Raw genomic sequence first — 56,409 nt, 5'->3', positions numbered from 1 at the left:
CCTCACGGCGCCAGTCACACGATTCTTACCAGTCTCGACGATCAACGCCTGGATGAAGAACTGAGCCGCAGCCGCGACGCCCTGCAAAACGGTTGCAACCGGCCGCTGCCGGTCTACTGCTACCCCAATGGCAACCATGATGCGCGGGTGCGCGAACACGTAGCCGACCACGACTTCCCGTTTGCCCTGGGCACTGTCGCCGGGATTTATCGTGGTTTCAGCGATCCGTTGGCCTTGCCGCGAATCGGCATCAGCCAGCGCACGGCGCGCAATCCGGAACTGCTGTCGTGGCGCATCTACCGCGGAGCCCGGCCATGAGTCGCAGCCACTACCTCAAACACCTGGCCCTGAGCATGGGCACCAAACTGGCGATGATCGGCCTGCGCCTGCTGCGTAACGTGCTGCTGGCGCGGATTCTGGGGCCCAGTGAGCGCGGCCTGTTCGCGCTGCTCAGCACCCTGCCCGATTTGATCAGCGCCGCCACCAGCGGCGGGCTGAATTCGGCGGTGGGTTATCAGGCGGCCAAGCAACGGCCCATGGGTTTGTTGCTGAGCCAGGTGCTGGTATTCGGTTGCCTGCTGGCGGGTTTGCTGACGTTGCTGGTGGTGGCGCTGACACGTGAGTTCGGCAGCGAACTCGACATCACCACACAACTGGGATTGCTCGCCTGGCTGTTGCTGCTGGCGGTACCGTTGACCGTGCTCAAGAGCGGCCTGCTGACCTTGCACAACGCGTCGGGCGGTGTGGTGGCGTTCAATGCCTTGCGACTGGTGGAATCCCTGGCGCCCCTGTTGCTGTTTATCGCCTTGTTCTGGATGTGGAAAGACGCCGCGCTGGAAGCGGCGCTGATCAGTTGGCTGGCCGGCATCAGCCTGGTGGTGCTGGCCGGTTGGGTCTGGCTCAAACGTGCGCAACCCTTGACGCTGCAATGGGACCGCGCCAGCCAGAAGGAACTGTTGCGCTACAGCGCCCGCAGTCATCCAGACCTGTTGTTCCAGCAAGTCATTCTGCGCTCCGATTACCTGTTCATCGGTGCCTTGCTCGGCAGTACGGCATTGGGTCATTACGCCATGGCCAGCGCTGCCGCCGAGTTGCTGCTGATCGTCCCGGAAGCGGTGACCACACCCCTGATGAAACGCCTGCTGCAACAGGACGAAGGCATGGAGCGCCTGACGCCGTTGGCCCTACGCCTGACCGCCACGGTGATGCTCGGTGCCTGCCTGACCATGGCCGTGATCGGGCAATGGCTGATCGTCACCCTGTTCGGCATTGCCTATCAACCGGCCTACCCGGCCTTGCTCGCGCTGCTGCCGGGGCTGCTCGGTCTTTGCTATGCAAGCATCCTGCGCCTGGACTTGCTGGGCAAGAATCGCCCCGGCACGGTTTCGCTGCTGGTGGGCCTCGGCGCGTTGCTGAACCTGGGCCTGAACCTGTTGCTGATCCCGATGTATGGCATCGTCGGCGCGGCAGCAGCATCGTCCATTGCCTATCTGGCAGTGACCGTCGCGCTGCTGGTGATGTACTGCCGGTTGAGCGGCGTACCCTTCTGGCAAACCCTGATCATCCTGCCCAGCGATGTGGCACCGATGCTTCAGATACTGCAACGGAAATCGGCATGAAACCCCTGGTGCTGCTGTTGAGCCTGGGCCTTGGTTTGAGCGCTCAGGCGGCCCCCATGCGCTGGACCGACATTCGCGACGGCAGCCTGTACCTGCAAACGGATCGCCCCGATACGCTGACCATCCAGTGGGTCCCGGCGTGGCAGGCCGACGCCAACGAAGAACACCTGTACCTGCTCGACGGCAATGGCAACCTGAAGGGCGAACGCCTGATCGCCGCCAGTGAAACCCGCGGCAAGCAGAGCTGGCCGCTGGCACCGGGTGCCGCCAGTTATCGACTGGAGATTCCGGGCTACAGCTTCCGTCGCTACACCGTCGAACATGACGAACACACTGTGGCGCTGTTCGCCCCGGCCAAGGTGCATTTCAGCGCCGAAACCCGTGGCGGCGACGAGCTGTATTTCAAAATCGCACCGGGGGAACACGCGGTACTGGCCGGCAAGTTCCACGGTGGCGTCGGCGCCCTGCAGGCCCAGCGGGTGGGTGATAACAAACAAGTGTCGCTGATGCTGAAACCGTATCGCGCCTATTGGCAATTCGATCAACTGGAACTGCCCGTTTCCCAGGACGAACAAGTCTGGCGCCTGCGCCTGCAAGGCAACGGCAAGGTCGCGTTCTGGCTCGATGGCACGGCAAACCTGTTCGCCCAGAACCCGCAGCAACTCAAACCGCTGCGCGAGGACGCTGGCCAGACCCGCTTGACCCTGCACAAAGAACTGCTCGGCCCAACCCCGAGCCTGGGCATTTACTTGCCCTACGTGCTGCCGCCTCAATCCAGTTTCGCGGCGCTCGACGCCCTCAAGCCCCAGGCAGGCTCCTATTACAGTTTCGTCGACGTCACCGCGCAAAATCCGCATTTCGAAGACGCGTTCCGCCAGCTCTATCAGAACCGCTTCGGTATTAAGCAGGACATCACGCTGTTGGCCGGCAGCCAGCGCCAGGCCGATCTACGCGCCGATCCGCTGAGCAACGCCGGCCTCGACGCCTGGCTCACCGCGACCCGCGCCTTGGGTGGCAGCGGTACCCACTACATCGCATTCGCCGACGAGCCGAACCTCAACTATTCGAGCTACGCGGACTATCAGGCGATCTTCACCAGCATGGCCCGGCAGGTGCGCAACAATCCGGCCAATGCCAAGGCCGGCATACGCATTGCCATGCCCGCCAGTTCGCGCTTCGTCAATGGCCCGTTCGCCGACGATGCGGCCGACAAGCGCGGTATCGACTGGGCACGGCGCCTGTTGGCCGAATCGGGCGAACAGATCGATGCCCTCGCCTGGCATGAATGGATGGTGCGCGATTTGCTGGCGACACGGATCTACCGCGACAGCGTGCGCCGCGCCGCCGAACTGGTGGGCCTCGATGCCAAGGGCCGTCCACGCAAGGCCTTGCTGCTGGACCAGACCAACCTGTCCAGCGGCTCAAGCCTGAGCCCCTACGATCAGGAAACCCATTTCGCGTCGCTGTGGTGGGCCTCGGTGGTCATCAACTCGGCGCAGGACGGGTTGCTGGACATGCTCAACTGGTTCCAGGCCGCCGACGAGCCGAACTATCCCAAAGGCATGGTACGGGTGCTGGGCGACGATCGTTTCGAGCTCAAACCGGTGGGCCTGGCCCAACAATTCATCCAGCAGCACTGGCTGAAAAACGTCATGCGCCTGGACAACGACGCCTTCGAAGTCGACGTGCTGGCGATGGCCACCGAGCGCCAACGCGGCCTCTTGGGCGTCAATAAAGGCGCGCGATTGCAGCGTATCGATCTGGCCGGGGCGACGTGCCCGCTGACCAAGGGAGCGCTGGTGTATTTTGGTGCCGACAGCCGCCGTCGCGAGGGCACATTCAACTGTCGGGATGGTCGCGTCAGCTTCGACCTGCCAGGGCAAACCCTGTTCGCCCTGAGCTGGAGTGCCTCATGAACGCCATCCACGTGCTTCACCGCAAACCCTCCCGTCCACCTGCTCACGCGTCGATGGCTTGAACCTATGATGGCTCGATTCGAATGGCGCACCTCCCTGTGCGCTCCAGACTTTCCGACAGCCGCCTATGAGGGGTTGCGCTGGCGCGTGACGGACCATACGCCGTTCAACACCCTCGCCTGGCTGCGCGCATCGGAGCAGGCACTGACGGCCGAGGAACGCTTGCACGTTCTGCTCGGCTGGCACGGCGATGAATTGGCCTTGTGCCTGCCACTGGTGGTGTCCGTGGAGCGCTTTGGCGGGCTACCGTTTCGAGTCCTGCATCACCTCGGTTACCCCCTCACCGATCGCCTGGCTGTGCTCAGTTGCCTCGATGCCGAGAGCATGCGCAAGGCGCTGGTGATCATCCGCCGTCGCGTGCCCCATGCACTGCTGCAACTCAATGAATTGTCCGAACCCATCGGCGAAGAAAGTGCGCTGACCACCTGGATGGCCCACAGCTCGACCGGCGAGCGCCGCCTCAGTTGTCGGGTGCCGGTGCACCTGATCAGCGATGCCGACCGCCAGGAAGTGTCCGGCGACCCTCGCTACAAACTGCGCCGTGCGCGTAAACGCATCGCGGCCTGCGGTGCCGAAGTCCGGCGGATAATCCCCGACGCCTCCACCATCAGGCCCCTGTTGCGGGCTCTCGGCAACGTCGAAGCGCAGAGCTGGAAAGGCCTTCAGGGCGTGGGGATTTTCGCCAATGACCGCTGCCGACAATGGATCGAACTAGCCTTCACCGCCCTCGCCGAACAGGGGCTGATGCGAGTGGTGGTGCTGGAACTGAACGGGCGCTGCATCAGCTATCGCATCGGCTTGCTGGAACAGGGTCGGCTGTACGACTACAACCTGGCATTCCTGCCGCAATACGCCGAACTGGGCAGCGGGCGCGTGCTGCTCGAAGAGTGGATCCGCTGGGGACTGGATGACAACTGGCACTGGGTCGACGCCTCGCGGATCAGCCTGGAAAACTCCAGCCATCAACTGCTGGAACGCATGACCGGCCAACTGGAGCACTGGCGCTGGAGTTTCTACTCCTGGCGCCCCAGCGGACTCGCCCTCGGGCTGGCCCTGCGACTCTGGCACCACATCAAACCCTGGTTAAAAAAGTGGCAGGCCAGGCGTTCAGCAACGCTGGTTGCTCCTACGCTTACACCTATACAGGCTCCAATTGTCGCCAAAGACGCTGCACCCACCGAACAACAAAGAGAGGGCAGCCATGCCTCGCCAAGTCATAGTCAACGCTGACGATTTCGGCCTCAGCCCGAGCGAAAACGCGGTGATCCTGGGTGCCTTCCACGCTGGAGTCATCAGCTCCGCAACCGCCATGGCCAACATGCCGGCCTTCGAAGCGGCTTGCGTGCTGGCCCGGCAGCCAATGCTCAAGGGGCGGATCGGGCTGCACTTCAACCTCACGTACGGCCGACCGTTGAGCCCGTCGATTATCGCGCGCTCGACGTTCTGCGATAGCCAGGGGGAGTTCGACCTCAGCCTGCCCCGTCACTGTCTCTGGCTCAACCGCCTGGATCGCGACGCGGTGCTGGAGGAACTCGAAGCCCAATGGCAACGCTGCCTGGACAACGGCCTGCATCCCAGCCACCTCGATTCCCATCAGCACGTGCACAACATCTGGCCCATCGGTGAAATCGTCGCGCGGTTTGCCGCCCGCCAAGGGGTGCCCGTGCGACTGGCGCGCGATCTGGGAAGTAACCTGAGCGTGCCCAAGCGAGTGTTCAAGACGTTGCTCAACCATCGCCTGAACAGCCTGTCCGGAGCGACCGCCCAGAACGTATGCACCCCGGTCGACCTGCGCACTGTGGCGATGCCAATCGACGGCTTGCTGGAAATCGTCGTCCATCCGATCCATATCGGCGCCGATTTTGGCGATGCCTATCTGAGCCCGGGAGAGTCGCTGAGCCATGTGCTGGATCAGCGTCTCGGGGGTGTTCCGAGGGTGTCCTATGCCGTTGTGCCAAGGGTGTCCAAAGAGGAGCCGCAATACCCGACCGAACTTCACCCGTTGAAATCCTGATTTTTCGCCATCGAAAACGTTACCCACCATACCCTGGCTTCGGCCTCGGAGGACTTCATGAGTACCATCGACAAGCTTCGCGAACGCATCAAGCAAAAAGGCCTGCTCCACACGCTCCAGTCGCTCTGGAAGCGCTACGTGTATTTCCATAGGGAGCTGCTGTGGCTGGGGCGCGACCTGGTGACCCCGGTGGCGCCGCAAAATCTGCGGCCCTATTCGGGCCTGCGCCTGGTGATCATCACCCCGGAAAACGCCATCGCGTTCACCAAGTATTACGGCAACCGCGTCAAGGCCATGGCCGAAATCGCCGCCGAGGGTCACACCGGGCACATGTACGTGAACGAGGAAGGTGATGCCATCGGATTCATCTGGGGCAGCGCCAGGGACTACTTCGACCGGCACTATTACGGCTGCTGGTTCCGGATCAACCCCGGTGAGTTTTTCGAGTTCGGCGGTGAAATGATCCCTGCCTACTTCGGCACCAGCCTGTCGATGGACGCCCAGTTCAAGCTCTGGGATGCGATGCGGGCCAAAGGCTGCAACAAGATCGTCGACGTCTGCGATACCCGCAACATCCAGGCGATGAAAATGCACATCCGCATGGACTACCAGGAGCAAGGACGAATCACCCACGTCTACGACCTGTTCGGCCGCTGGCGCTTCTTCCGCGAAACCTACTACACCGGCTCGCGGCTGACGGCACTGCGCAAACCGGAACAACGGCCGGTGACGGCGGCGCAGGCGTGATTAGCGGGTGGGAGCGATGGTTGTTGCTTGACTGCGGACCGACCGTGTCGCCGCCATCGCGGGCAGCCCGCGATGGCGTCAGTCAGTGCAACTCATTCCTCAGGTCTGACACTCAACGCTTCACCGCCACCAACGTGTAACACAACGGCAACTGCGCCTTTTGCTGCTGATACTTGTCGTAGAGTTCTTCGCGATTGGAATGCGGGTACTCCTTGAAGTGGCTGATCTGCAACCCCGCTTCGACGGCACCGGTGAAGATCGCGCCCAGGGTGTGGACGAACCAGTAGGACGCCGAGACCTGCTGTTCGACTTTGCCTTCGTAGACGATCGGTTGGTCCTGGACGAAAGGCTCACTGCGAAAATACGAGCTGTCCGGGCGATAGGGATCGGCTGACTCGGGGTCGAACATTTCCAGGAACGGGTGGGTTTCGTAAATCACCAGACTGCCGCCGGGCTTGAGGGTTTGCGCGACATGGCGCATGAACTCACCGATGTCCGGCATCCAGTTCAATACGCCGATGGTGATCAGCGCCACGTCGAAGCGTTGGTGCAGCTCAGTCGGCAGGTGATGGATATCAGCCTCGATGAATTCGGGCTGATGAGGCGAACGGGATGCCAGCTCCCGGGCCTGATCGAGAAAGGCCCCGGACTGGTCGACGCCCACTGCGCTGCGGGCCCCCAGCGCAAACAGTGAAAGGCTTTCCCGGCCATTGTTACAGCCCAGTTGCACCACATCCTTGCCGTCGACACCGACCTGTTGGAGCAACCCGGTGAGGGTGTCATCCAGGCAGGAAAAATCGCCATGGCTCACCGCACTCAAACGGGCCTGCCATTCGGGGGTGTCTTTGTGGTGTTGGGCGGAGTCATTCCATGCATCGCGATTGCTGGCGATGGCTTTTTCTTTTGTCGGCATTTCCATTGCACGCTCCAGATTCCGGGCCATTGATTGACCGGCACGAGTCTAGATCAGCGTCAGGAAAAACCACATCAGGGGTTTGTTGCGATCTTGTAATCAACGATGGCGTGCACCCTCCTATTGGTTCAACCGCTCACGCAAGAACTCGATCAACGCCTGCACCGGTCGCGAGGCCTGACGGTGCTGCGGGTAGACCGCCGACAAGGTCAGTGGCTCGGGGCGGAAATCATCCAGTACCGGCACCAGCCGGCCGTCTTCCAGGGCCGAACCGACGATGAAGGTCGGCAAGTACGTGATGCCCATGCCGGCGATGGCCGCGTCCTTGAGCAGTTCACCGTTGTTGACCCGCATCCGCCCGGTGACATTGACGGTCAGCGGTTTGCCCCGCCCTTCGAACCGCCATTGCACCTGGCGGCCATGGCCGTACGGCAGGCAATCGTGGCTGTGCAACTCCTCGGGTTCAAGCGGCGTGCCACGTTCGGCCAGATACGCCGGGCTGGCGCAGTACACCCGCTCGATGACGGCGATGCGCCGGGCGATCAGTGTCGAGTCTTCCAGCACGCCGATGCGCAAAGCCAAATCGTATCCCTCACCGAGCAAGTCCACCGGACGATCACTCAGGTCGACCTCGACGGTGACGTCGCGATAACGCTGCAAAAATACTGGCAGCAAACAGCCCAAATGCGCCACGGCAAACGACAACGGTGCACTCAGGCGAATGGTCCCGCGAGGCTCGATGGTCTGGCCGGCGATGCCCTGCTCCACTTGCTCGACTTCACTGAGCAGGCGCAGGGCCGATTCGTAATAACTCTGCCCCAGCGGGGTGACGTCCAGCCGTCGGGTGGAGCGATTGAGCAGGCGCACACCGAGGCGCTCTTCGAGTTGCATCAGCCGACGGCTGACGAACTGCTTGGACAGGCCCAACTGATCGGCCGCCGCCGTGAAGCTGCCGGAGTCCATGACCTGGCAAAAAATACGCATGTCTTCGAACGGGTTCATTGTCACTCTCTGGTTGACAGTTAATCGCTTTATAGCCGCTTTTTCGCTTTCAGACATCTTATTAATCTGTGCTCACGGTGTTGCTGAGGCCTGAACCCCAGCGCCACAGCAGCCCGATCCCAAGGCATAAAAACTCAAACGATTTAAAAAGGATTTGCACATGAACATCAAGAAAACCCTCGCCACTTCCGTTCTCGCCCTGTCCATCGGCAACGCATTCGCCGCCGGCAGCCCCGGTGTCGAACACAACACCCAGGCCTTCCTCGATGCCCTCGCCGCCGGCGGTGGCAAACCGCTGGAACAACTGAGCCCGAAAGACGCCCGCGCGGTGCTGACCGGTGCCCAGGCTTCGGTGAAGGTAGATCTGTCAGGTGTTGAAGTCAGCGACAAGGCGATCAAGGTCGACGGCCAGACCATCAACCTGAAAGTGGTGCGTCCAGCCAAGGTCAAGGGCGAGTTGCCGGTGTTCATGTTCTTCCACGGTGGCGGCTGGGTATTGGGCGACTTCCCGACTCACCAGCGCCTGATCCGTGACCTGGTAGTGGGCTCCGGCGCAGTCGCGGTATACGTCGACTACACGCCGTCGCCGGAAGCGCAATACCCGACCGCCATCAACCAGGCCTACACCGCGACCAAATGGGTGGCCGAGCACGGCAAAGAGATCGGTGTCGATGGCAAGCGACTGGCGGTGGCCGGCAACAGCGTCGGCGGCAACATGGCGGCGGTCGTGGCACTGATGGCCAAGGAACAGAAAACCCCTGCCCTGCGCTTCCAGTTGTTGATGTGGCCGGTGACCAACGCGCAGTTCGACGACGGCTCGTACCAGCAATTTGCCGAGGGGCACTTCCTCACCAAAGGGATGATGCAGTGGTTCTGGGACAACTACACCACCAACCCGGCCGAGCGTGCGCAGATTCATGCCTCGCCGCTGAATGCCAGCGCCGAACAACTCAAGGGCCTGCCTGCCGCACTGGTGCAGACCGCCGAATTCGACGTGCTGCGTGACGAAGGCGAAGGCTACGCCCGCCACCTCGACGCGGCCGGTGTGCCGGTGACCTCGGTGCGCTACAACGGGATGATTCATGACTTTGGCCTGCTCAATCCGCTGAATCAGATTCCGGAAGTCAAAGCGGCGGTACGTCAGGCCGCGGCTGAGCTCAAGACGCATCTGAACTAAGCCCAACCTCTCGCCACACCTCAGGGTGTGGCGAGTTTTTTTGTGCCCGCAGGAGTGCAATCCATGAGCCTTTTCTCTGCCCACCTGTTGCCTTGGAGCGCCCTGCTGCTGGTGCTCGACGCCCTGCTCTGGCACCTCGTCCCGTTCAAGCATCGCGCGCCAAAGGTCGGTGTGCGACTGGCGCTGTTTCTGGCGTTCAGCGCGCTGATTATCAACGCTGGCGTCAGTCCGTTGCAGACACCGTTGATTGCCGATGACCAAGTGGCGCAACTTGGTGCAACGGCGCTGGGGATTATCTGGTGGTTGTACGCCGCACGAGTGCTCACCGAGGTGTTCGGTCTGGTGCTGATGCGTCGCATAGGTCACAGCGGCCGTTTGCTGCAGGACGTGATCGGTGCGCTGGTGTTTCTGGCCTCTATCGTCGCGGCCGCCGGTTATGTGCTGGATCTGCCGGTCAAGGGTCTGCTGGCGACTTCCGGCGTGTTCGCCATCGTGGTCGGTCTGGCGTTGCAGAGTACGTTGGCCGACGTGTTCTCCGGCATCGTGCTCAACACCACCAAGCCCTATCAGGTGGACGACTTTGTGGTGATCGATGGTGTCGAAGGCAAAGTGCTGGACATCAACTGGCGCGCCACGCACCTGTTGAGCAACGCGGGCACGATGGCCGTGGTGCCGAACTCGGTGGCGGCCAAGGCCAAGATCGTCAACCTCAGCCGCCCGAACAACCTGCACGGGGTGTCGATCAGCATCAAGGTGGCGAACCACATCCGCCCACGCCGGGTGCTCGACGCCCTCGACCGCACGCTGCAAGGCAGCAGCAGTCTGCTGCTGTCGCCCGCGCCAAAAGCGGTGCTCGTCGATGCAGGCGAAGAGATGTCCGAATACGTGGCCAGCGGGTTCATCGCCGAGCTGGGCAAGAAAAGCGAGGTGCGCAATCAACTGTTCGACCTCGCCCATCGCCATCTGGAAGCGGCCGGCATCTCGCGACACCCCGACGGCGTGATCGAACCCTCGACCCGCGCCCGCGCACTGCTCGATGAAGTGAAGATTTTCCGCTCGCTGAGCCATGAGGAACGCGACCGCCTCGCCGATTCGATGGTCGCGCAACAATACGCCGCAGGCGAGGTGGTGCTGGATCTGGCTGAAGTGCCGGACAGTCTGTTCGTGATCGCCACCGGCGTCGTCAGCGCCAGCGTGCCGGACGGCAATGGTTTCATCGAGGCCGGTCGCATGGGACCGAGCGAAGTCATGGGCGAACAGAGCATCCTGGCCGATACGCCGTCGCAGGCGACGTTCACCGCGCTGACATCGTCGATCATCTACCGTCTCGACAAGAACCTGACCCGCCAGTGCATGGAACAGCGCAGCGAAGTGGGCCGGGCGTTGAACAAGTTGCAAGCGGTGCGCCAGCAGAACAGTCGGCTGGCGTTGCTGGCCAAACCGGCGCCGATCAGGAAAGGTGGGTTTCTGGGATGGTTGCAGAAGCGCTGATGCAGTGCACATTCGAGCAGCACAAAAAAATGCCCGCACATCGCGGGCATTTTTCTTCAGCGCCTTACTTGGCAGTGAACTTGGTGTAGCTGTTGATCAGGTTACGGTAGTTGGGCAGACGCTGGGACAACAGGTTGGCCAGGCCTTCCATGTCGTTGCGCCAGTCGCCTTGCAGCTCGCAGGCCACGGCGAACCAGTTCAGCAGGTGTGCACCCGCCGCCGACATGCGTGCCCACGCCGCTTGTTGCACGGTGGTGTTGAAGGTGCCGGAAGAGTCGGTTACCACGAACACTTCAAAACCTTCGGCGATGGCCGACAGGGTTGGGAACGCCACGCAGACGTCAGTCACCACGCCGGCGATGATCAGTTGCTTGCGACCGGTGGCCTTGATGGCTTTGACGAAGTCTTCGTTGTCCCAGGCGTTGATCTGGCCTGGACGCTGAATGAACGGCGCGTCCGGGAATTGCTCGCGCAGTTCAGGCACGATCGGGCCGTTCGGGCCTGCGTCGAAACTGGTGGTGAGGATGGTCGGCAGGTTGAAGAACTTGGCGATATCGCCCAGGGCCAGCACGTTGTTCTTGAATTCGTTGGGCGAGAAATCCTGCACCAGCGAGATCAGGCCGGTCTGGTGATCGACCAGCAGCACAACAGCGTCATCTTTGTTCAGACGTTTGTAAGGGACGTTGCTCATGTGAAACTCCTCGGATGGTGGTGAGTGAAGCGTCGACCACACATGGCCGACGCTTTTGTTGCAAGACTCAGAACGCGAAGCAGGAACAGCCGAAGGCGCCCCAGAAACCGGCGAAATCACTCACCGGAACGTTCGACATGCGGGCCTTCTCATGACTGTGGGTATGCACGGCGCACGGGCCGCTGCACTGGTGCACCTGCGCCTGCATCGGCGCGTTCGGCCGCCAGTGTCCCGGAACCTTCGCCACCGGCGACCAGTCCGGCAGCACCGGCACGCTGGCAGGCCCGAGTTTTTCGAAGTCACCGGCGGCGTACACCACCTTGCCGCCGACCACGGTCAATACCGACTCGATCCACTTGATCGCTTCTTCCTCGACGCTGAAGAAGTCCGCGCTCAGCGCCGCCAGGTCCGCCAGTTGTCCGACCTTGATCTGGCCTTTCTTGCCTTGTTCCGACGAGAACCAGGCGCTGCCATGGGTGAACAGTTCCAGTGCAGTGGTGCGCGGCAAACCTTCCTCGTACAGCGCCAGACCACCGACGGTACGGCCGCTGACCATCCAGTACAGCGAGGTCCAAGGATTGTAGCTGGACACTCGCGTGGCATCGGTGCCGGCGCCGACCGGTACACCCTCGGCCAACATGCGCTTGATCGGCGGCGTAGATTCGGCGGCCTGCTTACCGTAGCGGTCGACAAAATATTCACCCTGGAACGCCATGCGGTCCTGGATCGCAATGCCACCGCCCAGCGCCCTCACCCGCTCGATGTTGTGCGGGGTGATGGTTTCGGCGTGGTCGAAGAACCACGGCAAACCGTTGAACGGAATATCGCGATTGACCTTCTCGAACACGTCGAGCATGCGGCTGATGGATTCGTTGTAAGTGGCGTGCAAACGGAACGGCCAGCGCTGTTCCACCAAGTGACGAACCACCGGCTCCAGCTCCTGCTCCATGGTCTGCGGCAGGTCCGGACGCGGTTCGAGGAAGTCCTCGAAATCCGCCGCCGAGAACACCAGCATCTCGCCGGCGCCGTTATGCCGCAGGAAGTCGTCGCCCTGATGCAACTTGACGCTGCCGGTCCAGTTCTGGAAATCGGTCAGTTCTTCTTTCGGCTTCTGGGTGAACAGGTTGTAGGCGATGCGGATGGTCAGTTGCTGGTCCTTGGCCAACTGCTCGATCACCTGATAATCGTCCGGGTAATTCTGGAAACCACCGCCGGCATCGATCGCACTGGTCAGGCCGAGGCGGTTGAGTTCACGCATGAACTGGCGGGTCGAGTTGACCTGATATTCCAGCGGCAGCTTCGGCCCCTTGGCCAGGGTCGAGTACAGGATCATCGCGTTCGGCCTTGCGACCAACATGCCGGTCGGATTGCCATTGGCATCACGCACGATTTCGCCACCCGGCGGGTTCGGCGTGTCGCGGGTGTAACCGGCAACCCGCAATGCAGCGCGGTTGAGCAAGGCGCGGTCGTACAAATGCAGCACGAACACCGGGGTGTCTGGCGCCGCCTGGTTGAGCTCTTCCAGGGTCGGCATGCGCTTCTCGGCAAACTGGAATTCGTTCCAGCCACCGACCACCCGTACCCATTGCGGCGTCGGTGTGCGGTCAGCTTGCTCCTTGAGCATGCGCAACGCATCAGCCAGCGACGGCACGCCTTCCCAGCGCAGTTCGAGGTTGTAATTGAGGCCGCCACGAATCAGGTGCAGGTGCGAATCGTTGAGGCCGGGGATGACGCAACGGCCCTTGAGGTCGATCACCTGAGTGCCCGAGCCGCGCAAGGCCATGGCCTCTGCATCGTTACCGACAGCAACAAAGCGTCCGTCCTTGATCGCCACGGCACTGGCCAGCGGTTTTTCCCGGTCTACGGTATGAAATTGGCCATTGAATAGAATCAGATCGGCGTTCATCGCAGTTCCTTCGTCATCAGTGAAATGAAGCAAAAAAGCGCCAGCTCAGCGCGGCGAATTTGCGTTGGATTCCAGGTGCTCCCGTGGCTGACTGGCCGTCAGCCACGGGGCAAACAAGCGAGTCGCGGCCGGCATGCACACGTACACCACCGACACCACGATGGTCAGGGTGATCAGGAACGTGGCGACCAGGTAGTTGGAGAGAAAAGCGTTGAGTTTGAGCAGCGGCCCCCAGAGCAGCGGCACCAGCAAGGTGTGCGGCAGAATTACCAGCAACGACACCACGGCCTGCTTCCAGCGCGGTGGCGGCGAGGCGGCATCGGCCAGTGGCGCGAACCAGAATTCATTGACCGGGTTGACCTCGGTCTGGTCGCCGTCTGCCAGCATCGGCGCGGCTTCATCGATCAGCGCCTGACGTTGCGGCGAATCGAGCCAGTGTTGCATGGCCTCGGTGGAGCAAAAGCGCAACACGCAGGTGAACATGTCCAGGCCAGCGTTCTTGCCGCGGATCACGTCCACGCCCAGATGTCCTTCCGTGCGCCCCGCTACGCTGACGATGTTGCGCAGCCAGGCTTCATAGGCCGCTTCGAAGCCGGCCTTGACCCGGTGCTTGACGATCAGCGTCACGATCTCATCGGACCCCGGCACTTTTTGAGTTTGGGCTTCAGGCATAACGGAGCACTCCGGGCAAACGAACATTGAGCGCCAGCCGTCCCGGCCCGGCGATAAACACAGAGGTGAAGATGATCAACAACAGCCAGCCGAACTGGCCTTCAGCCACACTCCATTGCGGGTGCACGACCAGCAGCGCCACCAGCAGCACAAACAGAATAGGCAAGCACGCCAATCGCGCCAGGACACCGGCGACGATCAATAGCGGGCACAGGACTTCGGCGAAAATCGCCAGGATCAGAGTGAGGTGGGCACCGAGGTGGAACGGGTCTTCAATCAGTTGCAACTGCGCACTGAAGTCCAGCAGCTTGGGCAAGCCGTGAACCCACAGCAGGAACAAGCTGCCGGTGACCCGCAGAAACAGCAGACCGACATCCCGCGCCTGTTCATCCCGTTGCGAAGCGTTCATGGCTCACCCTTGTTCAATCATTGGATTGAATAGTGCCGCCAAGGGGTAGGGAAAAATTGGATGTACGTGCTCTCTTTGTACCGCGGGAATTGTGGCGAGGGAGCTTGCTCCCGCTGGGCTGCGAAGCGGCCCCAAAACCATTCGACCCAATTGCATCAGGTAGACCGCATGTACAGGGTTTACGACTGCTGCGCAGCCGAGCGGGAGCAAGCTCCCTCGCCACAGGGATCAGCGTTTGACCTCAGGTCATAGGGCCGGGTCGGCCTTCAGCTCCAGGCTATCCAGCGCCCGACTCACCGCCAGCTCACCGAACATGATGAGCTGCGCGACGCCCAGTATCGTGTTGCGCTGCGTCCCCTCCAGAAACCCGGCGCAGTCACTGGCGATCACCTTGGCCGAGGCAAAGGATTCGCAGGCATTGGCCAGTAACTCTTCGATGTTGATATCCGGGGCGACGGTATAAATCGTGCTCGGTTTGCGCGGGGTCTTGGGGGCTGACGGTTTTAGGTAGTGATCGAGGGCGCGTTCGGCGGCTTCGTTGAGTTTTTTGGGATCGTGGGGATCGTAGGGGGAAACGTCGTCGGTTTGAGGCGGGTTCGGTGTTGGTTTGAACATGGATAAATCTCCTAGAGTCACGGAGCCGCCACGGTTCGCTGCGATACGAAGGGGTGGCAGCTATACGCGGGTCGCAGACCGGGACTCTAGAACCGGCAGACCCGAAGGTCTCCCACGTACAGCCGCCATAACAAGAATGGAGGTTGTTGTGTGTCTAGAGGTACACGGGCTGCGAGACCCGATCGCTGATTCATCAGCGACCGACAAACGATAGAGCCCGCCCCCAAGGCGCACAAGCCGGCGGATTCTGGCGCAGTCGTAGGCAACGGCGCAAGGATCTGTAGCTTTCAGGAAGTAACGCTAAACACCATTAAACACAGCCCTCAAATCCACATACATCCCCTGTGGGAGCACGCAAAATCGGGTCGGCCATCAGGATCAAAAGATCGCAGCCTTCGGCAGCTCCAGTGGATCAGCAGGCACTGAGCCCCATTGTGGCGAGGGGGCTTGCCCCCGTTGGGCTGCGAAGCGGCCCCAAAACCTGCCGTCACCGTCTGTCTGGCAAACCGCATGTACAGGTTTTACGACTGCTTCGCAGCCGAGCGGGAGCAAGCTCCCTCGCCACAGGGATCAGGTCAGGTGGCCGGGTCAGCCTTCAGCTCCAGACTGTCCAGCGCCCGACTCACCGCCAGCTCACCGAACATGATGAGCTGCGCGACGCCCAGTATCGTGTTGCGCTGCGTCCCCTCCAGAAACCCGGCGCAGTCACTGGCGATCACCTTGGCCGAGGCAAAGGACTCGCAGGCATTGGCCAGTAGCTCTTCGATGTTGATGTCCGGAGCAACGGTGTAAATCGTGCTCGGTTTGCGCGGGGTCTTGGGGGCTGACGGTTTTAGGTAGTGATCGAGGGCGCGTTCGGCGGCTTCGTTGAGTTTTTTGGGATCGTAGGGATCGTAGGGGGAAACGTCGTCGGTTTGAGGCGGGTTGGGTGTTGGTTTGAACATGGTGAAACTCCTTGATCATTGGAGCCGTCGCCCATCGCTGCTAAACGAAAAAGGTGGCGGCTGTACGCGGGTTAGCAGACCAGGGATCAAGGAACCCGGCGCACCGAAGTGCCCCACGCAAAGCCGCCATAACGAAGAGCAACTGACTAAAACGGTGTCGCGGCACTGACGTGCCTTGATATTCACCGAGCGGCTAAACCCGATCGCTGATTCGTCAGCGACCTGGAAACGATAGAGACCTGGTTCAAGGCACACAAGCCGGCGGATTCTGGCGCAGCCGTAGGCAACGGCGCAAGGATCTGTAGCTTTCAGGAAGTAACGTTCAACACCTTTAAACACCGAACGTCGAATACCATAACCCTCCAGCCCCGCCTCTGGTCAACGAGTGTCAATGACAGTGTATTCCCGCACTTCGAAATCCGTCCTGGCCGCCGAACCAGGCACCTGATCCGTACACACCGAGAACACGATAGACAATAGGCTCCCGGGCCTGAGCGCCTGCAAATAGACGGCCGGTATGATCGTGCTGTAGCCACCAGACGTAACCCATGCTCGATGAACCGCGTTGCGCGAGTCCGTCCAAATGGGCAAATTGTGCTCGGCGTCGCTGGCATTGCGGCCCATCAACATCAACGACAATCGTTGTCCGATCGCAATATGTAGCCAAATGCCAAACGCCAGCGTCCCTCCGGCAATGACATCCTTCAGATCAAGCTCGGTTGTACCCTTCGCTTCGGCAATCATCGGGGAAACGAGCGAGTCCTTCGGGATAGGCAGAACATGTAACGGCCTGGGCAATGAAGAGACTGGATCCGATGAACCACGCCTGTAGGTGAACGAGATACTCGCCGCCTTGCCGATGCTGAAAGCCACCAATGGAACGGGCAACGTAATGTCCATGGGCATGGTGCCCACCGGGACAGGGATTGTGGTTCGCGAACCCGCCGCCGGCGTGCCTGGCTCGGCAGTCCAGTTCACGCTGACCAGGTCGGTAGACTCACTGGCGTAATTCAAGACAGCGGTCAAATGTGTGATCGCGTCAACCGGGTTCAAATTGGCGTTATCTGGCGCTTCCTTGATCGTCACTTCCCGGCTTACCACTGCGCTGGTCAGGACGATGTAGTTTCGATGGGCAAACGGCTGAGCAAGGGACTCATCCGGGCTCCCTTGCAGCCCCACCATCAACTTCAGGGTCAGTACGCTGCGGTCCTTGAGCCCGTGCAGGGCAATGGCGGAGTGGCTTCGCTCGTAAAAACCGAAACGGATGAATTCGTCAGTGATGACATTGCTCGGCGCACTCCAGTACCTCATACGGAAATCGCTGCCGTCGGCGTTCTTGCCCTCAAGCCACAACCAAAGGAATTGACCCCGAGCGCTCAAGGGCCACGCGTTAATACGCAGGATAACGTCGGTCAGGCCATTGATGTCCAGTATCGGACCTTCCCCGGACTGTTCTGCCTGGGTGATGAAGGGACGAGGCAAATCGCGTTGCGCCAGAGGCAGCACGTACACGACCTGTGGCTCTGAAGTCACGGGTGCAGCGGTGCCGCGAATGATGGTGTAAGTCACCGTCACCGTCTGGCTCAGATTGAAGAGTACTAGCGAAACCGGGATTCGAATCACCAGCGGCCGAGTGTTACCGGCGTTGATGAAAGCCGTAGTGAGAGAGCCGTTTGCTCCGGAGCCCGGTGCACCTGTCCAGGCCACACTCACCTGGTCGGTGGGCTGTAACGTCGGATCGGTCACCTCGATCGTGAGGGTATTCCTCACGTCCACCGGATTGAGGAGGGACTGATTGGCGCTTTCCTGGATGACAGGAGGCGGTGGGCTGCCGGCGTTCACTGTGGCGGTAGCGATGTTCATTGTTCTGTCCCTGTGCATGATCGATCCGGCCCCCGAAAGAGCATTGAATGAATCACACACCGACGTACGGGCACGCGCTACTGTCAGAACTTATAGGTGAGTGGCTGTTTCAGACGAACGGTGCAGCGCGGTTTCGCCTTACACAGCCGGAATATCCAGCGTCACCGACATGAACTGACTGATCCGCGACCTCAACCAGCGCTCTGCCGGGTCGTTGTCATGCACCCCGCTCCAGGCCATCGACAGTTGCGCGGCGTCGATGGGAAACGGCGGATCTTCGGCGCGCAACCCACAACCCTCAACCAATGCACACGCGGCGTAATCCGGCACGGTGGCGATCATCTCCGTGCCGACGAGCAACGCGCGCAAACCACTGAATTGCGGCACGCCCAGCACCACGCGGCGGGTGCGGCCGACCTTGGCCAGGTCGAGGTCGATGTTGCCGCTCAGGTCGCCGGAGAACGACACCATCGCATGCGGACGGGCGCAGTATTCGTCCAGCGTCAGCGGCCCCGGGCGGTCATCGCCGCGCAGGACTTTGCAGGGAATGTCGCGCAGTTTTTTGCGTTTGGCATTGGCCGGCAGATCCGTGGTGTAACTCACCCCCACCGAGATTTCCCCCGACGCCAGCAACGTCGGCATCAACAGATAATTGGCACGGCGTACCACAACCACGATCCCCGGTGCCTCTTCCTGCAATTGCCGCAGCAACGGCGGAAACAGCCCGAACTCGGCGTCGTCCGACAGCCCGATGCGAAACACATCGCAGCTGCTGGCCGGCTCAAACTCCTTGGCGCGGCTGACCGCCCCCGAGATGGTGTCCATCGCCGGTTGCAGTTCCTTGAGAATCGCCAGCGCCCGCGCCGTCGGTTCCATGCCACGGCCGTTGCGCAGCAACAACGGGTCGTCGAACAAATCACGCAACCGGCCCAGTGCCGCGCTCACCGCCGGTTGGCCCATGAACAGTTTTTCGGCGACGCGGGTCAGGTTCTTTTCGAACATCAGGGCTTCGAAAATCACCAGCAGGTTCATGTCGACGCGGCGCAGATCGTTACGGTTCATGGGCACGGTTCCCTTTTGTGTTCAGCCAGGCTCAAGTGTGTCGGACTTTACTCGATCATCGGCACTTTCGCCGCTCGTTTGTAAGGCCCGTACTCGATCGGTACCCACTGGAAATGCTTGTCCACTGCGGTGATATGGCCGACACCCGGAAACGGCAAATGCGCTGCCGTGACCCAGATCTTGCTCGCCGCCGCATCGCTGAACACCTTGGCACGGCTCTTGATCGCCTGCTGATTGTCGACGTCGAAACGGATCGATACCTCGGGATGCTCGAACTGCACCGCCAGGTTATGCACCAGATCACCCATGAACAGAATGCTCTGGCCTTGGGAGTTGAACCGATACGTAGTACTGCCCGGCGTGTGCCCCGCCTCCAGTTCGGCATCGACAACGCCGGGCACGGGCGACTGCCCGGCGGTAAAGGTCTTGAAGCGGCCCGCCGCGATGTACGGCGCGGTGGAGTCCTGGGCGATCTTGAAAAACTCCCTGGCGCCGACCGGTGCCTTGGCCATGGCCTGGGGATCAAGCCAGTAATCGGCTTCTGCCTTGGCCGCGTACACCGTTGCGTTGGCGAACACGGGCTTTTGCTGCCCATCCACCAACCCGCACACATGATCCAGATGCAGGTGAGTGAGCAGGATGGTATCGACCTGTTCCGGCTGGTAACCGGCGGCTTTCATGTTCGCCGACAGTTGGCCCGCCGTGGCACCGATGCACTGCCCTGCTCCGGTATCCACCAGAATCAATTGTTTGCCGGTATTCACCAGAAACGCATTGAACGCGGTTTGCACCCCCGGCGTTTCAATCGAACGACGAGCCAGCAACGCGCGGATCTGGTCTTGGGTCAGCCCCTCGAGCAGTTTGGGCGACAGGTCGTTGTAGCCATCGAACAACGCCGTCACCTCGTAGTCGCCCACCGCGAGCCGGTAGTAACCGGGCACCTGAGTGTTCACCTGAGCCGGTGCCTGGGCCAGGCTGATGCCAGACATCAGCGCCAATGCCAGGCCAAGTCCACCAAGTGTGCAAACGCGGGATTGCTTCATGAGATCACCCTTGATCGAGCCAGAAAAAGCGGCCCAGTCCAGGCCGCTACACGTCGCCCATCTTGCATGACCGTGCATCGGTGCGAATTGCAGTGATGTGCTCAGTTGGCGCATTTTCACCTTCAGCCTGAGCGCGGAATTAACAACGTTTAACTCGCAAGCCAAAGCCTTCACGACCAAGAATGAAGCCATCCGCGCGGACTTCTTTTTTGAGATTTTTCAGAAAGGGAAATGTGCTGACCCACCGTGCAGTGCACCCGCGCACGCCCACCGACACGGACATTGGCCATGGCTCACTTTCAGCAAAACGCGATCAGGGCGTATGCCACTGAAACGCAGAAAAAGACCACGGGCGGCCTTAGCCCCTGGCGTGAAAACCTGGTTAAACAGTTGATCCTCGACCACCTCGGCGAAACCCTGGAAGTAACCGAGCTGGCACGGGCCTGTGCCCTGTCGCGCAGTCATTTTTCCCGTGCGTTCAAGTGCAGCACCGGTGTTTCACCGCAAGACTGGATCCGACAGCAACGCATCGCCCGGGCCAAACAGCTGATCCGCAACACCGACCTGACCCTGACGCAAATCAGCCTGGAATGTGGCTTCTGCGACCAGGCGCATTTCTCCCATATCTTCACCCGCAGCGAAGGCATCACACCGTTTGCCTGGCGCTGCCGTGCCATGCGTACTCTTCCCTCTCACAACAGCAAAAGATCGCAGCCTTCGCCAGCGCCTACAGGTGCTCACATGTCCCTGTAGGCGCCGGCGCCTTTGATTTTGATCAGCCCTTGATGAACGCCAGCAGATCTTCGTTGAGTTGATCCTTGTGGGTATCGGTCAGGCCGTGTGGAGCTCCCGGATAGACTTTCAATGTGGAGCCCTTGACCAGTTTTGCCGAGGCGATGCCCGAGGCTTCAATCGGCACCACCTGATCGTCGTCGCCATGCACCACGAGGGTCGGCACGTCGAACTTCTTCAGGTCTTCGGTGAAGTCGGTTTCAGAGAACGCCTTGATGCAGTCGTACGCATTCTTGTGGCCGGAAGCCATGCCCTGCAGCCAGAACCAGTCGATCATGCCTTGCGAAGGTTTGGCACCCGGCCGGTTGAAACCGAAGAACGGACCGCTGGCCAGATCCTTGTACAACTGCGAACGGTCGACCAAAGACGCCTGACGAATACCGTCGAACACTTCCATCGGCAGGCCGCCCGGGTTGGCCTCGGTCTTGAGCATCTGCGGCGGTACCGATGAAATCAGCCCGGCCTTGGCCACGCGTCCAGTACCGTAGCGACCGATGTAGCGCGCCACTTCGCCACCGCCAGTGGAGAAACCGAACAACACAGCGTTTTGCAGATCCAGATGCTCGATCAACTGCGCCAGGTCATCGGCGTAAGTATCCATTTCGTTGCCGAACCATGGCTGGCTCGAACGGCCGTGACCACGGCGGTCATGGGCGATGACCCGGTAGCCTTTGGAGGCCAGGAAGATCATCTGCGACTCCCAACTGTCGGCGTTTAACGGCCAACCGTGGCTGAAGACGATCGGCTGACCGGTGCCCCAGTCCTTGTAGTAAATCTCGGTGCCGTCTCGGGTAGTAAAGGTGCTCATTACGACTCTCCTGATGCATGGGTTTACGACGATTAACAAGAGGTTTGAGCCAGGCGTTCGGCCAGGCGCGCCACCCGCTCGCCCAAATGTGCGGCGGTGCGGCGGTCTTCCAGGGGCGGAGCAAATTCGGGGGATTGTTCGACGTTCGATTGGGCCATCGCCCCCAGCGAACTGCCGAGTCGGTTCAACTGCCCGTCGAACAGGCCGAGGCTGCTGCGCGCCGGCAGCAGGTCGAGGCCGACCCAGATCATCGAGTGCTGGGCGGCGAACACCGCCATCTGCAGCAAGGTGTTGAGCTTGTCGCCGCACAGACAACCGGAGTTGGTGAACCCGGCAGCGAGTTTGTCGCGCCAGGGCTGGGCCAGGTAGAACGAGGCGGTGGCCTCCATGAAACCCTTGAAGGCTGCCGAGGCGCTGCCCATGTAGGTGGGGGCGCCGAAGATGATTGCATCGGCACGGTGCAAGCGTTCCCAGTGGTCGTCCACTTCCTCCACCGGAATCAGCCGACAGGTGCTGCCCAGGTGCCGTTCCACACCCTGGCCCACGGCTTCGGCCATGACCCGGGTGTGCCCGTAGCCACTGTGATAAACCACCACCACGTTGCTCATTCCGGCTCCTCCAGAAGTGTTCGTCCTTTTTTGCGGCACGCTTTTTGTTGCACTTTCTGTTGCAAAAAGGTCGATACCTTCGGCTACTTGAAGAAAAGGATTTTTGAGCGTAGACCGGATCGGTACGAGTTAAACGTTGTTAATTTTCTGCCGTACACCCATGGCCCCAGCGTGCCGTTCACTAGCGCTGAGTCCAATAAATACGGGACCGTCGGGCACTGACAGCAAGGCCGCAGCCGTTGCACCTGCTGCCTAGATGTATGACGCCACGTTGCGCTGCCGAAAAAACCTTAGGAATATGCCTGGATACCGCGTGATAGACGGACGCAAGCAGGAGTGACCCGTTGACCCTTTCCCCCGAACAGGCCATCCATTTCGGCCCCTACCGGATCTACCCTGGCCAACGCCTGGTGATGGAGGCCGGCCAGCCCTTGCGCCTGGGCAGGCAAGCCATGGACATTCTGTTGATGTTGCTGGAGCACGCAGGTCAGGTGGTGAGCAAGCAGCAACTGATCGCGCGGGTCTGGCCCAAAAGCGTAGTGGAAGACACCAACCTGCGCGTGCACATGGCGGCACTGCGCAAAGCCCTCGGTGACGGTCAAGCCGGCCAGCGCTACATCGTCACCGTCGCCCAGCGCGGCTACAGTTTTGTCGCGCCGTTTGCCCTGGAGTCCATCGAACAACACCCCCAAAACGACGCCAATGAACCGGTCGGCCATAACCTGCCGGTGCGCCGGACTCGCATGATCGGCCGTCAGGCCCTGGTCGACAGACTGCTGGCGCAACTCTCACAGCAACGTTTCATCACCCTCGTGGGCCCCGGCGGGATCGGCAAGACGACCGTGGCGCTGCGCGTCGCCGAGCAACTGATCGGTCGCTATCGAGACGGCATTCGCCTGGTGGACCTGGCAACGATCAACTGCCCTTTGATGATCGGCGCGCACCTGGCGACAGCGCTGGGCTTGCCGTTGCATGACGCCGACCCCATGAACGGGCTCGCCACATGCTTGCGCGAACGGCAGATGCTGCTGGTCATCGACAACTGCGAACACCTGATCGATGCCATTGCGTTGCTCTGCGAAAGCATCCTGCGCGCGGCACCCCAAGTGCACATTCTGGCTACCAGTCGCGAAAGCCTGCGGGCCGAAGGCGAATACGTGCAGCGCCTGGAATCACTGGACTGCCCGCCTCCCATCGCCCTGCTCGACCGCGCTCAGGCCCTGACATTTTCGGCGCTGCAATTGTTTGTCGAGCGGGCGATGGCCAGCCACGACAGCTTCGAACTGAGCGAAGCCGACCTGCCGCTGGCGATTGAAATCTGCCGACGTCTGGACGGCATTCCGTTGGCGATCGAACTGGCGGCGGCGCAAGTCGGCAACCTGGGTTTGAGCGGCTTGCTGTCGCAACTGCAAGACAGCTTTCGCCTGCTCGCCCAAGGCTGCCCGACCACCATGGGCCGCCATCAGACCCTGCGCGCCACGCTGGACTGGAGCTTCGAACTGCTCAATGCCTGCGAGCAGACGTGCCTGCGCCGACTGGGGATATTCCGGGGCGCTTTTACCCTGGAATCGGCGGCTGCCGTGATTGTCGGCCAGTACGTCGAGCCCGATGTGGTGTTTGCCTCGATTACCCAATTGGTGGCCAAGTCATTGCTGAACGTGGAAGTCAGCGACGAAGAAGTGTTCTACCGTCTGCTCGACACGACACGTGGCTATGCGCTGGAAAAACTCGACCAGGCCCAAGAGCTGGCGGACACCCGGGAGCGCCACGCCGAATGCTGCCTGGCCTTGATGCAGCAGGCGCAGAGCGATTGGGAACACACCCAGAGCGAGCGCTGGACCGAGCGTTACGCCCGCAACCTGGAAGACATTCGTGCGGCGCTCGATTGGGGCTTGAATACTCAAGGATCGCAAGCGTTGGCCATCCGCCTCGCCGCGACCTCGGCACCGCTCTGGCAAGAGCTGTCGCTGCTCAAGGAATACGGCGTGTACGTGCGCAAAGCCCTGGCATTGCACGAAGCGACGCACCAACCCTGCCTGCGTTTGACCATGAACCTCAAGCTTGCCCTCGGCAGTTCCTGCTACCACACCCTGGGCAGCAGCGCCGAAGCCGTCGAAGCCTTCGTCAGCGCCAAACACCTGGCCAAACACTGCAACGATGTGGCCGGTCAGCTCAAAGCGATTTCCGGGCACCTGGCGGTTGATCTCAGTTGCGGCCACTACCAACTGGCCCTGGAGCAGAGCCGACAATTCGAGCGGTTGAGGCCGCACGACGACGCGGTGACGGCCCTCAGCACCCAACGCTTGCGGGTCCTGGCCCTGCATTTTGCCGGGGATCAGGCACTGGCGCGGGAGAATGCCGAACAGGTCATTCAACGCCTGGCCCAGAGCGGCCAACTCAACCGTTTCACCCATGGCTTTGGCGTGCAGTACGACCAGAGTGTGGCGGCCCTGACGATTCTGGCGCGCATTCTCTGGCTGCAAGGGCTCCCGGAAAAAGCCTGGCACACCGCACGACAGGCGCTCGACATCGCGATGCAAATCAATCATGGCACGTCCATCTGCTACACCCTGGCGCTGTCCGGTTGCCTGATCGCCCACTACAACGGCGACACTCCGGTCGCCCGCGAGCTCTTGGCCTTGCTGCTTGAGCAGGCGAAGAAACACTCGGTGTTGCTGTTCTACACCTGGGCCAAACATTACGCGCAAGTGATCGACGGAACTGATGCGCCCTCATCCCCGCGACCGGACACCGGGTTGGTCAAGGAAATCATGGTCACTCTGGGCAGCCGTTTCATCGATGATGCGTTGCTGGAGCGGGCCGAAAACGGCTCGGCGGGCTGGAGCACGGCAGAGATTCTGCGGGTCCGGGCCGACGCGTTACTGGCAGAGGATTGCCCGAGCAGCGTTAACGCGGCCGAGGCGGCGCTGCTCAAGGCTTTGGCCGTGGCAAAAACCCAGGGCGCGCTGGCCTGGGAGCTGCGCAGCGCCACATCACTGGCCCAGCTGTGGCAGCGTCAGGGCCACCTCCGGCAAGCCCATGAGCTGCTGGCGCCGATTTACCAGCGCTTCACCGAAGGTTTCGCCACGCCGGACCTGATAAAAGTCCGGCGGTTACTCGACGAGTTGCAGCGCGACCAGCCCGACTGATGTCCAGTGGGCCCGGTTGATGTAGCGCTCATAACGCAGTTCGAAGGCACGCAAGTAACCGCTGTTTTCGAGTTTCTCCAGGGCGTAGGTGCGCGTGGTATTGAGGAAACGGTAGCGCGTCACGCCGTTGCCCTGCTCCACCGACAACAGTGATTTATTCGCCAGACTCGCCACCACGTTGACCAGGCTTGCGGGCAACAACATCGCGCCACTGATCACGCCAATCGCCGCGTCCAGGGTGAACGCCATCTTGAACACCGCCAGCCGCTGCAACACGATCTGTTCCAACGGGCTCAGCCGTTCATAGCTCCAGTCCAGTGCGGCTTTGAGATTCTGATGCCGTGGCACGGCGGTGCGTCGACCTTGGCTCAACAGCTGAAAACAGTTGCCCAATTGCGCTTGCAACCCCACCAGCGCCAATGCATCGATCTGCGCCGCTGCCAGCTCAATGGCCAGGGGCAAGCCATCCAGCCGCCGACAGATTTCGCGCACAGCCTTCAGATCCTGTTGGCGCAAGGCAAACCCTTGCTGACGGGCTCGGGCGCGGCTGACCAACAACTGCACCGCTGAATACCCCATGGCCTCGTCCACGCTATAAATCGCCGAGGCTGGCGGCACCGTCAGGGCGGGTAACCGCAGCAGCGTTTCCCCCGCTGCTCGCAGCGGCTCGCGACTGGTGGCGAGGATCGACAGCCGTGGCGCCGTAGCCAATAAATCCTCGACCACTGCCCGGCAACGTTCGACCAGGTGTTCGCAGTTGTCGAGCACCACCAAGGCATGCCGTTGCGCCAGCGTGTTTGCGCCAACGTCCAGTTCCAGGGTGCGCGACAGATGATCGACAAGCTGCGACGGGTCATCGATGGCCGCCAGATCAACCATCCAGACACCGTCCCGATAGTGCTGCAACAGCAACTCGGCCACACGCAACGCCACGGTGGTCTTGCCGATGCCAGCAGGGCCGATCAGGGTCATGAAACGTCGAACCGGCAACTGCCGGACCACGCTGCCGACGATCGAGTCGCGACCGGTCACCGGTGTGAGCCGCGCAGGCAGGTTGTGTTGAGGCTTGTGCACGGTTTCGACCAGCACCGACGTGCCTGCGCGGTCATGCTGCACCGGGGCGATAAAGCTATAACCGCGCTGGGGAATATTAACGATGTAGGGCTGCCCGTTCGGCCCATCGCCAAGCGCTCGACGCAGGGCGGCGATGTGTACGCGCAAGTTGATTTCCTCGACCACCGAGGTCGGCCATACGTGGGCAATCAGCGCCTCTTTGCTGACCACCGCACCAGCGTGCTCAACCAGCACCTGCAAAATTTCCAGGGCTCGCCCGCCCATGCGCAGCGGCCGATCACCGTCCAGAATCAGCCGCTGATGCAGGTGGAATGCGTAGGGCCCGAACCGCAGCACCGTGTCGCTGTTTATCTCTCTGAGGTTGTTCATGCACGTTCATACGCTGAAAACCTGGCCTGGGTCGAGGAACTGCAAGCTCCGTCGAACCCGTCCATCCAGGCTCCCGCACCTCCAAAAAAAGAGTTCACGGGTATCTTGGCAGGCATGGGTGACGGTACAACGGCCACGGGAGGAGCATCACGGCCATCGCGGTGCGCACAACGGACAACAGCGCGTTAACTGAACTGCTCGCGGTACTGGGTGGGGGTCAGGCCGAGCTTTTCACTGAACAGAAAACGCATATGCCGCACGCTGCCGAAGCCACTTTTATAGGCCACGGTCTTGAGCGGCAGCTCGCTGGTTTCCAGCAGATTCCTGGCGTGATCGATGCGCGCGCTTTGCAAAAACTCCATCGGCGTCATGTTCACTTCCCGTGCGAAAACCCTGGCGAAGTGCCGGGCACTCATGTTCACCAGACTGGCCATGCGCTCGATGCTGAATCCTTCGTCGAGGTTTTCGAGCACATGCTTCTGCACCCGGGTGATCGGCGTTTCCTGGGGCGCCACTGCAGCCATCAACGGACTGAACTGCGCCTGCCCGCCCTGGCGTTTCATCACCACCAGCAGCACTTTGGCGACGTCCTGGGCGACTTTCTTGCCGTGGTCCTGGGCAACCACCGCCAGCGCCAGATCGATACCGGCGGTGACACCGCCGGAAGTGATGAGGTTGCGGTCCTGCACGAAAATCTGATCGGTCTCGACGATGGCCTTGGGGAAGCCCTTGATCAGTCGTTCGGTGTAATGCCAGTGCGTGGTCACGCGAAAGCCGTCCAGCAACCCGGCATGCCCGAGCACGAACGCGCCGGTGCAGATCGACCCGTATCGGTCCGCGCGGCTGACAGCGCCCTGAAGCCAGTTGAGCAGCGGTGGATGCTTTTCGTTGTAGGCACCCGGCCCGCCCGGCACCAGCAACAGGTCATAGTGCTCGTTAGCCTGATCGATGTGCAGATCCGCCAGCACGCTCACGCCGTTGGAAGCTCGCAATGCGCCCGGCGCGGTGCCGATGGTCGACAGCTCGTAACGGTCCGCCGGTTGCAGATAACGATTGGCGATGGAAAACACCTCCATGGGGCCAGCCATGTCGAGCAGGAGAAACTCTGGGAACAACACCATTGCCACGGTTTTCATGGATTCAAGGTCACTAATAGAGAACTGTTCAATACCATTGCGCCACCCACAGGTCTGGCGCCCCACATTATGGCCACATGTAACAACAAGCATACATGAACCCGTTCACACAACTGTCAACCTGTGCGAGACAGTATTTCAATTTCCATCTACTTACTGCACTTTCAGGTAAACATTAACCTTCTCCTCACTCGGACGAATTCACGTCCTGACAGGAGATTTCATCATGCTGACCCTTCGCAAAGCTTCGGATCGCGGCGCGGCCAATCACGGTTGGTTGAAGTCGTTCCATACCTTCTCCTTTGCCAACTACCGCAACCCACGGGAACAGGGTTTTTCCGACCTGTTGGTGATCAACGACGACCGCGTAGCCGCTGGCAAAGGCTTTGGCCAGCACCCTCACCGCGACATGGAGATTTTCTCCTACGTGCTCGAAGGCGCACTGGAACACAAGGACACTTTAGGCACCGGTTCGGTGATCCGCCCTGGCGATGTACAACTGATGAGCGCCGGCAGTGGCGTGGCGCACAGTGAATACAACCACTCATCGACTCGCCCGGTGCACTTCCTGCAAATCTGGATCGTGCCTGACGTCAGCGGCGCCAAACCGCGTTATCAGCAAGAGCATTTCAGCACGCAGAAAAAACGCGGCCGCTTGCAGTTGATCATCTCCCCGGATGGGGCCAAGGGTTCATTGAAAGTCCGGCAGGATGCGCGGGTGTATGCCGGCCTGATCGACGGCAAGGAAAGCGCCACGCTGGAACTGGCTGCCGATCGCTATGCTTATGTGCATGTGGCGCGGGGCAGTGTCGAGCTGAACGGCCTGCAGCTGCAGGAAGGCGACGGCGTACGGGTTCGCAAAGAACAGGTGCTGACCTTGAGCAATGGCGTGGATGCCGAGGTGCTGGTGTTTGATTTACGGCCGCAGGAATTGCCGGAAATGCCGTGATCCCATTGTTCAACGCCCGCAAAAAAACGGCCTGATCAAGGCCGTTTTTTGGCCGCGACAAAAATCCTGTAGGAGCGAGGCTTGCCCGCGAAGAACGATGACGTGTAATACCTGAAAAACCGCGGCGCATTCTTCGCGGGCAAGCCTCGCTCCTACAGGCCACAGGAATACCTAAATCGCCGCCCGCAATTCCCGTGGCGACAGGCCGTAATGTGAGCGAAAGCGCACGGCAAAACGTGAGGCCGAGGCGTAGCCGCTGGCACCGGCAATTTCACCGATGGGCCGGGAAGTGGTTTGCAACCATTGCAACGCGGTCGCCAGTCGAACGCTTTCCAGAATATTCCTGAAGCTGCTCCCCTCATTGGCCAGTTGGCGACGCAAAGTCGACTCACCAAGATTCAGGTGTTGAGCGACGCTCGCAACCGTCCAGTCGCTCTCAGGGCTGCCCATCACCAACTGCTGCACACGCTCGCACAGTGGATCATTGCGATCCATCAGCAGCGGTCCGGCCTGGCCGTTGAGGCCCAGGCTGAGCAGAACCGCTTCCCCATAGTGGGTGCGTAATGCATCCGGCGCGTTCGCATTGATGGCGGCCAATAACTGCTCCCATGCCTGCGTCGTATGCCTGTCCAGAGGCACACACAGATCTGTCTTCGGGGCACGGTGACCATTCATGATCTGCCGGCCATATCGGCTGCTGAAGTTGCGCAGTGTTGAACCGGGAAAGGTCACGACATCGGCGATGTAGTGACCGTGAAGACCGGGGAAGTTCGAGATACCAAGCTCACGCCCGGCCGGCAACAGAATCAGATGTTGCGGCCCTGCGCGCATCTCCCGGTCATCCCATTGCAACAGCTTTTCCCCCTGCCGCACTCGACACAAGGTGGTCGCGAAGATCGGCACCCGTTGCAAGGTATGAGGCTGCCGCGCCCGTATGACACACGCATCGATAATGTTTTCCCGGTGCTGGATGCCGTCACAAGGGCGCATCGTTCTTAACGTCCGTAAGTTGAAGTGATGGTCGCTTTGGCCAAGGCGTTGGCATTGAGCATATAGCCCACCAAGGCTCCGCTGGCCTGGCTGTCGAGTGGCAGCTTATCGACTTTCAACGCCCATACGGTGAATTGATAGCGATGGGGCTTATCCCCCACAGGAGGGCACGCTCCGCCAAATCCCGGTTGGCCATAATCGGTTCGTCCTTGTACGGCACCGGCAGGCAGGTTCGAACCGACCCCGCTTGGCAAACTTTTGGTTGAAGCCGGTAAGTTGACCACCGTCCAATGCCACCAGCCGCTGCCAGTCGGCGCATCAGGGTCATAGACCGTGATTGCGTAACTTTTAGTGCCCGCCGGGGCGTTGGACCAAGACAGTTGCGGAGACGTATTGCCCCCTTCGCAACCGAAGCCCTGGAACACCTCGCGACTGGTCAGCGGGTGATTTTCAGCAATATCCTGGCTGGTCAACGAGAAGTCGGCAGCGTGCCCGGTGAGCACGACGCCCATGGACAATGCGGATAGGATAATTCGGATGTTCATCGTGACCTCATCGGTGTCTTGGCGTGAAGCACGATTCTAGAGAGAGCAAAGGCTGATTACTGTGCCGAAACGCTCGACCATTGTGCCTGAACGCTCTCTCGATCCAGGCACTGTCACAGGTGATCTCAAACCGCTGCGAAGATATTCTTCATCGCCGCATACTGCAGCAGCATGATGGTCTTGGCATCGCAGATTTCCCCGCGATAAAACGCCTCGAGGGCGTCGTCGAACTTCCACTCCAACACTTCCAGTTCTTCAGTTTCGTCTTCCAGCCCACCGCCCTCGCTGACTTTCGAAGAGGCATCGTACTCGGCAATAAAGAAATGCAGTTTCTCCGTGACCGAACCGGGGCTCATGTAGGACTCGAACACCTTCTGCACATGGTGGACGCGATAGCCGGTTTCTTCCTCGGCTTCAGCGCGAATGCGCTCTTCGGGCGCAGCACCTTCCAGCAGCCCCGCCGCGACTTCAATCAACAAGCCATCATGGCCGTTGACGAACACCGGCAACCGGAACTGGCGGGTCAGCACGACGGTTTTCTTCTCGCGGTTGAACAGCAGGATCGCTGCACCGTTGCCACGGTCATAAACCTCGCGGGTCTGGCGCTGCCAGTCGCCGTTGTTGCGCAAGTAATCAAACGTGATTTTCTTCAGCAGATACCAGTCGTGGGACAGCACCTGGGACTCGATGATGTTGACCCGCTCGGCTGTGTTCGACATGACAATCCATCCTTATGTTCGTCAGAAAGCGTCCATGTTAGGCGAAAACAGAAAAGCCCGGCGACTGTCGTAATGCTGTGCACTCAAGAGAACCTTGAGCCGGAGAAACCTGTGGCGAGGGAGATTGCTCCCGCTGGGCTGCGTAGCGGCCCCAAAAATCTGACAACCATTGCGATTTTTGTGAGCGCTACGCACTCAAGCGGGAGCAAGGTATCCGTCCGGTCAACACACCTTCCTGACCTTCAGTCAATCTGCTCGAACCGCCGCCTGGTCACGAACAGCCCCGCGCCCACCGGCACGGCAAGGACCGACATCAATCCCAAGTCAAAGCCCAGCAACTGGGTCTGGCTCACTGCAACGCAGCCGATTGCGCCTGCCACCACCAGCGTCACCCCTAGCCACTTGCGCAGCGGGTACGGCTTAAGAAACCGATCAAGTAGAAAGGCCAGCGCCACGACGATGACCGTCTGGGTAATTTCGGACATGTGCAGCCCCACTCAGGTCTTGATGATCAGGGATTCTGAAGAGCGCTGTGGGCCAATCCCACCATTGACCTGCGCCTGGATGCTGACGATTACGTCGCCAGCATGGTAGGTGGGCAGAGCGTCATTGACGTACGAGCGCACACCCGCAGTTACAACAGTACCTGCGGCGACACTGCCTGCAGGTCCGGCTAAACCGCCCACAGTACCGGCAGCGCCACCGAAGGCGGAGGCGGCCAGGTTGGCGACCTTGGTGCGTTGGGCATTGAGGGCATCGCCCTGTTGCCGGGTCAGCGGCTTGGAGATGCCGATCATCACGCACGGCAGGCTCTTGGCCTGCATCTTGTCGTACACCTCGACAACCTTGCTGTTGACCTCATAGTGGGCGCTTTTCGCCTCGCCAAAATGCAGCTCGCGCAGGCGTCCGCGCTCGCTGTCGGTGAGGGTGATCTGCGAGACGTTGAAGACGATCCCGTGAGTGCCCATGTATTGGGAAGTCCCTTCGAACTTCATCGCGCGCATCCTTTCGAGGCAAAGATGGCGATTCTCTACAAGGAGCGCATTGGATTCAAATCATTTCACCTTGCCGGCAAGGTGTGTTGGCTCCCTCGCCACAAGTTCTTACTGACTCAAGACGCTCTTGAGTGAACCGCATTGCGGCGCTTTCATCCTCAGGAAAGTTGCGCCCTGTATTCTTTCTGATACTCCCCGGCGAGGGTTTCTTTCTGTTGGTCGTCGAGTAACTTGCCGGCCATCTGAAAGAACTTCTGCTCCTCCTCTTTGAGGTGGTGATGGACCTTCTCCGAGAGTTTTTTCGCCGTTGCCAACCAGGACGGACTGGACATTTCGGTGGCATCCAGCGTTTCCATCATCTCGTCCATTTCGTGGTGTTCGCAGATAGCGTGGCGGCCAAGATCCACGCCGTTGTCGAACTCCATCAGCGGGATGTAGAAATGGCGTTCTTCAGCGGTTGCGTGGGCCTGAAGCTCGGATTTGAGCCGTTTGTAAGCCTCGACCCGTTCCGGGGTGTCGCCACTGGTTTGAATCACTGCATCGGCATAGCGGCGCTGACGGTCGTGGCTTTCGCGCAAGGCTTCAAAAATGTTCACGGGCTGCCCTCAATGACTGCTTTCAACAACGATGCTGTTCACGCTAGACATTCCCGGAGCCCCGGGGGTTCCTTGGGCTTCGGGGGGGATAGAACAATCGCCGCAACCGGGATAGGCTCCGTGTTCACTGCCATAAGGATGTGTTGCCTATGACCCTGCGAATTGAACTGTCGACAAACGCCACTGCGGAGGAGCGCGAAGCAATCCTCACACCACTGCGCGCCTACAACGCCGCAAAGGCCGGGGCCACGGTGTCGGAGCAGATTGCTTTGCTGGTACGCAATGACAGCGACGAGATTCTCGGCGGGCTTTATGGCCGAGTGTTTTACCAGTGGTTTTTCATTGAGTTGTTGTCGGTGCCGGAGCTGGCCCGGGGACAAGGGATGGGCTCGAAACTGATGCAGATGGCCGAAGACCTGGCGCGGGAAAAGAAATGCGTGGGGATCTGGCTGGACACCTTCGACTTCCAGGCGCCGGAGTTTTACAAGAAGCACGGCTACAGCGAGTTGGGGCACATTGCCGATTATCCGCCGGGCCACAAGCGCTTCTTCTTCCAGAAGCGCCTCGTTAACACTGATCAAGACGCGTAACTGTGGGAGCGGGCTTGCTCGCGAAGGCAGTGTGCCAGACAACATTCATGTCGACTGACGCGCCCTCTTCGCGAGCAAGCCCGCTCCCACACCGGAATGGCGTCAGCCGATCAGGCCGTGTTCAGAGGCAGGTCGCCAACGCCGCCAGACGGCGCTTGGCGACAAAATCATCATGCTGGGCGTAGTAGCTCAAGGCCGTGCCTGAAGCATCGCTGGTCACGTCCACGAAAGACTCGGCCGAGCGGGTGTAGACCGTCGAGCCGCCCTTCTTGCCCGGCTGCAAATACGCACCGGCATCGACGCCGAACACCGCCTCGTCCTGCCAGGCAAACTGCACGCACTGGGCGACGACTTTTTCCGGTTTGTCCGAGGTCAGGGTTTTGTACGGGGTTTTGGTGCGGGCGTCGTTCATCGCCGATCCGGCGCAGCCCGCCAGCAAGGTTGCGGCCAGCGCCACCATCAGAATTCGCATTGCGTTCGCTCATCAGGAAAAAGCGGACTGTACCACCGCGGCGCGGCGTATCGTTCTGCTTTACTTCATTTATACCGCGACACCGCGCAACGATTCGCGCACCCTGTCGCGCCGATAACCTCACATCACCCATTTTTCAGGAAAGCCATGACACCCAACGCCGAGTTCTACAAACCCTCCACCGACTATGCCGACAAGCTGATCAGCCAGATCGGTCAGACGCCGGCCTGGATCGCCAAGCGAATTGGCGTCACCGACAAGCGGATTCGTTACATTCTCGACGGCGAAAGAACCGTCAAAGGCGAAACCACACCGATCCAGATGACCTACACCGAGCAATTTGCCCTCGAGTGTCTGGCCGCAGCTGCCAAGGCGAGCAAAAAGCAGTCTTCGTAATCTCCCTCAAAGGGAGGTGTGGTTAACACTATTCAATGTGGGAGCGAGCCTGCTCGCGATGGAGCGACTCGGTCTACAAGTAAACGCCCTTCGCCGCCCTGCCGATAAAGCTTTATCATGGCCGCAGTTTTGCTGATCGAGTCCGTCATGAAATTCGCCATTGCGCTGTTTTCCGCCGCCCATGCGCCCTCCTCGCGCCGTGCCTTGTTGTTCGCCCAGGCCGCGCTGGCCGGCGGGCATGAGATTGTCCGGCTGTTTTTCTATCAGGATGGTGTCTACAACGCGTCCGGCAGTGTGGTCACGCCTCAGGATGAGCAGGATTTGCCCAAGCAATGGCGCAACTTTGTCAGCGAGCATCAACTCGATGGCGTGGTGTGCATCGCCGCCGCCCTGCGTCGTGGCGTGCTGAACGAGGAAGAAGCCCAGCGCTATCAGCGTGAAGCGGTCGCCGTGGGCGCGCCGTGGGAATTGTCCGGCCTTGGCCAGTTGCATGATGCGGTGCAGGACGCTGACCGCCTGATCTGTTTCGGAGGCGCGTGAGATGGCCAGATCCTTGCTGATTATCAGCCGTCAGGCGCCGTGGTCCGGGCCGAGTGCGCGGGAAGCGCTGGACATCGTGCTGGCCGGCGGAGCCTTCGATTTGCCGATCGGCCTGCTGTTTCTTGATGACGGCGTGTTCCAGCTCGCTGCGAAACAGGACGCCAAGGCGTTGCAGCAGAAAGACCTGAGCGCCAACCTGCAAGCCTTGCCGATGTTTGGCGTCGAAGACCTGTTCGTGTGCGCTGACAGCGTAGCGGCCCGAGGCCTGGACCCCAAAGGTCTGTCGCTTGAGGAAGCCCGGGTACTGAGCGCCCAGGACATCACCGCCCTTATTGACCGTTACGACCAGGTGATCACCCTCTGATGTCGACTTTGCATGTGTTGTCTCATTCCCCTTTCGGCGACGAGCGCCTGAGCAGTTGCCTGCGCGTGATCGGCCCCAACGATGCGCTGCTGCTGAGTGGCGACGCGGCCTATGCCTTGCAGCCAGGCACCGCGCCGTTCAGCTCTTTGCATGCTCGCAACCTGAAACTGTTCGTACTGGCCGAAGACGCACAGGCCCGTGCTCTGCAGGTTCCGGACTGGGCCAGTGCCATTGACTACCCGGCCTTCGTCGAACTGTCGATTCACTATGACAAGGTCAACAGTTGGCTATGAAATCCCTGACCGTTGGCGCCCGCGCCATTGAACTGGACAAGGACGGCTTCCTGGTGGAACTGAGCGACTGGTCTACCGAGGTGGCCACCGCCCTCGCCGCCGCCGAAGACATCGAGTTGAGCCCGGAACATTGGGAAATCCTCGAACTGCTGCGCAGTTTCTACGACGAATTCCAGTTGTCCCCGGCCACCCGCCCACTGATCAAGTACACCGCATTGAAGCTCGGCCCCGACAAGGGCAACAGCCTGCACCTGAACCGACTGTTCAAAGGCACCCCTGCCAAACTCGCCGCGAAACTGGCGGGCCTGCCCAAACCGACGAATTGCTTATGACCGACTACCCAGCGCTGACCCTTGAAACGCCCGCCGAGCACCCGTTCGCCCAATTCGTGCGGATTCTTGGCAAAGGCAAACGCGGCGCCCGCGATCTGACCCGGGCCGAAGCCCGCGAAGCCATGGGCATGGTGCTCGACGACAAGGTCGAGGACACCCAGCTCGGTGCGTTCCTGATGCTCTTGCGGCACAAGGAAGAAAGCGCCGAGGAAATGGCCGGGTTCACCGAAGCCTTGCGTGAACGCCTGAATCCACCGGCACTGGCGGTCGATCTGGACTGGCCGACGTACGCAGGCAAGAAGCGGCATTTGCCGTGGTATCTGCTGGCGGCCAAGTGCCTGGCGCAGAACGGCGTGCGCATCTTCATGCACGGCGGCGGCGCGCACACGGCGGGGCGACTGTACAGCGAACAACTGCTCCAGACGCTGAACATACCGTTGTGCCGCAACTGGCAGCAGGTCGGTGCGGCACTCGATCAGGGCGGTCTGGCGTTCATGCCATTGGTGGACTGGGCCCCCCAGCTTCAGCGAATGATCGACCTGCGCAACACCCTGGGCCTGCGCTCGCCGATCCATTCCCTGGCGCGGATTCTCAACCCGCTGGGCGCCCGTTGTGGCCTGCAAAGCATTTTCCACCCCGGCTACCAGGCGGTGCATCGCGATGCCAGCGGTCTGCTCGGGGACACGGCAATCGTCGTCAAGGGCGATGGCGGCGAGATTGAGATCAACCCCGACGCAGACAGTCACCTGTACGGCACCACCGGCGGCGAAAGCTGGGATGAAGAATGGCCGCAGCTGTCGAGCCAGCGCCACGTCAAACCGGCGAGCCTGGATCCGGAGCACTTGAAAGCCGTGTGGCGTGGCGATGTGGTCGACAGCTACCCGCAAATGGCGCTGATCTCGACCATGGCCCTGGCCTTACGCGGCCTTGGCCAGCCCCGCGAACAAGCCTTCGAAACCGCCCAGCAGTACTGGGATGCCCGGGACCGATCGATTTAATCGATCATAACCGCCCAACCTTTGCGCTTTTTGTTCGAACCTATGCGCATAGACTCCTCTCCAACGCTTATAGGTTGAGGAGTCAGGCACATGGGTTTGTTAGTCGAAGGTCGCTGGCAGGATCAGTGGTACCAAAGCAGCAAGGATGGCGCGTTCCAGCGTGAACAGGCGCAGCGTCGCAACTGGCTGACCGCCGATGGCAAGCCAGGCCCGAGCGGCGTCGGTGGTTTTGCCGCCGAGGCCGGTCGCTATCATCTCTATGTGTCCCTCGCCTGCCCGTGGGCCCACCGCACGCTGATCCTGCGCAAACTCAAAGGCCTTGAAAGCCTGATCGACGTGTCGGTGGTCAGCTGGTTGATGCTGGAAAACGGCTGGACCTTCGATAAAGGGCTCGGGTCGACTGGCGACAAGCTCGATCATTTCAATTTCATGCACCAGCGCTACACCGCCGATACCGCCGACTACACCGGCCGCGTCACCGTGCCGGTGCTGTGGGATAAACAGACCAACCGCATCGTCAGCAATGAATCGGCAGAGATCATCCGCATGTTCAACAGCGCATTCGATGACTTGACCGGCAATGACCTGGATTTCTACCCGGCACCGCTGCGCAGCGAAATCGACGCCCTGAACGAGCGGATTTATCCAGCGGTGAACAACGGCGTCTATCGCGCCGGGTTTGCCACCTCGCAGCAGGCTTACGAAGAAGCGTTCGATGAGTTGTTTGCCGAGCTGGATCGGCTGGAGCAACTGCTGGGCGCCAATCGTTACCTGACGGGTGAATACCTGACCGAAGCGGATATCCGGCTGTTCACTACCCTGATTCGTTTTGATGCGGTGTATTACGGCCACTTCAAATGCAATCTGCGGCGGATCGCCGATTATCCGAACCTGTCGAACTGGCTACGGGAGATTTATCAGTGGCCGGGGATTGCCGAGACGGTGGATTTCGAACACATCAAGAACCACTACTACGGCAGCCACAAGACCATCAATCCGACCGGGATCGTGCCTAAAGGGCCGGCACAGGATTTCACTGCGGCTCATGATCGGGCGCGGTTGAGTGGGAAAGGGGTTTGGCGCAAGGCCGAGTTCTGATCTGAAGCAAGGGTGGTTTTGAGGGCCTCATCGCGGGCAAGCCCGCTCCCACAGGAATTTGTGTGATGCCAAAGATTGCAGCTTCACCCAATAACCTGTGGGAGCGGGCTTGCCCGCGATGGAGGCGACTCGGCACTCAGACCTGCGCCTGAGCCCCTTCGAACCACGCCAGTTTCTCGCGCAGTTGCACCACTTCCCCAACGATCACCAGTGTCGGCGCATGCACTTCATGCTCCGCCACCAGCCGTGGCAGGTCGGCCAGGGTGCCGGTAAATACCCGCTGATTGACCGTGGTGCCCTGCTGGATCAACGCCGCCGGGGTATCGGCCGCGCGGCCGTGCTTGATCAACTGCTCGCAGATGATCGGCAAGCCCACCAGCCCCATGTAAAACACCAGGGTTTGCGCCGGCGCGACCAGGTCGGCCCACGGCAAATCGGTGGAACCGTCCTTGAGGTGCCCGGTGACAAACCGCACTGACTGCGCGTAATCGCGGTGAGTCAGCGGAATCCCGGCATACGCCGCGCAACCGCTGGCAGCGGTAATGCCCGGCACGACCTGGAACGGGATGCCATGGGCCGCCAGTTCTTCGATCTCTTCGCCGCCACGCCCGAAAATGAACGGATCGCCGCCCTTCAAGCGCACCACGCGCTTGCCGGCCTTGGCCAGGTCCACCAAATGCTGGTTGATCTGCTCCTGAGGCACAGCGTGATCGGCGCGGCGCTTGCCGACGTAGACCCGCTCGGCATCGCGACGGCACAAATCCAGAATCGCCGGCGCCACCAGACGGTCATACAGCACCACGTCGGCTTGCTGCATCAGGCGCAAGGCGCGGAAGGTCAACAGGTCGGGATCACCCGGCCCGGCGCCCACCAGATAAACCTCGCCAGTGGCTACCGGGGCTTCGCCATTGATTTTGGCCAGCATCAAGCGCTCGGCCTCGGCGCCCTGCCCGGCCAGTTGCCGGTCGGCAATCGGTCCCTGGAACACATCCTCCCAGAACGCCCGACGCTGCTGCACATCCGGAAACAGACCTTTTACCTGGTTGCGGAAACGCGCCGCCAGACCGGCCAGTTGACCGTAAGTGGAAGGAATCCAGGTTTCCAGCTTGGCGCGAATCAACCGCGCCAGCACCGGCGCATCGCCGCCACTGGACACGGCAATGATCAGCGGCGAACGGTCGACGATCGCCGGGAAGATCACGCTGCACAGGGCCGGCGCGTCCACCACGTTGACCGGCACGCAACGCCGATGGGCATCGGCGGAGACTTGCGCGTTCAGCGGTTCATCGTCGGTGGCGGCGATGATCAGCCCGCAACCATCCAGATCCGCCTCGACGTAGCCACGCACCAGGCACTCGCCACCGCTGCCGGCTACCAGCTCACGCAACTGCGGTTCGATTTCAGGTGCGACCACCCGCAGCAGCGCACCGGCTTCGGCCAGCAGGCGGGATTTGCGCAAGGCAATCTCCCCCCCGCCGACGACCAACACACGACTGCCGCGAAGGTTATGGAACAGCGGCAGATAGTCCATTTAGCCGATGACCTCAAGGCCACCCATGTACGGCTTGAGCACTTCAGGGACACGGATCGAACCGTCGGCCTGCTGATAGTTCTCGAGTACCGCCACCAGGGTACGACCGACCGCCAGGCCGGAACCGTTCAGGGTGTGCACCAGCTCAGGCTTGCCGGTTTCCGGGTTGCGGAAACGCGCTTGCATACGGCGCGCCTGGAAGTCGCCACAGTTGGAGCACGACGAAATCTCGCGATACTTGTCCTGGCTCGGAATCCACACTTCCAGGTCGTAGGTCTTGACCGCGCTGAAGCCCATGTCACCGGTGCACAGCGCCAGGGTGCGGTATGGCAGCTCCAGCAGTTGCAGGACTTTCTCGGCGTTGGCGGTCAGGTTTTCCAGCGCTTGCATCGAGGTCGACGGCTCAACGATCTGGACCATCTCGACCTTGTCGAACTGGTGCTGACGGATCATCCCGCGAGTGTCGCGACCCGACGCGCCAGCCTCGCTGCGGAAGCACGGCGTGTGTGCCACGAACTTGATCGGCAGCAGTTTCGAATCGACGATTTCGCCGGCCACGATGTTGGTCAGCGACACCTCAGCGGTCGGAATCAGGTACAGATCGGCTTCGCCGTCGCGGCTGATCTTGAACAGGTCTTCTTCGAATTTCGGCAACTGACCGGTGCCCTGCAGGGCCGGCGCTTGTACCAGATAAGGCGTGTAAGCCTCTTCGTAACCGTGTTCGTTGATGTGCAGGTTGATCATGAACTGCGCCAGCGCACGGTGCAGGCGAGCAATCGGGCCGCGCAGCAGGGCGAAACGGGCGCCGGACAGTTTGGCGGCGGTTTCGAAGTCCAGCCAGCCGAACTTCTCGCCCAGGGCCACGTGGTCCTGAACCGGGAAGTCGAAAGCCTTCGGCGTGCCCCAACGGCGCACTTCAACGTTACCTTCTTCATCATCGCCGACCGGCACCGATTCGTGCGGCAGGTTCGGAATGCCCAGCAGGATCGAATCCAGCTCGGTCTGGATCGCGTCCAGCTCGACTTTACCGGCGCTCAACTCACCCGCCATGCGCTCGACATCCGCCATCAGCGGCGCGATGTCTTCGCCGCGCTGCTTGGCCTGGCCGATGGATTTGGAGCGCGCGTTACGTTCAGCCTGCAGAGCTTCGGTGCGGGTCTGGACGGTCTTGCGCTGTTCTTCCAGCGCTTCGATGCGCGCAACATCCAGGGCAAAGCCACGGGATGCCAGGCGGTCCGCTACGTCCTGAAGGTTGCTACGTAACAGTTTGGAATCGAGCATGTCGGTTTCTCGTTATCAAAGTTTGGTCAAGGACAGGCCAGCCCAGGTGGCGAGCAGCCCGCCGAATACGCTGATGGCCGCATAGCCCAAGGCCAGCGGCACTTGCCCGGTTTCCAGCAGGCGCACCGTATCCAGTGAAAAGGATGAAAAAGTCGTAAGCCCCCCGAGGAAGCCAACGATCAACCCGGCGCGTACCGCAAACGATACCTCCGGGCGAATCAAAAACAGGCCGTATAGAACGCCGATCAGCAAACAGCCCACGATATTAACGGCCAGCGTCGCGGTATAGAAGTGCCGCGGCCAATTCGCGTTGATCCAGTTACCGGTGGCGAAGCGCAACAGCGTACCGGCGACACCGCCGACAGAAACCGCAACGATCAAGGGAATCACTATTTTCTCCGCTGTCGGGGGCTTAGACGGTCAAGCTGCGCGAGGTGGTTGAGCTTTTCGCCGATCTTCAGCTCCAGGCCGCGAGGCACGGGTTGATAGAACCGTTGTGGCTCCAACTCATCCGGGAAGTAATCTTCGCCAGCGGCGTAGGCATCCGGTTCATCGTGGGCGTAACGATATTCATCGCCATAACCCAATTGCTTCATCAACTTGGTCGGCGCATTGCGCAGGTGCAGCGGCACTTCCAGCGAACCGTGTTCGGTAGCGCTGCGCATCGCGGCCTTGAAGCCCATGTACACCGCGTTGCTTTTTGGCGCGCAAGCCAGATACGTAATGGCCTGGGCCACCGCCAGTTCGCCTTCGGGGCTACCGAGGCGCTCCTGCACTTCCCACGCCGCCAGGCACAGGCTCAGGGCGCGGGGGTCGGCATTGCCGATGTCTTCGCTGGCCATGCGCACTACGCGTCGGGCCAGGTACAGCGGGTCGCAGCCGCCGTCGATCATTCGCGCGAACCAGTACAGCGCGCCATCGGGGTTGGAACCGCGTACCGATTTATGCAGCGCGGATATCTGGTCGTAGAAGGCTTCGCCGCCCTTGTCGAAACGTCGACGGGTGTCGCCGAGCAGACTTTGCAGCAGGTCGACGCCGATTTCGCTGTGGTCTTCGGCCAGGTCCGAGGCGTTTTCCAGCAGGTTAAGCAAACGCCGGCCATCGCCATCGGCGGCGGACAGCAGCATCTGGAAGCCCTCGTCGCTGAGGGTCAGTTGCCGCTTGCCCAGCCCGCGCTCTTCGGTCAGCGCGCGATGCACCAGCTTGCGCAGGGCGGCTTCGTCGAGGCTTTTGAGCACATAGACACGCGCCCGGGACAGCAGCGCGTTGTTGAGTTCGAACGAGGGGTTTTCCGTGGTCGCGCCGATGAAAATCAGCGTGCCGTCTTCAACGTACGGCAGGAACGCATCCTGCTGGGACTTGTTGAAGCGATGCACTTCATCAACGAACAGGATGGTGCGTTTACCGTACTGCCCGGCCTGCTGCTTGGCGACTTCCACCGCCTGACGAATCTCTTTGACCCCGGCCAGCACCGCCGAAACCGTTTCGAAGTGCGCATCGGAGACTTCCGCCAGCAGCCGCGCCAGGGTGGTTTTACCCACGCCCGGTGGCCCCCAGAAAATCATCGAGTGCAGGGCGCCCTGCTCCAAGGCTTCGCGCAAAGGCTTGCCGCGAGCGAGCACATGTTCCTGACCGACGTACTCGTCCAGATTGGCCGCACGCAAACGGGCGGCCAGGGGCTGAGCAATCGGGGCGCTGCGAAACAGGTCCATCACTACTTGCGAAACCTCACTGCCTATCAGTCAATAATCTGAACACCACTGATCCCTGTGGGAGTGGGCTTGCTCACGAATGCGGTGTGTCAGATAACATTGATGGTGACTGACACTCCCTCTTCGCGAGCAAGCCCGCTCCCACTGGTTATGCGTCTTACTCCTGGATCACATCGGCACCCTTGGGAATGTCGAACTTGAATTTGGAGGCCGGGATCGGCTCGTTGGCCTTCACGCCGGTGAACAGGATGTTGGTGCGCTGGCCGACGCTGTCGATCATCTGCATATCATTGACCAGACCATTGCGGAACGACAGGCGCAGGCTGTCGAACAGGGTGTCCTTGGTTTTCGGCTTCAGGGTGAAGTCGATCACGCCGCCGGCTTCCTTGGCGCTGATGTCGAAGCTCTGGCTGATCTTGGACACGTCACCGGACAGCAGCAACGCCGGGGTCTGGGTCAGGCGCTGGTCGAGGGTCTTGATGGTGGCCTGTTCCAGATCCGGGTCCCACAGGGTCACTTTCTTACCGTCCGAGACCATGGTTTGCTCGGCCGGCGCGTTGGTGTGCCAGTAGAACAGGCCCGGGCGCTGCAAGGACATTTCACCCGCAGTTTCTTGTAACTGGGTGCCGCTGCCGTCGAGGGTCAGCTGAGAGAAGTGCGCGGTCAGGGTCTGGGATTTTTCCAGCAGTTGAGTCAGACGCGCCACGTCCTTGTCGTCGGCGTGGGCCGAGAGCGTGGTCAGAGCCAGTACCGGCAGCAACAGCATGCGGATAAGACGCATGGGAGTCCTCATAAACATTCGTGGGAGTGCGGGCAGCGCCTCAAGACGCCGCCCCTTTCAAAACCGGATCAGTCGCGCACCGGGCCAGGGGCCAGGACTTCACGCGAACCGTTGGTGTTCATGGACGTCACGACCCCGGCCATTTCCATGGCTTCGATCATACGCGCCGCGCGGTTGTAGCCGATTTTCAGCTTGCGCTGAACCGCGGAGATGGACGCGCGACGGCTTTCCAGGACGAACTGCACCGCTTCGTCGTAGAGCGCGTCGGTTTCGGCATCATCTTCACCACCACCGCCGCCGTTTTCAAAGCCGCTACCGGCCTCTTCGACACCGGCGAGGATGTCATCGTTGTATTCCGGCGCGCCGCGCAATTTCCAGGCTTCAACCACCCGGTGCACCTCGTCATCGGACACGAATGCGCCGTGAACACGAATCGGCAGGCTGGTGCCCGGCGGCATGTACAACATATCACCGTGGCCCAGCAGTTGTTCGGCACCGCCCTGGTCGATGATGGTCCGCGAATCGATCTTGCTCGATACCTGGAACGCCATACGGGTCGGGATGTTCGCCTTGATCAGACCGGTGATCACATCCACCGACGGACGCTGGGTCGCGAGGATCAAGTGAATACCCGCCGCACGCGCCTTCTGGGCGATTCGGGCGATCAGTTCTTCAACCTTCTTGCCGACGATCATCATCATGTCGGCGAATTCGTCGACCACCACGACGATGGTCGGCAGCTTCTGCAGCAGCGGCGCCTCGTCGTGGATGCTTTCGCGCTTGTACAGCGGATCGCTCAACGGCTCGCCGGCGTCCTGGGCTTCCTTGACCTTGGCGTTGAAGCCCGACAGGTTACGCACGCCCATCTTCGCCATCAGTTTGTAGCGCCGTTCCATTTCGGCGACGCTCCAGCGCAAGGCGTTGGCGGCATCCTTCATGTCGGTGACCACCGGGCACAGCAGGTGCGGGATGCCTTCGTAGATCGACAGCTCAAGCATTTTCGGGTCGATCATGATCAGCTTGGCGTCTTCAGGGCCCGACTTGAACAGAATCGACAGGATCATCGCGTTCACACCCACCGACTTACCGGAACCGGTCGTACCGGCCACCAGCAAGTGCGGCATTTTCGCCAGGTCAGTGATGACCGGTTTGCCGCCGATGTCATGACCCAGGGCCAGGGTGACCGGAGACTTGAAGTTATCGTACTCGGGGGTCGACAAGACCTCGGAGAACCGCACGATCTGCCGGTCTTCGTTAGGGATCTCGATACCGACCGTGGTCTTGCCCGGAATCACTTCCACCACGCGCACGCTGGTCACGGCCAGGGAACGGGCCAGGTCTTTCGCCAGGTTGGCGATGCGGCTGACTTTCACCCCTGCGGCAGGCTGGATTTCGTAACGGGTAATGACCGGGCCCGGGTGAATCGAGTCTACCGAGACTTCGACGCCGAATTCCTTGAGCTTGATTTCCAGCAAGTGGCCGACGGCCGCCAGGGATTCAGGCGAATAATTGAGTTGTTTCTTTTCCGCCGGGTCGAGAATCGAGATCGGCGGCAAGGTGCCTTCCACGGCGCTGTCGACGAACAACGGCGCTTGTTTCTCTTTTTCCACGCGCTTGCTCGGAGCGGCCGGTTTGGGCGGCGCGGGAGCAATCACCGGCGGCACCTGCTTTTCGCGCTCGGACATGTGCTTGCTCAGGGCCTGCTCGCGCTCGATCAGGCGTTCCTTGACCTTGGCTTGCTCACGTTTGTCGGTCACGGTTGGCGCCACTACGTCATGCACGCGATCGTCGACTTCACGCAGCTGGGCGACCAGTTGCTTACGTTCGGTACGGGCCGCCCACCAGCGATTGGCCGCGCCCTGAAACAGTTCGAACAAATCGAGGGTGATCTTGCCGGTGACGTCCATCACCTTGAACCATGACAGGTCGGTGAATACCGTCAGGCCGAACAGGAACAGCGCGATGAACAACAGCGTGCTGCCCTGGATGTTCAGTGCATTCTTCGCCAGATCGCCAAGGCTTTCACCCAACGCGCCGCCAGCGCCGGCCGGCAGACCGGTCGCCGCATGAAAATGGATATGGGCCAGCGCAGCGCCCGACAGCACCAGAAACACCAGGCCGATCAGGCGCCAGGAAAACAGCCAGCCGCTCCACTGCCACGGCTCGTGGCGCTGGCGGAAGATCTGATAGGCCTTGATCGCCAGCAATAGCGGGAAAATGTAGGCGAAGTAACCCAGGACCATGAACAGGATGTCGGCGCTGTAAGAGCCGGCAGGCCCGCCGAAGTTCTGTACATCGTCGATTTTGCTGTTATGACTCCAGCCCGGATCGTCCTTGCCATAGGTCAACAAGGCCATCATCAGGAACAGGCACAAGGCGCCTATGGCGATCAATGCACCTTCCTTGAGCCGGTAGTGCAATTGCTGGCGCCAGAGCGGAACGACTGTTTTAGGTGCTGCGGTGGATTTCTTCAAAACGCTTCTTTTCCTGCGCCCTGGGCGCGTCCATCTGTTGAATGACTATAAAAAACTGCCCAATCCAGGCAGGTAAAAAAGTTAACAGGCGCAACCGGGACTACTTTTAACACTGTGCCTCGGTTTTTCGAAATACGGCATACGACGCTTTTTTGATACAAACACTGTTACAAGCAGGCATTGTACGGGTTTGTTCGCCCGATGCCATGCTTGAGCGCCTTGGCTCCAGCATAGCCGACAGCACGATACGCGCAGTCCAATTTGAGCATGCATTCTCTTTTGTGACAAAGGCTTATGAGGTGTTTTTATGAGTGAAGCGAAGCATTCCCGCCTGATCATTCTGGGTTCCGGCCCTGCCGGTTACAGCGCAGCCGTTTATGCCGCTCGCGCCAACCTCAAACCCGTTGTCATTACCGGCATACAGGCAGGTGGCCAGCTGACCACCACCGTCGAAGTCGACAACTGGCCCGGCGACGTCGAAGGCCTGACCGGCCCGGTGCTGATGGAACGCATGCAGAAACACGCCGAACGCTTCGACACCGAGATCGTTTACGACCACATCCATACCGCCAAGTTGCAACAGCGCCCGTTCGAGCTCATCGGCGACAGCGGCACCTACACCTGTGATGCACTGATTATCGCCACCGGCGCTTCGGCCCAATACCTGGGGCTGCCATCGGAAGAAGCCTTTGCCGGCAAAGGGGTTTCGGCCTGCGCCACCTGCGATGGTTTCTTCTATCGCAACCAGGTGGTCGCAGTGGTCGGCGGCGGCAACACCGCGGTGGAAGAAGCCCTGTACCTGTCGAACATCGCCAAGGAAGTTCATCTGATTCACCGGCGCGACAAACTGCGCTCGGAGAAGATCCTGCAGGACAAGCTCTTCGAAAAAGCCGCCAATGGCAATATCCGCCTGCACTGGAACCAGAACCTGGACGAAATATTGGGCGACGCCAGCGGCGTGACCGGCGCCCGCTTGCGCCACAGCCATACCGGCGAAACCCGTGAACTGTCGCTGGCCGGTGTGTTCATCGCCATCGGCCACAAACCCAACACCGACCTGTTCCAGGGCCAGCTGCAGATGCGCAACGGCTACCTGCTGGTCAAGGGCGGCAGCGAAGGCGACGCCACCGCCACCGCCATCCAGGGCGTGTTCGCTGCAGGCGATGTGGCCGACCACGTTTACCGCCAGGCGGTGACGTCCGCCGGAGCCGGTTGCATGGCCGCGCTGGACGCCGAAAAGTATCTCGATGACATTCCCGGCGTTTGACGGTTAACCTTCTAGCAGGCGGGCTCAACGGCCCGCCACTGCCCTCCCCTTCTGCAAGCCCGGATGCCATGCTGACTTGGTTACAACGCAACACCCTGACCTTTCCGCCCCTGGAAAAAGCCATGCGCGACCCCAACGGGTTGCTGGCCGCGGGCGGCGATCTGTCCGCCGACCGTCTGATTCAGGCGTATCGCCATGGCTGCTTCCCGTGGTTCTCGGAAGGCCAACCGATTCTCTGGTGGTCGCCGGATCCGCGCACGGTGCTGTTTCCCGACGAACTGCATGTCTCCCGCAGCCTGAACAAACTGCTGCGTCAACAACGCTATCAAGTGACCTTCGATCGGGATTTTTCCGCGGTCATCCGCGCCTGCGCCGCACCGCGCGAGTACGCCGACGGCACCTGGATCACTCAAGCGATGCAGGACGCTTACGTCGAGCTGCACAGGCGCGGCTACGCCCATTCGGTGGAGGTCTGGGACGACGGCGTGCTGGTCGGCGGGCTCTACGGCCTGGCGATGGGGCAGCTGTTTTTCGGCGAGTCGATGTTCAGCCGCGCCGACAATGCCTCCAAATACGGCTTTGCCACGCTGGTGCGACACTTGAAAGACTCGGGTTTTGTGCTGATCGACTGCCAGATGCCCACCGATCATCTGCACAGCCTGGGCGCCCGAGCGATTCCCCGCAGCGAGTTTGCCGGCTACCTGGCGCAGCACCTGGATCAACCCAGTCGTGCCACCTGGGTTTGCTGAGCGACATTGGCGCGCGTGGCTTACACTTAATGCGGGGAAGCGATTTGAGAACGCTGCCCCTTATCAAAAAGTTTATCCCGAGGGTTGATCATGACCGAGTTGGCGCGTTTGAAGTTCTATGCCACTCAGCCCCACTCTTGCAGTTATCTGCCCGAGGAGCAGGCCACTACGCTGTTCCTCGATCCCAGTCAGCCCATGGATGTGCATGTCTACGCAGATCTGTCGGAAATGGGCTTTCGTCGCAGTGGCGATCATCTCTACCGGCCCCATTGCCAGAATTGCAATGCGTGCGTACCGGCGCGCATTCCGGTGGCGCAATTTACCCCCAACCGTCAGCAGAAACGCATTCTCAAACGCAATGCCGACTTGCAGGTACGCCCGGCCCGGCCCAAGTTCAGCGAGGAGTATTTCGACCTCTATCAGCGCTACATCGAACAACGCCACGCCGACGGCGATATGTATCCGCCGAGTCGCGACCAGTTCTCGACCTTCCTGGTCCGTGACCTGCCGTTCTCCCGCTTCTACGAATTTCGCCTCGAAGGCCGACTGGTGGCGGTGGCCGTCACCGACTTGCTGCCCAACGGTCTGTCAGCGGTCTACACCTTCTACGAGCCCAACGAGGAGCGTCGCAGCCTGGGGCGTTACGCGATTCTCTGGCAAATTGCCGAAGCCCAGCGCCTGGGGCTGGAAGCGGTCTATCTCGGCTACTGGATCAAAAACTGCAAAAAAATGAGCTACAAGACCCAATATCGCCCTATCGAACTGCTGATTAATCAACGTTGGGTCATCCTGAGCTAGAACCTCTTGGCTTAAACCCCACTTTTCGGGCACAATGCACGCCGCTTTTGCCTGGCGCAGTTGCACCGGGCCATTCATTGGACACCGAGGGCTTTACTGCATGTCGAAAGAAGACAGCTTCGAAATGGAAGGCACTGTCGTCGACACCCTGCCCAACACCATGTTTCGTGTGGAGTTGGAAAATGGGCACGTCGTAACCGCGCATATCTCCGGCAAGATGCGCAAGAACTACATTCGTATTCTTACCGGCGACAAAGTGCGCGTCGAGCTGACGCCCTATGACTTGAGCAAAGGGCGCATCACCTACCGCGCTCGCTAATCAAGTCAATACAAAACGCCCGGCTATGCCGGGCGTTTTTGTTTGTGTGGGAATTAGCTGCCACATTTCGAGCCATTGCACAGATCCTGTGGGAGCGGGCTTGCCCGCGATAGCGGTGGGTCTGCTTACTTGGATGCTGAATGTGCCGCCGCCTTCGCGGGCAAGCCCGCTCCCACAGGGTTTTGTGTTTATCGCTTGAAATCGACCAGACAGCAAAAAGGCGCCTTTCGGCGCCTTTTGCTTTGTTGCAGTTAACGTCAGGCCATTTCAGCCGTGGTCTCGAACTCGAAGGTCAGCTCGCCGTCCTTGATGTCGATGTGCACCACACCGCCATGCTCGGCCAGTTCACCAAAGAGAATCTCCTCCGCCAGTGGACGCTTGATCTTGTCCTGGATCAAGCGCGCCATTGGTCGAGCGCCCATGGTCACGTCGTAACCACCGGCCGCCAGCCAGCTGCGAGCAGCATCGGTGACTTCCAGCAGCACACGCTTGTCTTCCAGCTGCGCCTGAAGTTCGGTAAGGAACTTGTCCACCACACTCTTGATGACCTCATGGCTGAGGCGACCAAACTGGATGATGGTGTCCAGACGGTTGCGGAACTCCGGCGTGAAGCTCTTCTTGATCACTTCCATCGCATCGGACGAGTGGTCCTGATAGGTGAAACCGATCGAAGCACGCGCTGCAGTCTCGGCACCGGCGTTGGTCGTCATGATGACGATCACGTTACGGAAATCCGCCTTGCGCCCGTTGTTATCGGTCAGCGTACCGTGGTCCATCACCTGCAACAGCAGGTTGAAGACTTCCGGATGCGCCTTCTCGATTTCATCGAGCAACAACACGCAGTGAGGCTGTTTGGTGATGGCTTCGGTCAGCAGGCCACCCTGGTCGAACCCGACATAGCCTGGAGGCGCACCGATCAGACGCGATACGGTGTGGCGCTCCATGTACTCGGACATGTCAAAGCGAACCAGCTCAACCCCCAACGCCTTGGCCAGCTGACGCGCAGCTTCGGTTTTACCGACGCCGGTCGGGCCTGCGAACAGGAACGAACCGACGGGCTTGTCAGGCGACTTGAGGCCGGCACGGGACAGTTTGATCGCGGTCGACAGTGAGTCGATCGCCGCATCCTGGCCGAATACCGTGAGCTTCAGGTCACGCTCAAGGTTACGCAGCAGCTCTTTGTCGGAGCTGGTGACGTGTTTTGGCGGAATTCGCGCGATTTTCGCAACGATGTCCTCGACCTGAGGTACTTCGATGCGCTTCACGCGCTTCTCGACTGGCTGCAGACGCTGATAGGCGCCCGCCTCGTCGATGACATCGATGGCCTTGTCCGGCATGTGCCGGTCATTGATGTAACGCGACGCCAGTTCGGCAGCGGCGCGCAGGGCTTCATCACTGTATTCAATGTTGTGATGGAGCTCGAAACGCCCTTTCAGGCCACGCAGGATACCGATGGTGTCTTCCACCGAAGGCTCCGACACATCGACCTTCTGGAAGCGCCGGGCCAAGGCACGGTCCTTCTCGAAGATCCCGCGGAACTCCTGGAACGTGGTCGAACCGATGCAGCGAATATCGCCCGAAGACAACAACGGCTTGAGCAGGTTCGAGGCATCCATGACACCACCGGACGCAGCGCCCGCACCGATGATGGTGTGGATCTCGTCGATGAACAGGATCGCCTGCGGACGTTTTTTCAGCTCATTGAGCAACGCCTTGAAGCGCTTCTCGAAATCGCCGCGGTATTTGGTTCCGGCCAGCAAGGCCCCCAGATCGAGGGAATACACCACGCTGTTGGCCAGCAGATCCGGCACCTGGTTATCGACAATGCGTTTGGCCAGGCCTTCGGCAATCGCGGTTTTACCCACGCCCGCCTCGCCCACCAGCAGCGGATTGTTTTTGCGACGACGCGCCAGGATCTGCGCGACGCGCTCGACTTCGAGCTCACGACCTACCAATGGATCGATACGACCCTGGCGCGCGAGCTCGTTGAGATTGCTGGCATAAGCATCCAGAGGATTGCCTGAAGAAGAAGACTCACCGCCCTCGTCGTCCTGCATATCTTGTTCACCTTCAGAGTGATCGCCATGCCCCGGCACTTTGGAAATGCCATGGGCGATGTAGTTGACGACATCGATGCGCGCAACGCTCTGCTGTTTCAGCAGAAACACTGCCTGACTCTCTTGCTCACTGAAGATCGCGACCAGCACGTTGGCGCCAGTCACTTCGCGTTTGCCCGAGCTCTGTACGTGAAAGACAGCACGTTGCAGTACACGCTGGAAGCCCAGGGTTGGCTGGGTTTCGCGATCCTCGTCATGCAAGGGGATCAATGGCGTGGTGGAGTCGATGAACTCCTGCAGGTCATGCTTGAGTTTGTCGAGGTTTGCGCCGCAGGCACGCAAAACGGTAGCGGCAGCCTCATTATCCAATAGGGCCAGCAGCAGGTGTTCGACGGTCATGAATTCATGACGCTTCGAACGAGCCTCCTTGAAGGCTAGATTGAGGGTGACTTCGAGCTCGCGGTTTAACATAGCTTCACCTCATACCCAAGTGGTCGGCGATTAACCGTCCTTCTCGATTTCACAGAGTAGCGGATGCTGGCTTTCCCTGGCGTACTGGTTGACCTGCATGGCCTTGGTCTCGGCGATGTCGCGGGTAAACACTCCACATACTGCCCGTCCTTCTGTATGAACGGCCAGCATGACCTTGGTCGCCAGCTCGCGATTCAGGTTAAAAAACACCTCGAGCACTTCGACGACGAAATCCATCGGTGTGTAGTCATCGTTGAACAAAACCACCTTGTACATAGGCGGCGCCTGTAAAGCAGGCTTAGCCTCCTGAACAGCAATGCCTGCGGAATCGTCGTCGTGTAAATCAGGGCGATCCTGATTGAATGTTAGTCGAATCTGGCTGATTGCATGCATGGAAAGAAAGGTTCGTCAGTTGTGCAAATACAGTGGTGGGGGCGGCCATCGACGATTTCAACTCCGACTGCCCGGTCACCTTGACTATCGGAAAATCGGTGTTACAACCAATAGAGCCCACAGTGGGTAAAAAAGGTCCGCGGAGTCAATCTATTTACAAGATTAGACTGCGGATGAACTGGATGATACTCCAGTGATGGAGTCTGTTGCAGAGGGATATGGGTATGTCAGTTGGTAAGGTGAAATGGTTCAACAATGCCAAGGGGTTCGGTTTCATTAATACCGACACCAGAGAAGGTCGTGACGAGGACGGAAAAGAAATCGATTTCTTTGCCCACTACTCAGCCATTGATATGGAGGGATACAAGACCCTCAAGGCCGGGCAAGCCGTATACTTTGACATTGTTCAAGGCCCCAAGGGGCTGCATGCCGTCAACATTACGGACAAAGTGACCATTGATGCAGTAGCCGCAGCCGCAGCTGCAGCAGCCGCTACCAGCAGCCACGCCAAAGCCGTGAGCTGATTCATACCACCCAAGGCATCCAGTCATAAAAAACCGCCCGACTCGATCACTCGAACCGGGCGGTTTTATTGCAGCCGCTCTTCGCTTACATGTGCGAGATCAGCGCATCACCGAAGCCCGAAGACGACACCAGTTTGGCACCGTCCATCAGACGCTCGAAGTCGTAGGTCACGGTTTTCGCACCAATGGCGCCATTGGTGCCCTTGATGATCAGATCGGCCGCTTCGGTCCAGCCCATGTGACGCAGCATCATTTCAGCGGACAGAATCAACGAACCCGGGTTGACCTGGTCCTTGCCGGCGTACTTCGGCGCGGTGCCGTGGGTGGCTTCGAACATGGCCACGGTGTCGGACAGGTTCGCACCCGGCGCAATACCGATACCGCCCACTTCCGCCGCCAGGGCGTCGGAGAGGTAGTCACCGTTGAGGTTCAGGGTGGCGATCACATCGTACTCGGCCGGACGCAGCAGGATCTGCTGAAGCATGGCGTCGGCGATGGCGTCCTTGACGATGACGTTCTTGCCGGTTTTCGGGTTTTTGAACTGCATCCACGGACCGCCATCGAGCAGGGTCGCGCCGAATTCTTCGGCAGCCACTTCGTAGGCCCATTCCTTGAAGGCACCTTCGGTGAACTTCATGATGTTGCCTTTGTGCACGATGGTCAGCGAGTCGCGGTCATTGTCGACCACATACTGCAGGGCCTTGCGCGCCAGACGCTTGGTGCCTTCCAGGGAAACCGGCTTGACGCCGATACCGCAATTCTGGTCGAAACGGATCTTGGTGACGCCCATTTCTTCTTTAAGGAACTTGATGACCTTGGTCGCTTCCGGCGAACCAGCCTTCCATTCGATACCGGCATAAATGTCTTCCGAGTTTTCGCGGAAGATGGTCATGTCGACGTCGCCTGGCTTCTTGACCGGACTCGGCACGCCTTCGAACCAGCGCACTGGACGCAGGCACACATACAGGTCGAGTTGCTGGCGCAGCGCCACGTTCAGGGAACGGATGCCACCGCCGACCGGCGTGGTCAGAGGGCCCTTGATGGAAACCACGTAATCCTTGACTGCGTCCAGGGTTTCCTGAGGCAGCCAGGTGTCCTGATCGTAAACCTGAGTCGCTTTCTCCCCGGCGTAGACTTCCATCCAGGAAATTTTGCGCTCGCCGCCGTAAGCCTTCTTAACAGCAGCATCGACAACCTTGATCATGACCGGGCTGATATCAACACCAATACCATCGCCTTCAATGAAGGGAATGATCGGGTTGTTAGGAACATTGAGAGAATGGTCCGCGTTGACGGTAATTTTTTCGCCGACGGCTGGAACCTGAATCTTCTTGTATCCCATGCTGAACTCCATTGTTTGGATTGAACATCTGGCTTCGTCCGAGCGTACCCCAGTTGAATCGGCGCGCAAACCCTATGTTCCGTCCATCTTCCGCGAAGCTGCACAGTTCGTGACGTACAAGCCTGAAAGTAAAGGGAAAAGCGCCAAACTCAAGCACGCCATACAAGGCTACTCCCCACGCCTGCCTGCGACCTTTAGACCAATGGACGAGAATCGTTGCATATGAACCATCGGCAGATTGCCAGCTACCTATGTATAATGCCGCCGCTGACCACAGAGTCACGACGGCCGATCTCTCTATTACGAGACTCCGGGCCCGAAAAAGCAGGATTGTTACCGCAATCCACCCGCTTGACGCTCGACCGATGCACCCAACATCACAGCAAAGAAACCTCGACATTCGGCTCATGGATGACTTTGAACGAACGCGCTTACCCGGCGCCCCTCGAGTTTCTGTGCACGCTTTAGCAAAGAAGAGAGAGTTAATCCGAATATGCCCACCCGCTCGAAGATCATCTATACCTTCACCGACGAAGCCCCAGCCCTCGCCACCTATTCACTGTTGCCTATCGTAGAGGCCTTCACCGCCTCCGCTGATATCGCCGTTGAAACCCGCGATATCTCTCTTGCAGGGCGCATTCTGGCCAGCTTCCCCGAGCAATTGGGTGACAAAGCGGTAGCCGACCACCTCGCCGAACTGGGCGACCTGGCCGTTACACCTGAAGCCAACATCATCAAGCTGCCGAACATCAGCGCTTCGGTTCCGCAACTGCAAGCCGCGATCAAAGAGCTGCAAGCCCAGGGCTATGCACTGCCGGACTACCCGGAAACCGTGACCAGCGACGCCGACAAAGAAGCCAAGGCCCGCTACGACAAGATCAAGGGCAGCGCCGTAAACCCGGTTCTGCGCGAAGGCAACTCCGATCGTCGTGCACCACTGTCGGTCAAGAACTATGCGCGCAAGCACCCGCACAAAATGGGCGCCTGGGCCAAGGACTCCAAGTCCCACGTAGCCCACATGAGCACCGGCGATTTCTACGGCAGCGAAAAAGCTGCCCTGATCGACGCCGCTGACGCCGTTAAAATCGAACTGATCGCTCAAGACGGCACCACCACCGTCCTGAAGGAAAAAACCACCGTACAAGCCGGTGAGATCCTCGATTGCGCGGTCATGAGCAAAAACGCGCTGCGCAGCTTCATCGCCGCCGAGATCGAAGACGCCAAGGCAAAAGGTGTACTGCTGTCGGTTCACCTCAAAGCCACCATGATGAAGGTCTCCGACCCGATCATGTTCGGCCAGATCGTTGCCGAGTTCTATAAAGATGCCCTGGCCAAGCACGCTGACGTGCTGGCGCAAATCGGCTTCAACCTGAACAACGGCATCGGCGACCTGTACGCTCGCATCAAGGCCTTGCCTAGCGATCAACAAGCGCAGATCGAAGCGGACATCCAGGCGGTCTACGCCGTTCGTCCGTCGTTGGCCATGGTCAACTCCGACAAAGGCATCACCAACCTGCACGTGCCGAGCGACGTCATCGTCGACGCCTCGATGCCGGCCATGATCCGTGACTCCGGCAAAATGTGGGGCACCGACGGCCAGCTGCACGACACCAAGGCGGTGATCCCGGATCGCTGCTACGCCACCATCTACCAGGCGGTGATCGAAGACTGCAAGGCAAACGGCGCCTTCGATCCGACCACCATGGGCAGCGTGCCAAACGTTGGCCTGATGGCGAAAAAAGCCGAAGAGTACGGCTCGCACGACAAGACGTTTCAGATCAAGGCCAACGGCGTTGTTCGTGTCACCGACAGCAAAGGCTCCCTGCTGCTGGAACAGTCGGTTGAAGCCGGCGACATCTTCCGCATGTGCCAGACCAAAGACGCGCCGATCCAGGACTGGGTCAAACTGGCCGTCAACCGCGCTCGCGCAAGCAGCACTCCAGCGATTTTCTGGCTGGACCCAATGCGCGCCCACGACGGCGTAGTGATCGAGAAAGTTCAGGCCTACCTGAAGGATCACGACACTTCCGGCCTGGACATCCGCATCATGTCGCCAGTCGACGCGATGAAGTTCACCCTGGAGCGCACTCGCTCCGGCCTCGACACCATTTCGGTGACCGGCAACGTATTGCGCGACTACCTGACTGACCTGTTCCCGATCATGGAACTGGGCACCAGCGCCAAGATGCTGTCGATCGTTCCGCTGATGAATGGCGGCGGTCTGTTCGAAACCGGCGCTGGCGGTTCGGCACCGAAGCACGTTCAACAGCTGCTGGAAGAAAACTTCCTGCGCTGGGATTCCCTGGGCGAGTTCCTGGCCCTGGCCGCCTCCCTCGAGCATCTGGGTGTGACGTACAACAACCCTAAAGCGCTGGTGCTGGCCAAGACCCTGGATCAGGCCACTGGCCAGTTCCTGGACAACAACAAGTCGCCATCGCGTAAAGTCGGCAACATCGACAACCGCGGCAGCCACTTCTACCTGGCGCTGTACTGGGCTCAAGCCCTGGCCGCCCAGACTGAAGACGCTGCACTGCAAGCGCAGTTCGGCGAACTGGCCAAAACCCTGACCGCGAACGAAGCAACCATCGTTGCCGAGCTCAACGCCGTTCAGGGCAAGCCAGTGGACATCGGCGGTTACTACCACGCCAATGCCGAGCTGATCAGCCAGGCCATGCGCCCGAGCGCAACCTTCAACGCCGCGATCGCTGCGTTGGTTTAAGGTTGTAAGGGAACATCACAAATCCCGGCCATGT

56 protein-coding genes (1 of these 56 only partly in view) are annotated in these 56,409 nt (G+C 60.2%); 25 read left to right on the top strand and 31 right to left on the bottom strand.

What is annotated here, in order from left to right; translation table 11 throughout:
• The 6 genes from AC30D7_RS24510 to AC30D7_RS24485 all read left to right on the top strand — a co-directional run.
• Nucleotides 1-318: the end of a polysaccharide deacetylase family protein gene (locus AC30D7_RS24510; protein ID WP_490135806.1), read on the top strand. 684 nt of this gene lie to the left of the window's left edge; the window shows 318 of its 1,002 coding nt (coding positions 685-1,002); the start codon falls outside the window, past its left edge; it ends in the stop codon at nt 316-318.
• Complete coding sequence (locus AC30D7_RS24505; protein ID WP_490135805.1) at nt 315-1,619, top strand: oligosaccharide flippase family protein; 1,305 nt, start codon at nt 315-317, stop codon at nt 1,617-1,619. Before AC30D7_RS24510 ends, AC30D7_RS24505 begins: the two co-directional genes overlap by 4 nt.
• Nucleotides 1,616-3,535, top strand: coding sequence for a hypothetical protein (locus AC30D7_RS24500; RefSeq protein WP_490135804.1), 1,920 nt, complete (start codon nt 1,616-1,618; stop codon nt 3,533-3,535). The genes AC30D7_RS24505 and AC30D7_RS24500 overlap by 4 nt, the downstream gene beginning before the upstream one ends.
• Nucleotides 3,536-3,601: 66 nt before the next feature.
• Entirely contained in the window at nt 3,602-4,825 is a 1,224-nt protein-coding gene (locus AC30D7_RS24495) for a GNAT family N-acetyltransferase (protein WP_490135803.1), read from the top strand.
• A complete protein-coding gene (locus AC30D7_RS24490; RefSeq protein WP_490135802.1) occupies nt 4,797-5,609 on the top strand; it encodes a ChbG/HpnK family deacetylase in 813 nt (270 codons plus the stop codon). Before AC30D7_RS24495 ends, AC30D7_RS24490 begins: the two co-directional genes overlap by 29 nt.
• Before the next feature lie 57 nt (nt 5,610-5,666).
• On the top strand, nt 5,667-6,356 hold the full coding sequence (locus tag AC30D7_RS24485) for an N-acetyltransferase (RefSeq protein WP_490135801.1): 690 nt from the start codon (nt 5,667-5,669) through the stop codon (nt 6,354-6,356).
• Nucleotides 6,357-6,468: 112 nt separating this feature from the next.
• On the opposite strand, the gene AC30D7_RS24480 is transcribed toward AC30D7_RS24485, so the two are convergent.
• Both AC30D7_RS24480 and AC30D7_RS24475 read right to left on the bottom strand, forming a co-directional pair.
• Nucleotides 6,469-7,275 carry a class I SAM-dependent methyltransferase gene (locus AC30D7_RS24480; protein ID WP_490135800.1) on the bottom strand — a complete coding sequence of 269 codons (807 nt, stop codon included), beginning with the start codon at nt 7,273-7,275 and terminating at the stop codon, nt 6,469-6,471.
• Between the two features lie 114 nt (nt 7,276-7,389).
• The gene (locus tag AC30D7_RS24475) at nt 7,390-8,271 is read right to left on the bottom strand and encodes a LysR family transcriptional regulator (protein WP_490135799.1); all 882 of its coding nucleotides are present in this window, start codon (nt 8,269-8,271) and stop codon (nt 7,390-7,392) included.
• Between the two features lie 160 nt (nt 8,272-8,431).
• On the opposite strand from AC30D7_RS24475, the gene AC30D7_RS24470 reads away from it, so the two are divergent.
• Nucleotides 8,432-9,448 (top strand): alpha/beta hydrolase, encoded by a 1,017-nt coding sequence (locus AC30D7_RS24470; protein WP_230175504.1) that lies wholly within the window; start codon nt 8,432-8,434, stop codon nt 9,446-9,448.
• A gap of 63 nt (nt 9,449-9,511) precedes the next feature.
• Entirely contained in the window at nt 9,512-10,939 is a 1,428-nt protein-coding gene (locus AC30D7_RS24465; protein ID WP_490135798.1) for a mechanosensitive ion channel domain-containing protein, read from the top strand.
• A 64-nt stretch (nt 10,940-11,003) separates the two neighbouring features.
• On the opposite strand, the gene ycaC is transcribed toward AC30D7_RS24465, so the two are convergent.
• From ycaC to AC30D7_RS24420, 9 genes are all read right to left on the bottom strand, one after another.
• On the bottom strand, nt 11,004-11,630 hold the full coding sequence (gene ycaC / locus AC30D7_RS24460; protein WP_028941293.1) for an isochorismate family cysteine hydrolase YcaC: 627 nt from the start codon (nt 11,628-11,630) through the stop codon (nt 11,004-11,006).
• A 67-nt stretch (nt 11,631-11,697) separates the two neighbouring features.
• On the bottom strand, nt 11,698-13,536 hold the full coding sequence (locus AC30D7_RS24455) for an amidohydrolase (RefSeq protein WP_490135797.1): 1,839 nt from the start codon (nt 13,534-13,536) through the stop codon (nt 11,698-11,700).
• A 45-nt stretch (nt 13,537-13,581) separates the two neighbouring features.
• On the bottom strand, nt 13,582-14,208 hold the full coding sequence (locus tag AC30D7_RS24450; protein ID WP_490135796.1) for an antibiotic biosynthesis monooxygenase: 627 nt from the start codon (nt 14,206-14,208) through the stop codon (nt 13,582-13,584).
• Nucleotides 14,201-14,617, bottom strand: coding sequence for a DoxX family protein (locus AC30D7_RS24445; protein WP_490135795.1), 417 nt, complete (start codon nt 14,615-14,617; stop codon nt 14,201-14,203). The genes AC30D7_RS24450 and AC30D7_RS24445 overlap by 8 nt, the downstream gene beginning before the upstream one ends.
• A 246-nt stretch (nt 14,618-14,863) precedes the next feature.
• Nucleotides 14,864-15,232: a DUF6124 family protein gene (locus tag AC30D7_RS24440; RefSeq protein ID WP_490135794.1), complete on the bottom strand. Its 369-nt coding sequence runs from the start codon at nt 15,230-15,232 to the stop codon at nt 14,864-14,866.
• A gap of 575 nt (nt 15,233-15,807) precedes the next feature.
• Entirely contained in the window at nt 15,808-16,176 is a 369-nt protein-coding gene (locus tag AC30D7_RS24435; RefSeq protein WP_490135793.1) for a DUF6124 family protein, read from the bottom strand.
• A gap of 378 nt (nt 16,177-16,554) precedes the next feature.
• Entirely contained in the window at nt 16,555-18,039 is a 1,485-nt protein-coding gene (locus AC30D7_RS24430; protein ID WP_490135792.1) for a hypothetical protein, read from the bottom strand.
• A gap of 138 nt (nt 18,040-18,177) precedes the next feature.
• Nucleotides 18,178-19,101, bottom strand: a complete 924-nt coding sequence (locus AC30D7_RS24425) for a LysR family transcriptional regulator (protein ID WP_490135791.1) — start codon at nt 19,099-19,101, stop codon at nt 18,178-18,180.
• Between the two features lie 47 nt (nt 19,102-19,148).
• On the bottom strand, nt 19,149-20,144 hold the full coding sequence (locus AC30D7_RS24420) for an MBL fold metallo-hydrolase (RefSeq protein WP_490135790.1): 996 nt from the start codon (nt 20,142-20,144) through the stop codon (nt 19,149-19,151).
• A 288-nt stretch (nt 20,145-20,432) separates the two neighbouring features.
• Here AC30D7_RS24420 and AC30D7_RS24415 point away from each other — a divergent pair, with 288 nt between their 5' ends.
• Nucleotides 20,433-20,897 carry a helix-turn-helix domain-containing protein gene (locus tag AC30D7_RS24415; protein ID WP_490135789.1) on the top strand — a complete coding sequence of 155 codons (465 nt, stop codon included), beginning with the start codon at nt 20,433-20,435 and terminating at the stop codon, nt 20,895-20,897.
• Between the two features lie 22 nt (nt 20,898-20,919).
• Here AC30D7_RS24415 and AC30D7_RS24410 read toward each other — a convergent pair whose 3' ends face one another.
• Nucleotides 20,920-21,744 carry an alpha/beta fold hydrolase gene (locus tag AC30D7_RS24410; RefSeq protein WP_064618763.1) on the bottom strand — a complete coding sequence of 275 codons (825 nt, stop codon included), beginning with the start codon at nt 21,742-21,744 and terminating at the stop codon, nt 20,920-20,922.
• Nucleotides 21,745-21,776: 32 nt separating this feature from the next.
• Complete coding sequence (locus AC30D7_RS24405; protein WP_490135788.1) at nt 21,777-22,352, bottom strand: flavodoxin family protein; 576 nt, start codon at nt 22,350-22,352, stop codon at nt 21,777-21,779.
• A 344-nt stretch (nt 22,353-22,696) separates the two neighbouring features.
• Between AC30D7_RS24405 and AC30D7_RS24400 the strand changes: the two genes are divergently transcribed.
• On the top strand, nt 22,697-25,501 hold the full coding sequence (locus AC30D7_RS24400) for an ATP-binding protein (protein ID WP_490135787.1): 2,805 nt from the start codon (nt 22,697-22,699) through the stop codon (nt 25,499-25,501).
• Here AC30D7_RS24400 and AC30D7_RS24395 read toward each other — a convergent pair.
• Nucleotides 25,466-26,944 carry an ATP-binding protein gene (locus AC30D7_RS24395; RefSeq protein ID WP_490135786.1) on the bottom strand — a complete coding sequence of 493 codons (1,479 nt, stop codon included), beginning with the start codon at nt 26,942-26,944 and terminating at the stop codon, nt 25,466-25,468. The two genes, AC30D7_RS24400 and AC30D7_RS24395, sit on opposite strands and share 36 nt — an antisense overlap.
• 185 nt (nt 26,945-27,129) lie before the next feature.
• Nucleotides 27,130-28,080, bottom strand: a complete 951-nt coding sequence (locus AC30D7_RS24390; RefSeq protein ID WP_490135785.1) for a GlxA family transcriptional regulator — start codon at nt 28,078-28,080, stop codon at nt 27,130-27,132.
• A gap of 226 nt (nt 28,081-28,306) precedes the next feature.
• Between AC30D7_RS24390 and AC30D7_RS24385 the strand changes: the two genes are divergently transcribed.
• Nucleotides 28,307-29,029 carry a pirin family protein gene (locus AC30D7_RS24385; RefSeq protein ID WP_018925544.1) on the top strand — a complete coding sequence of 241 codons (723 nt, stop codon included), beginning with the start codon at nt 28,307-28,309 and terminating at the stop codon, nt 29,027-29,029.
• A gap of 171 nt (nt 29,030-29,200) precedes the next feature.
• On the opposite strand, the gene AC30D7_RS24380 is transcribed toward AC30D7_RS24385, so the two are convergent.
• The 6 genes from AC30D7_RS24380 to AC30D7_RS24355 all read right to left on the bottom strand — a co-directional run bounded on the left by AC30D7_RS24380 (nt 29,201) and on the right by AC30D7_RS24355 (nt 32,874).
• The gene (locus AC30D7_RS24380; RefSeq protein WP_490135784.1) at nt 29,201-30,019 is read right to left on the bottom strand and encodes a helix-turn-helix transcriptional regulator; all 819 of its coding nucleotides are present in this window, start codon (nt 30,017-30,019) and stop codon (nt 29,201-29,203) included.
• Nucleotides 30,020-30,024: 5 nt separating this feature from the next.
• Nucleotides 30,025-30,564 (bottom strand): kinase inhibitor, encoded by a 540-nt coding sequence (locus tag AC30D7_RS24375; protein ID WP_204124079.1) that lies wholly within the window; start codon nt 30,562-30,564, stop codon nt 30,025-30,027.
• A 125-nt stretch (nt 30,565-30,689) separates the two neighbouring features.
• On the bottom strand, nt 30,690-31,283 hold the full coding sequence (locus tag AC30D7_RS24370) for an NUDIX domain-containing protein (RefSeq protein WP_028941284.1): 594 nt from the start codon (nt 31,281-31,283) through the stop codon (nt 30,690-30,692).
• A 242-nt stretch (nt 31,284-31,525) separates the two neighbouring features.
• Nucleotides 31,526-31,768, bottom strand: a complete 243-nt coding sequence (locus AC30D7_RS24365) for a hypothetical protein (protein ID WP_253472245.1) — start codon at nt 31,766-31,768, stop codon at nt 31,526-31,528.
• A 12-nt stretch (nt 31,769-31,780) separates the two neighbouring features.
• A complete protein-coding gene (locus tag AC30D7_RS24360; protein ID WP_490135783.1) occupies nt 31,781-32,278 on the bottom strand; it encodes a hypothetical protein in 498 nt (165 codons plus the stop codon).
• Between the two features lie 158 nt (nt 32,279-32,436).
• Nucleotides 32,437-32,874 carry a hemerythrin domain-containing protein gene (locus AC30D7_RS24355; RefSeq protein ID WP_490135782.1) on the bottom strand — a complete coding sequence of 146 codons (438 nt, stop codon included), beginning with the start codon at nt 32,872-32,874 and terminating at the stop codon, nt 32,437-32,439.
• A gap of 149 nt (nt 32,875-33,023) precedes the next feature.
• On the opposite strand from AC30D7_RS24355, the gene AC30D7_RS24350 reads away from it, so the two are divergent.
• Nucleotides 33,024-33,464 (top strand): GNAT family N-acetyltransferase, encoded by a 441-nt coding sequence (locus tag AC30D7_RS24350; protein WP_490135781.1) that lies wholly within the window; start codon nt 33,024-33,026, stop codon nt 33,462-33,464.
• Nucleotides 33,465-33,585: 121 nt separating this feature from the next.
• Here the strand turns inward: AC30D7_RS24350 and AC30D7_RS24345 are convergent, their stop codons facing one another.
• Nucleotides 33,586-33,936, bottom strand: a complete 351-nt coding sequence (locus AC30D7_RS24345) for a hypothetical protein (protein ID WP_007941140.1) — start codon at nt 33,934-33,936, stop codon at nt 33,586-33,588.
• A gap of 147 nt (nt 33,937-34,083) precedes the next feature.
• Here AC30D7_RS24345 and AC30D7_RS24340 point away from each other — a divergent pair, with 147 nt between their 5' ends.
• From AC30D7_RS24340 to AC30D7_RS24310, 7 genes are all read left to right on the top strand, one after another.
• Nucleotides 34,084-34,332, top strand: a complete 249-nt coding sequence (locus AC30D7_RS24340) for a hypothetical protein (protein WP_007941139.1) — start codon at nt 34,084-34,086, stop codon at nt 34,330-34,332.
• A 147-nt stretch (nt 34,333-34,479) separates the two neighbouring features.
• Nucleotides 34,480-34,872 (top strand): sulfurtransferase complex subunit TusD, encoded by a 393-nt coding sequence (gene tusD / locus AC30D7_RS24335; protein WP_064621317.1) that lies wholly within the window; start codon nt 34,480-34,482, stop codon nt 34,870-34,872.
• Nucleotide 34,873: 1 nt separating this feature from the next.
• A complete protein-coding gene (gene tusC / locus AC30D7_RS24330; RefSeq protein ID WP_490135780.1) occupies nt 34,874-35,236 on the top strand; it encodes a sulfurtransferase complex subunit TusC in 363 nt (120 codons plus the stop codon).
• Entirely contained in the window at nt 35,236-35,529 is a 294-nt protein-coding gene (gene tusB, locus AC30D7_RS24325) for a sulfurtransferase complex subunit TusB (RefSeq protein WP_019648483.1), read from the top strand. The genes tusC and tusB overlap by 1 nt, the downstream gene beginning before the upstream one ends.
• Complete coding sequence (locus tag AC30D7_RS24320; protein WP_018925534.1) at nt 35,526-35,861, top strand: TusE/DsrC/DsvC family sulfur relay protein; 336 nt, start codon at nt 35,526-35,528, stop codon at nt 35,859-35,861. Before tusB ends, AC30D7_RS24320 begins: the two co-directional genes overlap by 4 nt.
• Nucleotides 35,858-36,859 (top strand): glycosyl transferase family protein, encoded by a 1,002-nt coding sequence (locus AC30D7_RS24315; protein ID WP_490135779.1) that lies wholly within the window; start codon nt 35,858-35,860, stop codon nt 36,857-36,859. The genes AC30D7_RS24320 and AC30D7_RS24315 overlap by 4 nt, the downstream gene beginning before the upstream one ends.
• Nucleotides 36,860-36,949: 90 nt before the next feature.
• Nucleotides 36,950-37,957: a glutathione S-transferase family protein gene (locus AC30D7_RS24310; RefSeq protein WP_490135778.1), complete on the top strand. Its 1,008-nt coding sequence runs from the start codon at nt 36,950-36,952 to the stop codon at nt 37,955-37,957.
• Between the two features lie 136 nt (nt 37,958-38,093).
• On the opposite strand, the gene cysG is transcribed toward AC30D7_RS24310, so the two are convergent.
• The 6 genes from cysG to AC30D7_RS24280 all read right to left on the bottom strand — a co-directional run bounded on the left by cysG (nt 38,094) and on the right by AC30D7_RS24280 (nt 45,736).
• Nucleotides 38,094-39,488: a siroheme synthase CysG gene (gene cysG, locus AC30D7_RS24305; RefSeq protein WP_019580092.1), complete on the bottom strand. Its 1,395-nt coding sequence runs from the start codon at nt 39,486-39,488 to the stop codon at nt 38,094-38,096.
• Nucleotides 39,489-40,769 carry a serine--tRNA ligase gene (gene serS, locus AC30D7_RS24300; RefSeq protein ID WP_018925530.1) on the bottom strand — a complete coding sequence of 427 codons (1,281 nt, stop codon included), beginning with the start codon at nt 40,767-40,769 and terminating at the stop codon, nt 39,489-39,491. It lies immediately after the preceding gene.
• A 15-nt stretch (nt 40,770-40,784) separates the two neighbouring features.
• Nucleotides 40,785-41,159, bottom strand: coding sequence for a fluoride efflux transporter CrcB (gene crcB, locus AC30D7_RS24295; RefSeq protein WP_007941127.1), 375 nt, complete (start codon nt 41,157-41,159; stop codon nt 40,785-40,787).
• Nucleotides 41,159-42,481, bottom strand: coding sequence for a replication-associated recombination protein A (locus AC30D7_RS24290; protein WP_007941126.1), 1,323 nt, complete (start codon nt 42,479-42,481; stop codon nt 41,159-41,161). The genes crcB and AC30D7_RS24290 overlap by 1 nt, the downstream gene beginning before the upstream one ends.
• Before the next feature lie 157 nt (nt 42,482-42,638).
• Nucleotides 42,639-43,262, bottom strand: a complete 624-nt coding sequence (gene lolA / locus AC30D7_RS24285) for an outer membrane lipoprotein periplasmic chaperone LolA (RefSeq protein ID WP_019580090.1) — start codon at nt 43,260-43,262, stop codon at nt 42,639-42,641.
• 68 nt (nt 43,263-43,330) lie between these two features.
• A complete protein-coding gene (locus AC30D7_RS24280; RefSeq protein ID WP_019580089.1) occupies nt 43,331-45,736 on the bottom strand; it encodes a DNA translocase FtsK in 2,406 nt (801 codons plus the stop codon).
• Nucleotides 45,737-46,043: 307 nt separating this feature from the next.
• On the opposite strand from AC30D7_RS24280, the gene trxB reads away from it, so the two are divergent.
• The 4 genes from trxB to infA all read left to right on the top strand — a co-directional run bounded on the left by trxB (nt 46,044) and on the right by infA (nt 48,869).
• On the top strand, nt 46,044-47,003 hold the full coding sequence (gene trxB / locus AC30D7_RS24275) for a thioredoxin-disulfide reductase (protein ID WP_490135777.1): 960 nt from the start codon (nt 46,044-46,046) through the stop codon (nt 47,001-47,003).
• A gap of 68 nt (nt 47,004-47,071) precedes the next feature.
• On the top strand, nt 47,072-47,752 hold the full coding sequence (gene aat, locus AC30D7_RS24270) for a leucyl/phenylalanyl-tRNA--protein transferase (protein ID WP_490135776.1): 681 nt from the start codon (nt 47,072-47,074) through the stop codon (nt 47,750-47,752).
• A 90-nt stretch (nt 47,753-47,842) separates the two neighbouring features.
• A complete protein-coding gene (locus tag AC30D7_RS24265) occupies nt 47,843-48,550 on the top strand; it encodes an arginyltransferase (RefSeq protein WP_490135775.1) in 708 nt (235 codons plus the stop codon).
• 100 nt (nt 48,551-48,650) lie between these two features.
• Nucleotides 48,651-48,869 (top strand): translation initiation factor IF-1, encoded by a 219-nt coding sequence (infA, locus tag AC30D7_RS24260; RefSeq protein ID WP_002553999.1) that lies wholly within the window; start codon nt 48,651-48,653, stop codon nt 48,867-48,869.
• A 257-nt stretch (nt 48,870-49,126) separates the two neighbouring features.
• Here infA and clpA read toward each other — a convergent pair whose 3' ends face one another.
• Together clpA and clpS are read right to left on the bottom strand one after the other, a co-directional pair.
• Nucleotides 49,127-51,397, bottom strand: a complete 2,271-nt coding sequence (clpA, locus tag AC30D7_RS24255) for an ATP-dependent Clp protease ATP-binding subunit ClpA (RefSeq protein ID WP_018925524.1) — start codon at nt 51,395-51,397, stop codon at nt 49,127-49,129.
• A 30-nt stretch (nt 51,398-51,427) separates the two neighbouring features.
• The gene (clpS, locus tag AC30D7_RS24250) at nt 51,428-51,790 is read right to left on the bottom strand and encodes an ATP-dependent Clp protease adapter ClpS (protein ID WP_015094394.1); all 363 of its coding nucleotides are present in this window, start codon (nt 51,788-51,790) and stop codon (nt 51,428-51,430) included.
• Between the two features lie 224 nt (nt 51,791-52,014).
• Between clpS and AC30D7_RS24245 the strand changes: the two genes are divergently transcribed.
• Nucleotides 52,015-52,314, top strand: a complete 300-nt coding sequence (locus tag AC30D7_RS24245; RefSeq protein WP_490135774.1) for a cold shock domain-containing protein — start codon at nt 52,015-52,017, stop codon at nt 52,312-52,314.
• An 85-nt stretch (nt 52,315-52,399) separates the two neighbouring features.
• Here the strand turns inward: AC30D7_RS24245 and icd are convergent, their stop codons facing one another.
• Nucleotides 52,400-53,656 carry an NADP-dependent isocitrate dehydrogenase gene (icd, locus tag AC30D7_RS24240; RefSeq protein WP_019580084.1) on the bottom strand — a complete coding sequence of 419 codons (1,257 nt, stop codon included), beginning with the start codon at nt 53,654-53,656 and terminating at the stop codon, nt 52,400-52,402.
• A gap of 493 nt (nt 53,657-54,149) precedes the next feature.
• Between icd and AC30D7_RS24235 the strand changes: the two genes are divergently transcribed.
• A complete protein-coding gene (locus AC30D7_RS24235) occupies nt 54,150-56,375 on the top strand; it encodes an NADP-dependent isocitrate dehydrogenase (protein ID WP_490135773.1) in 2,226 nt (741 codons plus the stop codon).
• Nucleotides 56,376-56,409 lie beyond the last annotated feature (34 nt).

This window comes from Pseudomonas sp. DF5, from assembly GCF_058148225.1.
The sequence above is the reverse complement of the archived record's forward strand: the minus strand, read 5'-3'. Positions and strand labels throughout refer to the sequence as shown.

Bases quoted from the DNA above. Each gene is read 5' to 3' on its own strand.
- icd (WP_019580084.1), bottom strand. From the start codon at position 53,656: ATGGGATACAAGAAGATTCAGGTTCCAGCCGTCGGCGAAAAAATTACC.
- AC30D7_RS24450 (WP_490135796.1), bottom strand. From the start codon at position 14,208: ATGCCTGAAGCCCAAACTCAAAAAGTGCCGGGGTCCGATGAGATCGTG.
- AC30D7_RS24340 (WP_007941139.1), top strand. From the start codon at position 34,084: ATGACACCCAACGCCGAGTTCTACAAACCCTCCACCGACTATGCCGAC.
- AC30D7_RS24415 (WP_490135789.1), top strand. From the start codon at position 20,433: ATGGCTCACTTTCAGCAAAACGCGATCAGGGCGTATGCCACTGAAACG.
- AC30D7_RS24445 (WP_490135795.1), bottom strand. From the start codon at position 14,617: ATGAACGCTTCGCAACGGGATGAACAGGCGCGGGATGTCGGTCTGCTG.
- lolA (WP_019580090.1), bottom strand. From the start codon at position 43,262: ATGCGTCTTATCCGCATGCTGTTGCTGCCGGTACTGGCTCTGACCACG.
- AC30D7_RS24310 (WP_490135778.1), top strand. From the start codon at position 36,950: ATGGGTTTGTTAGTCGAAGGTCGCTGGCAGGATCAGTGGTACCAAAGC.
- AC30D7_RS24235 (WP_490135773.1), top strand. From the start codon at position 54,150: ATGCCCACCCGCTCGAAGATCATCTATACCTTCACCGACGAAGCCCCA.
- AC30D7_RS24410 (WP_064618763.1), bottom strand. From the start codon at position 21,744: ATGAGCACCTTTACTACCCGAGACGGCACCGAGATTTACTACAAGGAC.
- AC30D7_RS24315 (WP_490135779.1), top strand. From the start codon at position 35,858: ATGACCGACTACCCAGCGCTGACCCTTGAAACGCCCGCCGAGCACCCG.
- ycaC (WP_028941293.1), bottom strand. From the start codon at position 11,630: ATGAGCAACGTCCCTTACAAACGTCTGAACAAAGATGACGCTGTTGTG.
- AC30D7_RS24505 (WP_490135805.1), top strand. From the start codon at position 315: ATGAGTCGCAGCCACTACCTCAAACACCTGGCCCTGAGCATGGGCACC.
- AC30D7_RS24370 (WP_028941284.1), bottom strand. From the start codon at position 31,283: ATGTCGAACACAGCCGAGCGGGTCAACATCATCGAGTCCCAGGTGCTG.
- AC30D7_RS24390 (WP_490135785.1), bottom strand. From the start codon at position 28,080: ATGAAAACCGTGGCAATGGTGTTGTTCCCAGAGTTTCTCCTGCTCGAC.
- AC30D7_RS24360 (WP_490135783.1), bottom strand. From the start codon at position 32,278: ATGAAGTTCGAAGGGACTTCCCAATACATGGGCACTCACGGGATCGTC.
- AC30D7_RS24345 (WP_007941140.1), bottom strand. From the start codon at position 33,936: ATGCGAATTCTGATGGTGGCGCTGGCCGCAACCTTGCTGGCGGGCTGC.
- AC30D7_RS24495 (WP_490135803.1), top strand. From the start codon at position 3,602: ATGATGGCTCGATTCGAATGGCGCACCTCCCTGTGCGCTCCAGACTTT.
- clpA (WP_018925524.1), bottom strand. From the start codon at position 51,397: ATGTTAAACCGCGAGCTCGAAGTCACCCTCAATCTAGCCTTCAAGGAG.
- AC30D7_RS24350 (WP_490135781.1), top strand. From the start codon at position 33,024: ATGACCCTGCGAATTGAACTGTCGACAAACGCCACTGCGGAGGAGCGC.
- AC30D7_RS24245 (WP_490135774.1), top strand. From the start codon at position 52,015: ATGTCAGTTGGTAAGGTGAAATGGTTCAACAATGCCAAGGGGTTCGGT.
- AC30D7_RS24435 (WP_490135793.1), bottom strand. From the start codon at position 16,176: ATGTTCAAACCAACACCCAACCCGCCTCAAACCGACGACGTTTCCCCC.
- serS (WP_018925530.1), bottom strand. From the start codon at position 40,769: ATGCTCGATTCCAAACTGTTACGTAGCAACCTTCAGGACGTAGCGGAC.
- AC30D7_RS24470 (WP_230175504.1), top strand. From the start codon at position 8,432: ATGAACATCAAGAAAACCCTCGCCACTTCCGTTCTCGCCCTGTCCATC.
- infA (WP_002553999.1), top strand. From the start codon at position 48,651: ATGTCGAAAGAAGACAGCTTCGAAATGGAAGGCACTGTCGTCGACACC.
- AC30D7_RS24405 (WP_490135788.1), bottom strand. From the start codon at position 22,352: ATGAGCAACGTGGTGGTGGTTTATCACAGTGGCTACGGGCACACCCGG.
- tusD (WP_064621317.1), top strand. From the start codon at position 34,480: ATGAAATTCGCCATTGCGCTGTTTTCCGCCGCCCATGCGCCCTCCTCG.
- AC30D7_RS24475 (WP_490135799.1), bottom strand. From the start codon at position 8,271: ATGAACCCGTTCGAAGACATGCGTATTTTTTGCCAGGTCATGGACTCC.
- AC30D7_RS24365 (WP_253472245.1), bottom strand. From the start codon at position 31,768: ATGTCCGAAATTACCCAGACGGTCATCGTCGTGGCGCTGGCCTTTCTA.
- AC30D7_RS24440 (WP_490135794.1), bottom strand. From the start codon at position 15,232: ATGTTCAAACCAACACCGAACCCGCCTCAAACCGACGACGTTTCCCCC.
- trxB (WP_490135777.1), top strand. From the start codon at position 46,044: ATGAGTGAAGCGAAGCATTCCCGCCTGATCATTCTGGGTTCCGGCCCT.
- AC30D7_RS24490 (WP_490135802.1), top strand. From the start codon at position 4,797: ATGCCTCGCCAAGTCATAGTCAACGCTGACGATTTCGGCCTCAGCCCG.
- AC30D7_RS24265 (WP_490135775.1), top strand. From the start codon at position 47,843: ATGACCGAGTTGGCGCGTTTGAAGTTCTATGCCACTCAGCCCCACTCT.
- cysG (WP_019580092.1), bottom strand. From the start codon at position 39,488: ATGGACTATCTGCCGCTGTTCCATAACCTTCGCGGCAGTCGTGTGTTG.
- AC30D7_RS24385 (WP_018925544.1), top strand. From the start codon at position 28,307: ATGCTGACCCTTCGCAAAGCTTCGGATCGCGGCGCGGCCAATCACGGT.
- AC30D7_RS24290 (WP_007941126.1), bottom strand. From the start codon at position 42,481: ATGGACCTGTTTCGCAGCGCCCCGATTGCTCAGCCCCTGGCCGCCCGT.
- AC30D7_RS24485 (WP_490135801.1), top strand. From the start codon at position 5,667: ATGAGTACCATCGACAAGCTTCGCGAACGCATCAAGCAAAAAGGCCTG.
- clpS (WP_015094394.1), bottom strand. From the start codon at position 51,790: ATGCATGCAATCAGCCAGATTCGACTAACATTCAATCAGGATCGCCCT.
- AC30D7_RS24465 (WP_490135798.1), top strand. From the start codon at position 9,512: ATGAGCCTTTTCTCTGCCCACCTGTTGCCTTGGAGCGCCCTGCTGCTG.
- AC30D7_RS24375 (WP_204124079.1), bottom strand. From the start codon at position 30,564: ATGAACATCCGAATTATCCTATCCGCATTGTCCATGGGCGTCGTGCTC.
- tusB (WP_019648483.1), top strand. From the start codon at position 35,236: ATGTCGACTTTGCATGTGTTGTCTCATTCCCCTTTCGGCGACGAGCGC.
- AC30D7_RS24455 (WP_490135797.1), bottom strand. From the start codon at position 13,536: ATGAACGCCGATCTGATTCTATTCAATGGCCAATTTCATACCGTAGAC.
- AC30D7_RS24430 (WP_490135792.1), bottom strand. From the start codon at position 18,039: ATGAACATCGCTACCGCCACAGTGAACGCCGGCAGCCCACCGCCTCCT.
- AC30D7_RS24425 (WP_490135791.1), bottom strand. From the start codon at position 19,101: ATGAACCGTAACGATCTGCGCCGCGTCGACATGAACCTGCTGGTGATT.
- aat (WP_490135776.1), top strand. From the start codon at position 47,072: ATGCTGACTTGGTTACAACGCAACACCCTGACCTTTCCGCCCCTGGAA.
- tusC (WP_490135780.1), top strand. From the start codon at position 34,874: ATGGCCAGATCCTTGCTGATTATCAGCCGTCAGGCGCCGTGGTCCGGG.
- AC30D7_RS24395 (WP_490135786.1), bottom strand. From the start codon at position 26,944: ATGAACAACCTCAGAGAGATAAACAGCGACACGGTGCTGCGGTTCGGG.
- AC30D7_RS24420 (WP_490135790.1), bottom strand. From the start codon at position 20,144: ATGAAGCAATCCCGCGTTTGCACACTTGGTGGACTTGGCCTGGCATTG.
- AC30D7_RS24380 (WP_490135784.1), bottom strand. From the start codon at position 30,019: ATGCGCCCTTGTGACGGCATCCAGCACCGGGAAAACATTATCGATGCG.
- AC30D7_RS24500 (WP_490135804.1), top strand. From the start codon at position 1,616: ATGAAACCCCTGGTGCTGCTGTTGAGCCTGGGCCTTGGTTTGAGCGCT.
- AC30D7_RS24320 (WP_018925534.1), top strand. From the start codon at position 35,526: ATGAAATCCCTGACCGTTGGCGCCCGCGCCATTGAACTGGACAAGGAC.
- AC30D7_RS24480 (WP_490135800.1), bottom strand. From the start codon at position 7,275: ATGGAAATGCCGACAAAAGAAAAAGCCATCGCCAGCAATCGCGATGCA.